Here is a 57,671-nt window from a genome sequence, read left to right as displayed (position 1 = left end):
GTATACAAGAATTATACAACAATATAGATCCTTTGATGGAATTTAACCCTCCTTTTATTGACGTAACTACCTCGCGAGAAGAGTTTATATATATTGATAGAAAAGGGTTGTTAGACAAAAAACTTACAAGGATGCGTCCTGGTACTGTTGGTATTTGTGCTTCTATAACTCATAAGTACAATGTGGATACTATCCCTCATGTATTATGCGGTGGATTTACTAAAGAAGAAACCGAATATTTGTTAGTAGATTGCCATTATCTTGGAATTGATAACGTAATGGCTTTACGCGGTGATGCCATGAAAGAAGAAAAGTATTTTATGCCTACCAAAGGAGGGCATGATTATGCTAATGAACTGGTTACTCAGATAGTGAATATGAATAAAGGACAGTTTCTTCATGAAGTGATCGAAACTGATAATAAATCAGACTTTTGTATCGGAGTTGCCGGTTATCCCGAAAAACATATAGAAGCTCCTTCAATGGATTCGGATATTAGACGCTTAAAAGATAAAGTAGATGCAGGTGCAGATTATGTAGTAACCCAAATGTTTTTTGATAATAAGAGATACTTTGATTTTGTTGAAAGAGCAAAAGAAGCAGGAATTAACGTTCCTATTATCCCGGGGATTAAACCAGTAGCTGTAAAAAGACATTTGCAGCTTTTGCCGCAGGTTTTTAAACTTGATATGCCCGATGAATTAGTACGAGCAGTAGAAAAATGTAAAACTAATAGCGAAATCAGACAAGTAGGTATAGAGTTTGCTATACAACAATCTAAAGAACTGATGGAGTATGGTGTTCCTGTTTTGCATTATTATTCTATGGGTAAGTCTGATAACATACAAAAAATTGCATCTGCTGTTTTTTAAGGATAGAAATATTTTTGTAACACATACAAGATATAAAGATGTTTGCAGTTTTATTTTAATCACTACTTTTGCCGGATGATTAAAAAGATTTGCTTGCTTTTTTGTGTTATTCATCTCTATGTTTCTGCCCAAACAGAATCTAAGTTGGACTATACAATAGATGTTAATAATTTTTATGGCACGATTTTAAAGCATAATCCTGATATCTCACATTTGATAACAGGTCACCCCTCTGGTGTAATTCTTTCTTTTCAGCGCAAGACGTATGGAGATGAAGCATGGCAAAGACTTTACAATTACCCCGATTATGGTGTTTCTTTTCTGTATCAAGATATGGATAACCAGTATTTGGGAGAGCATTATGGAGTCTTTGCTCATTACAATTTTTATTTTTTAAAACGTGCTCTGATGTTAAGAATAGGTCAGGGAGCGTCATACGGAAATAAGCCTTATGATCAGGATAAAAATTTTAGAAATGTAGCGTATGGTAGTCACCTGGTAAGTGCGTCATATGCACTCTTGCAATTTAAGAAAGAGAATGTTATAAAAGGGCTGGGGGTACAAGCAGGTTTAGGTGTTGTTCATTACTCCAACGGAAACTCAAAAGCTCCTAATAAAAGTACAAATACCTTATTTTTAAACGCTGGTCTTACCTATTCAATAGATGAAGAATCCCAAGAATATGTAGAGAAAGAAAAAGGAGCAGTCAAAGGAGGAGAACCCATAGGGTTTGGATTTATTCTTAGAAGCGGAATCAATGAAAGTGATGTCGTGGGATCAGGTAGATTCCCTTTTTACACGCTTACGGCTTTTGCCGATAAAAGACTAAATAAAAAAAGTGCCTTACTGCTGGGAACCGAAGTGTTCTTTTCTAAAGCATTAGAAAGATATATTGATTTTAGGGCTACGGGAGGATTTAATGATGGCACATCTGGTGATGAAGATTCAAAACGAGTAGGGGTGTTTTTGGGGCATGAATTGAGAGTTAATAGAATTTCGGTATTGACACAAGTTGGTTATTATGCGTATTATCCCTACGATTTTGAAGGGCAAACTTATCTTAGAGCTGGGGTTAGATATTATTTTACAAAAAAGGTATTAGGCTCGTTAACTGTTAAGTCTCATGCAGCCAAGGCAGAAGCAATGGAGTTCTCGATAGGGTATAGATTGTAAAAAAAGAAGAACAGTCTTTATAGATAGGTGTTTTAAAAATTTTAATGTCTGGATTGAATTAGTTTATAGATGTCTTTTTTAAAAAATATTGTGATAAGATTTATAGTAATATTAGGAACGTTGTTTTTGCTAGGATGTAATTCTGAAAATGCCTCGGATTGTTTTCAGAGAACAGGTACGCTAGTTACAAAAGAGATCTTTGTCTCTGATTTTACAAGAATTTTGGTAAACCCAAATATTGAAGTTATTCTAAAAGAAGGAGAAACAACTTCTGTAGTCGTCGAAACTGGTGATAATCTTATTAATGAAGTTACTGCTGTGGTAGAAGGAGATCGGCTTATTCTTAGTGATACTAATGATTGTGCTTTTTTTAGAGATTTTAATCAGACCAAAATCTATGTTACGGCTACTAATCTAACCGAAATTAGAAGTGCAACTCAATTCAGTATTTCATCAGATGGAGTGTTAACATATCCATCTCTTAATTTGTTATCTGAGGATTTTACCGAAGATACAGGGGGTACCACAACGGGGGTATTTAATGTTAAAGTAAATGCTGAACGTATAGTAGTTGTTGGAAATAATATAGCATCTTTTTTTATCGAAGGAACTACAGAATCTTTGAATGTAAACTTCGCTTCTGGGACCGGAAGATTTGAAGGGAAAAACTTAGTAGCTCAAAATGTTACAGTTTTTCATAGAGGAACTAACAAGATTATTGTGAATCCTAGGCAATCTATTAAAGGTGAAATACGAAGTACAGGTAATGTGATCTCTGCAAATAAACCTGCAGTTGTAGAGGTTGAAGAATTTTTTACTGGCAAATTAATCTTTCAATAATTGTACTTGGTTTCAGGTGTTTTTTCTTTCCGTTTGAGAAGCATAACGTTTTCCTTTTTAGTAAGCTTTTTTTGGTTGAAAACGTCTTTTTGCTTTATATTAAAGTAGAAAAAAATAAACTAAGGCATTCACGTAAAAATTTTGCGGAATCATAGTCTTTTGAATTGAAATTTAATGTCTAACTTTATAAGACTGCAAAATTTTATTTCAAATCCAATACACGAAAATGATTCATAATCAATCTAATACGTCTCATAATTTTGAAAATTTAAGAGAAAATTATCTGAAAGAAGAATTATACGCTCTAATCAAGAGTGATGATTTTATTTTCGATTTTATACAAGAATCAAGCCTTGATGGGCTTTGGTTTTGGGATTTGGATAACCCTGATAATGAATGGATGAATTCTAAGTTTTGGACAACGTTAGGATACAATCCTAATGATATGCCGCATAGTGCTTCTGCATGGCAGGATCTTATTAATCAAGAAGATCTAAAGAAGGTGTATAGTAATTTTACCAAACACTGTGAAGATGCATCACATCCTTATGATCAAATTGTAAGATACAGGCATCGATTAGGACACACAGTATGGATTCAATGCAGAGGGTTGGCAATACGAGATAATAATGGAAAGCCAATACGTATGCTCGGTGCCCATACCGATATTACCAAATTAAAAAAAGCAGAAATAAAACTACAAAGGCAGGTAGATCGCTATGAACATATTATAGAAGGGACAAATCTCGGAACCTGGGAATGGAACGTAAAAACTGGAGAGATTATCTTTAATGAAAGATGGGCTAATATATCTGGATATACACTTTTAGAGCTAGAACCTGTTTCAATAGATTCTTGGATAAAAGGTTTGCATCATGATGATTTGGTCAAATCTAATGAGCTTCTGCAAGATCATTTTGAAGGCAAAACAGCTGTCTATGAATGCGAATCTCGTATGAGGCATAAAAATGGAGAATGGATATGGGTTCTGAACAAAGGAAAAGTAGTAAGTCGAGATTCAAAAGGAAATCCAGAGTGGATGATTGGTTCACATCAAGAAATAACAAAAAGTAAAAAAGATTTAGAAAAAAATAAACTGTTTATTCAACAAACCCCTAGTGCTATAGCAATGTTCGATACTAATATGTGCTACCTTGCAGCATCAGAAAAATGGTATGTCGATTATGGAATCGAAGGACGGAATGTTATTGGGAAATCACATTATAGTGTTTTTCCGGAAATAGGAGAAAAGTGGAAAAAGAATTTTGAGAAATGCCTGAAAGGAAAAGTTTTAAAAAGTGATGAAGATTCTTTTGAAAGAATGGATGGGTCTTTACAATGGCTTTCCTGGGAATTACGCCCGTGGTACACAGATGAGCATAGGATTGGTGGGGTGATTATGCATACTGCCGATATTACAAGAATGAAAGAAGCAGAAATTCGACTACGAATAAGTGAAGAAATGTTCAGAAGGAATTTTGAGAATGCTGCTATTGGGATGGTAATGTTGGATCGTAAAGGGCTTTTTACAAAAGTTAATTATAAACTTTGTGAAATTCTAGGGTATTCTAATAAAGAGTTGACAAAGCTTGCCTTTAAAGATATTATACACCCAGATGATTTGGTTGCAAATGATAGGTCGTTTCAAAAACTCTTTAAAGGAGTTACATTGTATAGTAATATGGAAGAAAGGTGCTTTCATAAAGATGGTCATGTTATACATATAAATCTTTCTGTTTCTGTAATTAAAGATGAACATAACGAACCTTCGTACTTTATCGCACAAATTGCAGATATAAGTCATAAAATTTTAGTCAGAGAACAGCTTCAGAAAACACTTGGAGAATTAAAGGGGATAATTGATGATATCACACAGGTGAGTATTATTGGTACAGATAGAGATGGTCTAATTACTACCTTTAATAAAGGAGCAGAAAACTTACTGGGATATACAAAAGAAGAAATGCTATTAAAAAAGCCGCTTTTGCTATTACATAAAAAAGAAGAAATAGAAAAGAGAGAAGAAGAATTGTCATCACAACTTAAAGAAAGCATCAGAGGTTTTAAAGTTTTTACTGCAGCACTTAAAAAAAAGGAAAGTGATACCAGAGAATGGATGCATGTGCGTAAAGATGGGACTTCTTTTCCTGTGCAGGTTACATTGTCTGCTATAAAGAATGAGAATAAGGTGATAGGATATCTTGGCGTGGCAGCAGATATAAGTGAAATAAAAAAAGTAGAAAAAGATTTAAAATCTTGGCTTGAAGTTGCTGAGGATCAGAATAAGAGGTTGAGAAACTTTGCTCATATAGTTTCGCATAATCTAAAATCACACTCAGGAAATTTTCAAATGCTTTTGGATTTGTTTATTCAAGAAAATCCATTGTTTAAGAATAATGAAATTATAAAACTATTTAAGACCGCTTCTGAGAACCTCACAGAAACTATAGTTCATTTAAACCAAGTTGTCCTAATGAATACTTCTGTTGATGAGAATTTAACTGCACTTAATTTAAGCGAAGGAATTAATAAGGCTATAGAAAATGTTTCTTCTATAGCAAAAGAGACCCATGTAACTGTTAATAATATTACGGATCCTGATATTAGTATTTTGGGAATCCCAGCATATTTGGATAGTATATTACTTAACTTTATTACTAATGGAATAAAATATAGTTCTAAAGAAAGAGATAGCTTTGTTGCTTTAAGTGCTAGTGTAGAAAAAGATTATGTAGTGTTATATGTTAAAGATAATGGACTCGGGATTGACCTAGAAAAGCATCGGTCTAAATTGTTCGGGATGTATAAAACCTTTCATAATAATAAGGAAGCTAGAGGGATTGGGTTGTTTATCACCAAAAACCAAGTCGAAGCGATGGGAGGTAAAATTGAAGTCGAAAGTGAAGTAAATAAAGGAACCACTTTTAAAATTTTTATGAAATATGAAAAAGATTGATATAGCTTGTATTATTGATGATGACCCAATTTTTGTATTTGGAATTAAAAAAATAATGGGACTCGTTGATTTTTGTAATGGTTTTATGGTCTTCAGAAATGGAGAGGAAGCATTAAATAATTTGAAAGCAATAATATCAGCAAATGAAAAGCTTCCAGATGTTATTTTGCTAGATTTAAATATGCCGATATTAGATGGGATTCAGTTTTTAGAAGAATTCATTAAAGTACCTTGTAAAAAGAAAATCATTATATATGTAGTGTCTTCCTCTGTCGATCCGGATGACATTCTGAGAGCTAAATCTTTTGAAAGTGTAAGTGATTATATCGTTAAACCCATTTCTGTAGAGAAACTTAAAGAGATTTTAAGTGATATCGAGAAGGAAAGTCTATGTTAATAGTATCCTGAGTGCGACTTTTCAAAAATTAATTCGGGCGTAATGTTCTTATGTAGGGTTTGTCATTTCTCTGAACAAGCTTTCCAGATTTTTGTTTTTTCTAGATAACTGTAGTATTTTTAATTTGTTATCATGTGCAAAATCGAAGACAACAGGGCGCATGTCTATTGTAGTGTCAAAGGTGATCTCATATAAAAAATCATGAATATTTTTTACTTCGCTTACATTGGGTAGTTTTAGTAAGAAAGCTTCTTCTATACGATAATCAAATTCTACTTCAATAATTTGCTCTGTTCCATCTGCTATCTGATCAAGAAATTTGTCAGTTACAATTTTTCCTTTATTAATAATAATCACTCGATCACACATTGCTTCTACTTCTTGCATAATATGTGTAGATAGAAAAACTGTTTTTTTCTTTCCAATAGATTTAATAAGCTCTCTTATTTCTACCAATTGATTTGGATCTAAACCTGTTGTTGGTTCATCGAGGATTAAAACTTTGGGATCATGAAGCAATGCACAAGCCAAACCAACTCGTTGGCGATATCCTTTAGAAAGTTGTCCTATTTTTTTATTTGCCTCAGAGGTTAATCCTGTTAATTCGATGACTTCTTCAATTCTGGTTTTTGATATTTTATATACCCGCGCATTAAATACCAGATACTCTCTTACATACATCTCTAAATATAAGGGATTGTGTTCAGGAAGGTAACCTATACTTTGTTTTACTTCAATGGATTGAGAGTGAATGTCAAAACCGTTGACCAAAGCAGTGCCCTCTGACGGATCAAGATAGGTAGTGAGGATTTTCATCATTGTCGATTTTCCAGCTCCATTTGGACCTAAAAAACCAACTATTTCGCCTTGCTTTATTTCAAAAGAAATAGTGTCAAGCGCTTTTTGATCATCATAAAATTTAGAAACATTGGATACCGAAATTGACATATAGGCTAAATATAAAATCTGTTTACATTCAAAAGTACATAATTAGTATATCTATTGTATGGCAAACACAAAAAAAAGATCTTAATATTATAATAATATCGATGTAAACTGATATGAGGTGTGAAGATTTTTTGGTAGCATCCGTTGTCTTTGCTCTTTGTTAAATGTAAAATTCAGATGTGTGTTTAATTTCTTTAAGTACAAAAGTACTGTTTAACACCCCAATGTTTTCAATTTTTGATAGTTTCGTTTTTACAAAATCATGATACTCTTCGAGACTTTTTGTGTGGATTTTTAGAATAAAATCTACTTGACCTGCCATATGATAACATTCCTGTACTTCTTGCAGGTTTTGAATTTGTTTTTCAAATTTTTCTATAAAAGCCTCATTGTGATACCTCATAGATACTTGACAAATTGTAGTTATCGAACGATCTATTAGCTTTTTATCTAGGATTGCAACGTATTTTTTAATAAACCCTTGTTTTTCTAATCGCCGTATCCTTTCATACACCGGAGAGGCAGTAATATTGAGAATTTTGGCTATTTCTTTTGCTGTTTTTTTAGAATCTTCTTGTAGGATTCTAAGAATTGTAATGTCTGTATGATCTAATTGTTCCATTTTATGTCAAAAAAAAGTTACTTCAAAAGTTGAATTTAAGCTTTTGTCAAAGTAAATATAGCTGAAATAAATGTATTGAAAAGCAATTATTACTTAATTATTTAACTGTAAAGGCTGTAAAAGCTATATTTTGTACTTTTGGAAGTAAATAACACTGTAGTGTCCCAAAATATAGAATATATGAAAACGGTTGTTTTAATAATAGGAGCAAATGGTCAATTAGGATCTGTGCTTACCGAAGCTCTTAAACAGAAATTCGGAAACTCTAATGTAATAGCTTCAGATTTGAGAGCTAGAGAAGGATATAAAGATACTTTTGAAATCATTGATGCAACAGATATAGATAGAATTCAGGAAGTAGTCGTTCAATATAAAGTTACTCAGATTTATCATCTGGCGGCTATTCTCTCTGCAAAAGGAGAAGAAACACCATTGCAGACCTGGGATATTAATATGAAAACCCTATTTAATGTACTAGAGGTTTGCAGAAAAAATAACATAGAAAAAGTATTTTTCCCAAGTTCAATTGCCGTTTTTGGCGAGGGAGCACCACTAGAAAACACTCCCAATAATGCATATCTAGATCCTGCAACGGTGTATGGAATTAGTAAAGCAGCTGGAGAAAATTGGGCGCAATACTATTTTCTGAGATATGGACTTGATGTAAGATCTATTCGCTACCCTGGTGTGATAGGATATCAATCATTACCAGGAGGAGGTACTACCGATTATGCGGTAGATATATACCATAAAGCAGTTTTGGAAGAAAAATTTAATTGTTTTTTGAAAGAAGATGCTACTTTGCCTATGATCTTTATGGATGATGCAATACGGGCTACATTAGAATTGATGGATGCTCCAAAAGAAGATATTATGACCCGAACTTCATATAATATTGCAGGAATTAGCTTTTCTCCAGCAGAAGTAGTTGCAGAAATTCGTAAATTATATCCCGATTTTGAAGTTAAATATGACCCCGATTTTAGACAAGAAATTGCATCTCGATGGCCAAACTCTATAGATGATTCTGCGGCAACAAAAGATTGGGGATGGAAACCTGAATTTGATCTTGAATCAATAACAACGACTATGATCCAAAAGTTGAAGGCAAAATATAAAAAAGGATCAAAAAACTTGGAGACTTTAATGCTGTGATGTTTCGCATCTTTGCATAAAATATAAGATAATAATTAAAAGAATAAATACTAAGTAAGATGTTCTCAAATATAAAAGACGATTTACAAAAAGAACTAGATGAGATTGTTGCAGCTGGATTGTATAAATCCGAAAGAATAATCACAACACCACAAGGAGCTCAAATAGACACCACTCAAACTAAAGATGTATTGAATTTTTGTGCAAATAATTATCTGGGGCTTTCATCCCATCCAGACGTTATCGAAGCGGGCAAAAAAGCAATAGATTCTCATGGATATGGATTGTCATCTGTACGATTTATTTGTGGGACTCAGGACATTCATAAAGAATTAGAACAGAAAACAGCTGAGTTTTTGGGTATGGAAGACTGTATTTTGTATGCAGCAGCCTTTGATGCTAATGGAGGAGTCTTTGAACCAATCCTGGGACCAGAGGATGCAATTATTTCTGATGCTTTAAATCATGCTTCTATCATCGATGGAATTAGATTGTGTAAAGCAAAACGTTTCAGATATGAGCATAATAATATGGTAGATCTAGAAAAACAACTGCAATCAGCAGAAGGATCAAGACGTAAGCTTATTGTGACTGATGGGTCTTTTTCTATGGATGGCACTATAGCTCAATTAGATAAAATATGTGATCTAGCTGATAAATATAATGCTATGGTTATGATAGATGAATGCCATTCTACTGGGTTTTTAGGAAAAACCGGACGAGGTACACATGAGTATCGTAACGTAATGGGGCGTGTTGATATTATTACAGGAACATATGGTAAAGCGCTAGGTGGTGCTTCTGGTGGATTTACAGCGGCTAGAAAAGAGATTGTAGAAATGCTAAGACAACGCTCAAGACCGTATTTGTTTTCTAATACTGTAGCTCCTTCGATCGTAGGGGCATCAATAAAAGTGTTAGATGTGTTGAGTACATCTACCGAGCTTCGAGATAAGTTAGAAGAAAACACAAAATACTTTAGGTCCGAAATGACAGCAGCAGGGTTTGATATTATTCCTGGAGATCATCCTATTGTTCCGGTAATGTTATATGAAGCTAAACTAGCTCAGGAATTTGCAGCTAAACTACTTGAAGAAGGGATTTATGTTATTGGTTTTTTCTATCCGGTTGTTCCAAAAGGAAAAGCGAGAATTAGAGTGCAATTATCAGCAGGTCATGATCGTGATCACCTCGAAAAAGCAGTAAAAGCATTTACTAAAGTAGGTAAAGAGCTGAATGTGATATAAATACAAACGTTTGTTAGTGATTTAAATTATAGAAGATCCGTAGTGTACTTAAGGTTTTTCCTAGAATTTTTCATAAATGTGGATCAAAATTTCAAGATTTGATGATAATGTCACTGTGATAATGAAAAAAATCAAAAATAATTTTGAATAGCAATAGTTTTAGCTAATTTAGCAACATATTAATGAGACAATAATGAGCAATTTATTTACTTGGAACCGATTTTATTTTTTCTTCTTTTATTTTAAAAGAAAGATCGGGATCGCTATGTAAATAAATGAGCAGAAATTTATAAAACTAGAATCCCGATGAAAATCGGGATTTTTTTTTGAAATAAAGTTAAAAAATGAAGCAAAAAGTAGCCATACAAGGAGTAAAAGGATCGTATCATCATGGGGTGGCCCAAGCATATTTTGGGAGAGATATCGATGTAAATGAGTGTATGTCTTTCCAGGAGTTAGTATACAGCCTCGAGCATAACAAGAGTACCGATGCTGTTATGGCAATCGAAAATTCTATTGCTGGATCAATCATTCCTAACTACGCATACATAGATGAACATGATCTCACAATTAGAGGTGAATATTTTTTGCCAATCCATCACTGTTTGATGGCTTTAGAAGGGCAAAATATTTCTGACATCAAAGAAGTGTATTCTCATCCGATGGCTTTACTTCAATGCAAAGAGTTTTTTAGAGAAAAACCGCATATCAAATTAGTGGAGGATGCCGATACCGCAGATGTAGCTAAGAGAATCCATAAGAATCAATTAAAAGGAATTGCCGCAGTAGCAGGAGAAACAGCTGCAAACATTTATCAATTAAATATTTTGGCAAGAGAGATTCAGACGATCAAATCAAATAGTACCCGGTTTTTTATTTTGAATACAAAAGAAAATTCGAACGTAAAAAAAGAAGAAATAAATAAAGCCTCTTTAAAATTTTTGACAGATCATAAAAAAGGAAGCTTAGCTACAGTACTGAATGTAATGAGTGATTGCGGATTGAATCTAACAAAGATCCAGTCATTACCAATTATAAATATGCCTTGGAAATATTCATTTTTTGTAGATGTAACTTTTGCAGATTATAAAGATTATGAGAAAGCTATGTCTATTTTGAAAATAATGGCATTAGAACTAAAAGTATTAGGGGAATATAAAAATCAAAACGGATGAGCATTCAAACGGCAAAAAGATTAGAAACGGTAGAAGAATATTATTTCTCCAAAAAGCTAAGAGAGGTTAGAGAGCTTGTAGCTTCTGGAAAACCAGTTTTAAATATGGCGATTGGTAGTCCCGATTTAGATCCGCCAAAGGAAGTAGTGGAGGCTATTCAGGATGCTGTGCTCGTAGATGGAGCTCATAAATACCAGAGCTATCAAGGGTTGCCCGAATTAAGAGAAGCAATTGCAGATTTTTATAGTACAAAATATCAGGTGACTTTAGATCCCAAAAATGAGATTTTACCATTGATGGGGTCCAAAGAAGGAATTATGCATATTTCTTTAGCTTATCTTAATGCAGGTGATGAGGTGCTAGTGCCTAATCCAGGATATCCAACATACACTGCGGTGACTAATTTGGTAGGAGCAAAACCAATTTTTTATGATTTGGTTGAAGAGAATGGTTGGGAACCGGATTTTCATAGCCTTTCAAAAAAAGATTTAAGTAAAGTTAAAATCATGTGGGTAAACTATCCTAATATGCCAACAGGAGCTTCTGGAGATGATTCTCTTTTTGAGAAAATGATAGAATTTGCTAAAAAACATAGTATTCTATTGGTAAAAGATAACCCGTATAGTTTTATTCTAAATGATAGCCCAACAAGTATTTTGTCAATTAAAGGAGCAAAAGAAGTGGCTTTAGAATTAAATTCATTGAGTAAGACTTTCAACATGGCAGGGTGGCGTGTAGGTATGGTAAGTGGTAGCTCTGATAAGATTGATGCTATTCTTAAAGTGAAAAGTAATATGGATAGTGGGATGTTTCAAGGAATACAAAAAGGTGCAATAGCGGCTTTACGAATTTCTAATGAATGGTATGAAAAAATGAATTTGATCTATAAACAGAGAAGAGTATTAATATGGAAGTTGGCTGATATTTTGGGGTGTAGTTATGATAAAACGACCAAAGGTATGTTTGTATGGGCTAAACTACCTGAAGGAGAAGATGCTATAGAGTTTATTGATAAGATCTTGTATCAGAACGATATATTTATAGCACCAGGAGACATCTTTGGAAGTAACGGCAAAGGGTATATCAGATTTTCACTTTGTATTACCAAAGAAAATATTAAAGAAGCAATAGGGAGATTTGAAAACAAAGAAGTACGATTGACAAATGATAGAGTCAATCAAAAAATGTAACTCATAATAGATGAACGTATTTATATTAGGAATAGGGTTAATAGGTGGTTCTTTTGCCATTGATATTAGGGCAGCTTTTAATGATGCCAAAATTTATGGTGTTGACAACAATAAAGAAAACCTAGATAAGGCATTATCTCTTGGGCTTATAGATTATGTTTTAGGAATAGATGATGTAAGTCAGGCAGATGTAATAATAGTTGCTATTCCTGTAGATGCTACCGTAGAAGTGTTACCAGTTATTTTAGATAAAATAACTGATGATTGTTTAGTTTTTGATGTAGGTTCTACAAAATCAAAATTGTGTGATACCGTTTCTTTACACCCAAGACGTAGGAATTATCTGGCAGCGCACCCGATTGCGGGTACTGAGTTTTCGGGACCTCAGGCTGCGATTGCAAATTTGTATAGAGGAAAAACTAATATAATTTGTGAGGTAGAAAAAACGGCATTTAAATTACAAGAAAGAGGAATGGAGATTTTTTCGAGATTAGGTATGAGGATTCGATATATGGATCCGGCATCGCATGATAAACATATTGCATATGTTTCTCACTTATCTCACATAAGTTCTTTTATGTTGGGTAAAACGGTAATCGAAAAAGAGAAAAACGAAAGAGATATTTTTGATATGGCAGGAAGTGGTTTTGCTTCTACTGTTCGTTTAGCAAAAAGTTCACCAGCTATGTGGGCACCTATTTTTAAACATAATAAAGAAAATGTAATAGAAACTTTAGAAGAATATATTACGAATCTTACCCAGTTTAAAGAGTTAATGAAAAACGATGATTTCTTGGCGATTTATAAAGAGATGGAAGAGACAAATCATATAAAAACAATTCTTAATGGAATTGCATAAGAGAAAATAATATAGATAAATTAAAAAAATAAAAATAGATAACAGGTATTAATAATCAATAAAATGGAGAATAAGAAAGAACTAAGAAACTGGCTAGATGAATATAATCTGGATCACCCTTTGGTGATCGGAGGACCTTGCAGTGCAGAGACCGAAGATCAGATAGTTAAAATTGCACATCAACTTAAAGATTCTGATGCTACAGTGTTGAGAGCAGGAATTTGGAAACCAAGGACAAGACCTGGTAATTTTGAGGGAGTAGGAGCTTTAGGGTTAAAATGGTTGCAAAGAGCTAAAGAAGAAACAGGAATGAAGATTGCTACCGAGGTCGCAAATCCGCATCATGTAGAACTTGCGTTGGAGCATGGAGTCGATGTTTTATGGATTGGGGCTAGAAGTACTGTATCTCCTTTTATTGTTCAGGATATAGCAGATGCCTGTAAAGGAATTGATAATCCAGTATTGATAAAAAACCCGATTAATCCTGATTTGTCCCTTTGGTTAGGGGCTGTAGAGCGTTTTTACACTGCAGATGTAAAGAATTTGGGAGTTATTCATAGAGGGTTCTCAACATATGAAAAAACAAAATACAGAAATATCCCTGAATGGCAGATTCCAATTGATCTGCAAAATCGTTTTCCTGATCTACCATTGATTTTGGATCCTTCTCATATTGCAGGAAGAAGAGATCTGATATTTGATTTGTCGCAGACAGCTTTAGATCTTAATTTTGATGGGTTAATTGTAGAAACGCACTATGATCCTGATAACGCATGGAGTGATGCTAAGCAACAGGTTACACCAGAAACATTGATTCAATATATGAAAGATTTAAAAATTCGTAAAGAAATAGGCGAAGATGAAGCGTATCAAAAGGCACTTAGCGAGTTACGTGCTAAGATTGATATTGCAGATAATCAATTGTTAGAAGTTTTGTCAAAGAGAATGAAAATTTCTGATGATATCGGAAAAGTAAAAGCAAAGCAAAATGTTGCTATCCTACAATCTAAAAGATGGAATGAAATTCTGGGAAGAATGATTCTTGAAGGTGAAGAAAATGGATTAAGTGAAGAGTTTATATTGCGTATTTACAAAGCAATTCATCAAGAGTCCATTAATCATCAAAAAAAAGTGGCAAGAGGATAAAAAAAATACCACCTGCTATAATAAATATAGCAGGTGGTTATAATTGAAGTTTAGGTCATTTTGTTTTTCCTTTTAAAAATGCATCTGGTAGCATAAATGCCTTTAGCACCATAACTTTCTACTCCGCTATTGATAGTAACAGGGTCCAGGTCTTCAGAAGTATAGCGTTAATTTTTTGAGGTAACTATGGTGTTATTTACAACTGTGTTTTGAAAATGAATCCCAACGAGGTTATGGAAGTTGAGAAGTTTGGTTTCGTCAACCCATTTTGCCTTAGTTTCCCCTCTGTCAATTTGTTTCTTTTTTTTGCCAATACGAGTAGAGGATTATTCTTTGTAGTCTCTAGCTTCAATGGTAGATAATATTCTTGATTTATAGAGGTCATTTACGGCTATGGATTCTAAGGTAGTTTTAATTTGTTATTCATAAATCTTTTAAGCGATAATAGAATTAAAGCCTAGAGCAATAAAGGAAAGAAGTATTATCTTTTTCATGATTAATTTGAATTGAAAGATTAATATGTTCCGAATTAGTCAATAGTTCTACCAGAAAAAGACTTAATGAGGTGTGTTTTTTTTAATTAAAAGAAAAAATAGTTCTCAAAAATATTAATATTTGCATCTTTGTGATTATGACAGGTATTGTATATAAATCTACTGGAAGCTGGTATACCGTAAAAACTGATGTTGGGAAGGTCTATGAATGCCGAATAAAAGGTAAATTCAGGATTAAAGGTATTAAAAGTACCAATCCCGTAGCAGTTGGTGATTTGGTAGATTTTAAGCTAGAAAAGAATAATGATCAAGAGACAGGAGTCATAGAGTATATTCATGAAAGGCAAAATTACATTATTAGGAAATCTGTGAATTTATCAAAACAGACACACATTATAGCGTCAAATATAGATGTAGTCTTTTTGCTGATAACATTAAATAATCCAACGACTTTTACAACATTTATTGATCGCTTTTTGGTTACTGCAGAAGCTTATGGGATTAAAGCTGTACTCCTTTTTAATAAGATAGATACGTATAATGAAGATGAGCTTTTGGAGATCAAATATCTCGCAGCACTATATAGAAAAATAGGGTATGAGTGTATTGGTATTTCTGCAAAGACTGGCAAAAATGTAGACAAGGTAAAAACAATGATGAAAAATAAGGTAAGTATGTTTTCAGGACATAGTGGTGTGGGAAAATCTACCTTAATTAATACTATCGCTCCTGATTTATCCTTAAAAACAGCAGAGATAAGTGATCAACATCAACAAGGTCAGCACACTACCACTTTTGCAGAAATGTTTGATTTGAGTTTTGGTGCGCAGATTATTGACACCCCAGGAATAAAGGGCTTTGGTGTTGTAGACATGGATAAAGAGGAGTTGGGAGATTATTTTCCAGAATTTTTTGATCTAAAATCTGACTGTAAGTTTAATAACTGTTTGCATATTAATGAACCAAAATGTGCAGTAAAAAAAGCTTTAGATAATGAACAGATTGCCTGGTCTAGATATAAGAGCTATTTGCAAATTCTGGAAGGAGAAGAAGAGCATTATAGAAAAAACAACTACAACGAAGAATGATTTTTGCTAATTATGGCTTGCCAGCCTTTTATTTTTAATTTTTCGAAAAAAAACTTAAAAAAAAATCCTCGGTTTCAAAAAATGAAACTCTTACGGTGTATACTTGCACTATAAAATTATTAGTTCTGATAATTTACAACTCGATTTTGGGATAAAATCAACATGTTTTATGTCAAAAAAGTAAAATAGAGGTTTAAAAAACAATAATACATGAGAGCAGTAGTCCAAAGAGTCTCTGAAGCTTCGGTCAAAGTTGAAGATAAAATTATTTCTAGTATTAATCAAGGTTTACTTATTCTTATTGGTATCGAAGAAAAAGATACAAATGAAGATATAAATTGGTTGTCAGGAAAGATCTCACGCCTTAGAATATTTGCAGATCAAGATGATGTGATGAATAAAAGTATATTGGATATAGGGGGTGATGCCATAGTAGTAAGTCAGTTTACATTACATGCTAGTACCAAAAAAGGGAATAGACCTAGTTATATTAAAGCAGCAAAACCGGAAATAGCAATCCCGTTATATGAAAGTTTTGTAAAACAACTAGAATCAGATTTGGAAAAAAAAGTGGGTACAGGTATCTTTGGAGCTGATATGAAGATATCAATCCTTAACGATGGACCAGTTACCATTATTGTAGACACAAAAAACAAGGAATAATCTACCCCAAAATTTTTTATATGCAAAGAAAAGTGCTACTGGTCTCAGTTGTATTGGCAATATGGAGTATTGTTAAAGTAACAGCTCAAGACGACCTAAAATTACAATCGATATTTCTGGATTCTGTACTGACTAAAGATGCTAATGCAGTAGTTAGGTTAGAAAAAGTAACTGTAGAATTAAACTCTATTAATTCTGTAACTGTAAAAACCAAAAGAATTGTTACTGTACTGAATAAATATGGCAAAGGGTATGCAGATTCATATGAAGGGTATAGTCCTTCTGTGAAAATCAAAAAATTAGAAGCGACTGTATATGATGCCTTTGGTAAAGAAGTAAAAAAATACAAAAAGAAGGACTTTAATGACAGGAGTGTTTCAGATGGGATATCATTGATGAATGACGATCGTATAAAGTATTTTGAACATGTACCTTTAAATTATCCTTATACTCTTGCTTTCGAAAGTGAGGTAGAAAGTTCAACAACCGCATTTATAAGACCATGGAGGCCAGTTGTTGGTTATCGATTAAGTGTTGAAAAATCGATGTACGAAATTTTAAACCCTGAGAAGATTTTGCTAAGGATTAAAGAGGAAAACTTTAAAGGATATTCAATAGCATCTGATAAAACAGATCATAAGATCTCATTTTCAATTTCTAAAATTCCTGCAAAACTGCATGAAGTGTATTCTCCTTCTTTTTATAAAACCGTACCTGTTATGAAAGTAGCTTTAAACGATTTTTCGCTAGAAGGCGTAAAAGGGTCTGCAAATGATTGGAAATCATTTGGAAAGTGGCAATTTGATAATCTTTTGACGGGGAGAGATCAATTATCAGATGAGACCATCCAGGAAATTAGCCTAATAGTTGAAGGAGCTGAAACAAATAGAGAGAAAGCAAAATTAATATATGAATATGTTCAAAAAAAAACCAGATATATTAGTGTACAGTTAGGGATTGGAGGATGGATGCCTTTTCTGGCAGAAGATGTTGATCGATTAGGGTATGGAGATTGTAAGGCGCTTACCAATTACACCAAAGCACTTCTCGATAGTCAAAAAATACGGTCGTATTATACCATTGTATTTGGGGACAGAACTAAAAGAAGTATCGATTCTGGATTTGTGGGGATGCAAGGAAATCATGTTATTTTAAACATACCCGATGAGGAAGAAGATATATGGCTAGAGTGTACTAGTCAAACCATGCCATTTGATTTTATTGGTGATTTTACTGATGATAGAGATGTTTTGGTAATCACACCAGAAGGAGGTGAGATTAAAAGGACTAAGAAGTATGAACCCGAAGAGAACATACTACATACTACAGCTATAATTAACCTTGGAGTAGATAAATCCATGTCGGCTAGGATTAAAAGAGAATCACTAGGGTTGGAGTATGATTGGAATTATCATGTTCAGTTTGAAACTCCAAAAGACCAAAAAATACACTATAAAGAGTTTTGGGGTTATATTAATAATTTAGAGATAAATAAGATACAATTGGATGATCATAAGAACGAGATAAAATTTATCGAAAATATAGAGGTTTCAAGTGCTTCATTTTCAAAAAAAGTTGGTAATCGGTTGCTAATATCACCTAATGTTTTTTGCTGGGATCAAGGTAATTTGCCTAAGTACCAAGATAGAAAGACTTCTTTGATTATATCTAGAGGGTATATAAATACCGATGAATATGTAATTAACCTTCCTCAGGGATACATTACAGGGGATCTTCCAGAGAAGAAATCTATCGAAACAATTTTTGGCAAGTATACTTATGAGCTAGAAAAGATAAGCGAATCTCAGATTAAATTTAAAAGATATTTAAAAATAATAGATGGTACTTTTCCGAAAGAAAAATATGAAGAGTATCGAATATTTAGAGCACAAATTAAAAAAATAGATAAATCTAGAATTGCATTAAAAAAACAATAAATCATGAATAATTTTATTTACAAACTCGCACTGTTAGGTATACTATTATTCGGTGTTAGGGGCTTTTCTCAAAAACACGAATTTGGGAAAATATCAAAAGAAGAACTCACTGAGCATAGTTATGAATTAGATACTACGGCAAATGCTGTTGTTCTTTATGAGAAAAAGAGAGTATATTTTGAATACGATCAGGCAAATGGTTTTAGGCTCATTACAGACGTTTTTAAGAGAGTGAAACTCTATAATAAAAATGGTTTTGACGCTGCAAGTCATGAAGTCTTCCTCTATAAAAGTGGAGGAAGTAAGGAAAAAGTTAGTGGGCTGAAAGGAATTTCGTATAGTTTGCAAGAAGGGAAGATTGTTGAGGTTAAACTTAAAAAAGATGGGATATTTGAAAATGAATATTCAGAAAGATATGATCAAGTAAAGTTTACGATGCCAGCACTAAAGGAAGGCTCAGTAATTGACTATAAGTATAAGATAGTTTCTCCTTTTATTTTTAATATTGGACGAATAAGTTTACAACGTGAAATTCCAATAAAAAAACTTAAGGTAGCAGTAGAAATGCCAGAGTATTTTAATTTTAAAAAATTTACCACAGGATACCTGCCAATTAACTTTAAAGAATCAGTAAAAGATAGTAGAATTACTTTTACGAGTACGAGTAGAGTCCGTACCAGTCAATATACAAGTAGAGCTGGTGCGACGCGCAAACAGGATGTTGATTATAAGGTTATGGTAAATACTATTACTTCGGCTCATGTTCCTGCTTTTAAAAAAGAACCATATTCTGGTAATGCAGAAAATTATAAATCATCGATTTTTTATGAACTTCAGTTTACAAAGTTTCCTGATGGAGCAGTTAAAAGCTACTCGACTACCTGGGAAGATGTCGCAAAAACCATCTACCGAAGTGATAATTTCGGAAATGAATTAGCAAAAAGTAATTATTACAAAGACGACTTGGATAATCTGCTTAAAAATGTAAATACTCCTTCAGAGAAAATTCAATCTATCTATGGATATGTAAAGAAGAAAATGACATGGAATAAACAAAGATCCGTTTTTACAAGAGGAGGAGTAAGAAAAGCATATAAAGAAAACACAGGTAATTCTGCCGAGATTAATTTAATGCTTACATCTATGTTGTCTTATGCTGGATTGGATGCAAATCCTGTAGTAGTAAGTACAAGTGATAGGGTTATAGCTTTATTCCCTACATTGGATGGATATAATTATGTGATAGCAAGGGTTAAGTTGCCAAATGGAAAGATTTTGTATTTGGATGCAACAGATAAGTATGGTTTGCCAAATATTCTGTCCGATAGAGTAATTAGAGGTTCAGGTAGAGTAATTGCTAAGAATCATACTTCTCAAAATGTTGATTTAAGACCTAAAAAACCTTCAATGAATAGGTATAGCGTGCAATGCGAGATTGACAAAGAAGGTATGGTTAATGGTAAATTTAACGTTCGTCATATGGGGAACTTGGCACATGATTTTAGAGAAATACACGGTGCTAAAGACGAAGAGAGTAAGATTAAGAGGTTTAAGAAAAAATACAGCCTAGATGAGATTGAAGAATATACCATTAAAGGCGTAAATGAATACGGAAAAGGAGTTAGCGAAAGTTTTAATTTTATATCTTACGACCAGATTGAATTAATAGAAAATGAGATGTTTTTTTCTCCCTTACTATTTTTAAGAGATAAAGAAAATGTCTTTAAATCTGATGAAAGAAAATACCCTGTTGATTTTGGTTATGGTTATACTAACTCGTATATGGTAAGTGTTAAGATTCCTGAAGGGTACGAGGTGTCAGAATATCCACAATCAGGAGCATTTAAATTGCCAGAGAATATCGGTTCTTTTTCTTTTAGGTCAAATGTGGCAAATGGGGCAATACAGGTTGTAATTAGCGAGACAATTGCAACACCTTTTTTATTACCTGATTATTACCCTGTTTTAAAGCAATTTTATAATCAGCTTATCGAAAAAGAAAATGAACAAGTTGTTCTGAAAAAAATATAATAATGAATATCAAAAATGCACAAGAAGCCGTAGATGAATGGATAAAAAATCACGGAGTTAGATACTTTAATGAACTTACTAATATGGCACAACTTACAGAAGAAGTAGGTGAAGTTGCCAGGATTATCGCTAGACGATATGGAGAGCAAAGTGAAAAAGAAAGTGATAAAAATAAAGACCTGGGAGAAGAATTAGCAGATGTCTTATTTGTAGTACTATGTCTGGCTAATCAAACAGGAGTTAATCTCGAAGAGGCTTTTAATAATAAATTAGATATTAAGACAAAAAGAGATCACGATCGTCACCATAATAATGAAAAATTAAAAAAATGATAGCCACAATACTTTCATCAAAAAAATACTGGATTTCTGTATGTTTTGTAGGATTAGGTTTTATAATCATTTTTAGTGTTATCGAGTATTTCATGCAATATGGTGTTCAAACCTGGGATGTTTTTATAAAAGAAAGAATTGAAAATCAACAATGGATGCGTTATCTATTGTCACGAATTGTTGGTGGATTAGTATATGGTATGATTATGGGGTATTATTTTGAATTAAGAAAACGAAAATCAAATCGATAGCATGAATTTGAAATTAGAGCATATTTCGAATGTAAAAAACAGTACATTACAAATTACTGGATCAAAGAGTGAGACAAACAGATTGCTGATACTTCAGGCACTTTATCCGAGTATAAGCATAGACAATATATCCAATAGTGATGATTCGGAACTGATGCAAAAAGCATTGCAAAGTGATGAAACTATAGTGGATATTCATCATGCTGGTACTGCAATGCGATTTCTTACAGCGTATTTTGCTGTTAAAGAAGGTAGAGAAACTGTACTTACCGGTAGTAAAAGAATGAAAGAAAGACCAATTAAGATATTGGTTGAAGCATTGAAACAGTTAGGTTGTGAAATTAGTTATGAAAATGAGCATGGATATCCTCCAATAAGAATTCAAGGTAAAAAACCTGAGATTCATAGTGTTTCTTTACAAGCCAATGTAAGTAGTCAATATATTTCTGCCTTAATGTTAATAGCTTCCTCTTTGCCAGAAGGACTAGAGATTTTGTTAGAAGGTAAGGTAACTTCGGTGCCTTATATTAATATGACCTTAAGCCTGCTTAGTGATGTAGGGATTCAAGGCAGTTTTAATGATAATAAAATTACTATTGGAACTCATAAAAAAGCTCTTTCAAAAAATATAGTCGTAGAATCAGATTGGAGCTCAGTGTCATACTTTTATAGTATTGTAGCACTATCACATAATACAACTATTACTATTGGAAGCTATAAAAAAGAGAGTTATCAAGGAGACTCTTCTCTCGCAGAGATATATAAAGACCTTGGAGTAGAAACGATTTTTGGTGAAAATGTAATAACATTAAGAAAATTATCAAAAACAACTGAATTTATTAAGGATGGATTGGATTTGTCTAATTCTCCAGATATTGCTCAGACTATAGCTGTAACATGCTTTGGACTTGGTGTTGGATGCTTTCTTACGGGATTACATACTTTAAAAATCAAAGAAACAGATCGTCTTGAAGCGTTGAAATCTGAAATCGAAAAATTAGGAGGAACAGTGCATATAACTGAAGATACTCTGCGATTAGAACCTTCTGAAGAAATAAATAAAGATATTACTATTTCAACATATAATGACCATCGTATGGCTATGGCATTTGCACCTCTGGCGTTAAGAACATCATTGTATATTGAAGAAGCCAATGTTGTTTCAAAATCGTATCCCGATTTTTGGTCTGATTTAGAAAAATTAGGATTTAAAATGATAGAAGATTAATATGAGGATACATCTGTTAGGTACACTCTTTTGTTAATTGGATTTGTAGGTGGATTTTTATCTAACAATTGAGGAACATGTTCTTAAATATGTAAATATATGTCGATTTACTTGACAACCCCTATTGCAAGATTGTATATTTGCATCTTCAAAAAAATAAATACGAATGAAGCTATCACATTTCAATTTTAATCTCCCACAAGAGTTGTTGGCAGAATATCCAGCTGAAAATAGAGACGAGTCTCGCTTAATGGTTCTTAATAGAAAAGAACAAACCATAGAGCATAAGCAATTTAAAGATCTTATAAATTATTTTGAGCCAAATGATGTGATGGTGGTTAATAATACTAAGGTTTTTCCTGCAAGATTGTATGGAAACAAAGAAAAAACAGGAGCTAGAATTGAAGTGTTTTTGTTACGCGAGTTAAATTCTGAAACACGCTTATGGGATGTTCTAGTTGACCCAGCAAGAAAGATACGTATCGGTAATAAACTGTATTTTGGAGATGATGAAAGTTTAGTAGCAGAAGTAATAGATAATACTACTTCTAGGGGGCGTACCTTACGTTTTTTGTATGATGGTTCTTATGATGAATTTAGGCAAAAACTTACAGACTTAGGAGAAACGCCTTTGCCAAAATATATTAAAAGAGATGCAGAACCAGAAGATGAAGAAAGATATCAAACAATATATGCCAAAAATGAGGGAGCTGTAGCTGCTCCAACCGCGGGACTTCATTTCTCTAAACATTTAATGAAAAGATTAGAGATAAAAGGAGTGGATTTTGCGGAGATAACTCTGCATGTAGGTTTGGGAACATTCAATCCAGTAGAGGTTGAAGATTTATCTAAGCATAAGATGGATAGTGAAGAGGCATACGTTACGGCTAATGCTGCTAATGTAATTAATAATGGGATTGAAAATAAACAAAAGATTTGTGCAGTAGGTACTACGGTAATGAGAGCTCTTGAAAGTTCTGTGTCATCAGAAAGAACATTAAATGAGTTTAGAGGGTGGACAAATAAATTTATTTTTCCGCCTTATGATTTTAGTATTGCAAATTGTATGATTACAAATTTTCATACGCCAAAATCAACCTTGTTAATGATGGTTTCTGCATTTGCAGGACATGATTTTTTGAAAGAAGCTTATGAAGAAGCTGTAAAAGAAAAATATAAATTTTACTCTTATGGAGATGCAATGTTAATCATCTAAAGAGCAAAATTAAGTATAATTTATACCCTACTAATGTAAGAATTTAGTAGGGTTTTTTGGTATGGCTCTAGAAATTAGCATGTTAAATTCCTTTTTTGCAAAAAAAACACTATTTTCGATGCCTCAAAAAAATACGGTAAAACCATAATTGGTTCAAAATAACCTATAAACGATTAATAACGATTTTTATCGAAAAAGATCTTATATGTGGTTAGTAAACGTACTTTTTATAGATTTGTATCGTTTTTTTGTGTGTTCCAAATTTTGAAAAGAGAATTAAACCTAATTATAGAATGAAGAAAGTAATTTATTACGCGGCATTTTTTTGCACTGTTTTTTCTTATGCGCAAACCAAAGCAGGCGGTGTTCACTTTAATGATGTTGATGTTTTTGATAAAGAAGAATTAATGCTTAACGGTGCAGGAGCAAGAGAAAAACTCTATGCAATGGCACTGTATTTAGATTTTGAAGTAGATGGAGTTGAAGATGGTGTAAGAGTAGCAGAAAAAGATGTTACGATGGCTATTACTATCAAAATTACTTCTTCGGTAACAGATGAGGAGTTTAAAGATATTATAAGAAACGGCTTAGAAAGAGCGACAGATGGTAATAGTTATCTGTTAGAAAACCAGATCAGAGATTTTTTAAATTTTCTCCCCGATCAGATTAATAAGTTTGATATTTTTAGAGTGCTCTATGTTAAAGGAGGAAAACTTACCCTGTACAAAAATAAAGATCTGCTGGGAACCATAAATAGCAAGGAATTTAAAAAGGCATTGTTTAAGATCTGGTTAGGAGAGAACCCTGTTGATGACGAGTTAAAAGAAAGCTTATTGGCGTCCTATGAACCTAATCCTATATTAGGAAGATGGAAAACGTATGACAAAAAAACTGGAGTAGCAATTAGTATTGTTCAGTTATATATCATAGAAAACAAAGTTTATGGAACAATACAAAGGATGTTGCGTATATCAGAACGAGATGCTATTTGTTACGAATGTCAAGGAGCAGATAAGAACCAAAATGTAGAAGGGTTAGTAATATTAAAGAATTTGGTTTTAAAAGGGAATAAATATGTGAATGGGAAATTTACCAATATCAAGAATGGTAGAGTTTCAGATTGCCAGATTTGGATTGAAGAGGATAACAAGGATATTCTTAATGTGAAATATAAAGGTGGCGGGGGAGTTCATGAATGGAAAAGAGTAAAGAAATAATACAATCATCCGTAAATTGATGATTTATAAAAGAAAAAACTTAACAAAACCCTCAAAAAATATTTTTTGAGGGTTTTGTTAAGTTATAATAAAGAATAGGGATGTCTGCCAGAGTACCGTTTTATCTTTTTACTTTTGCAAAAGTATGGATGTGAAGAAAAAAGACATAAGAGCATTAACAAAAGATCAGTTACGATTTTTCTTTGAAGAGAATGGGGATAAACCATTTAGAGGTAATCAGGTGTATGAATGGTTATGGAGTAAAGGAGCACATAGTTTTGAAGATATGACAAATATCTCTTTAGCTACCAGAAGAATGCTTCAGGAAAATTTTATAATTAATCATATCCGAGTGGATCAAATGCAGCGTAGTACAGACGGTACTATAAAAAATGCAGTAAGATTACATGATGGATTGATTGTAGAATCTGTTTTGATCCCTACACCAACAAGAACCACAGCTTGTATTTCTTCGCAAGTAGGGTGTAGTTTGGATTGTAAGTTTTGTGCTACAGCTAGACTTAAAAGAATGAGAAACCTTAACCCCGATGAGATTTATGATCAAGTCAAAGCTATAGATAACGAAAGTAGATTGTATCATAATCGACCATTATCAAATATAGTGTTTATGGGGATGGGAGAGCCTTTGATGAATTATAAAAATGTAATAAAGGCAATTGATAAAATTACTTCTTCTGAAGGAATGGGTATGTCTCCAAAAAGAATCACTTTGTCTACTTCTGGTGTTCCCAAGATGATTAAAAAAATGGCAGATGATGATGTTCGGTTTAATTTGGCTGTTTCATTACATTCTGCAATAGATGAAGTGCGTACGTCAATTATGCCTTTTAATTCTACATTTCCTCTTGCGGACCTAAAAGAATCTTTAGAATACTGGTATGAGAAGACTAAAAGCAGAATTACTTATGAATATGTCGTGTGGAAAGGGATTAATGATAGAAAGGAAGATATAGATGCATTAATAAGATTTTGTTCTTATGTTCCATGTAAAATAAATCTTATTGAGTATAATCCAATCGATGATGGAGAATTTCAGCAAGCGTCAAATAAGGCAATAGATAATTATATTAGTGCACTAGAATCTAGAAATATTGTAGTAAATGTTCGTCGTAGTCGAGGAAAAGACATAGATGCTGCATGTGGTCAATTAGCGAATAAGTCCTAAATAAACCTTTAAATAACCCTAAGGTTTGTTTATTTGAAGTTAATATGTTTATATATGGAAGGATCTGTTTAAAATAAAAAACTATTTGCATTATATTCGCATAATCATAAAAAAGACAGAATCAAATACGGTATATTGAAAGTCGTAGAACAAATAAAATTACCAATCATTGATGAGATGGAGCTTTTTGAACAAAAGTTTTCACAATCGATGACTTCTAAAGTAGCCTTACTTAATAGAATTACTCATTATATAGTAAATAGGAAGGGTAAGCAGATGAGGCCTATGTTTGTCTTTCTGGTCTCTAAAATGGTATCAGGAGGCGAGGTAAATGAACGTACTTATCGTGGTGCCTCTGTTATAGAACTGATTCATACTGCCACTCTTGTTCATGATGATGTTGTAGATGATTCTAATCAAAGAAGAGGCTTTTTTTCTATAAATGCCCTCTGGAAAAACAAAATTGCCGTTTTAGTAGGTGATTACTTATTATCAAAAGGGTTACTGCTATCTATTGACTACGGTGATTTTGATCTTCTTAAAATAATTTCTGTGGCTGTTCGTGAAATGAGCGAAGGAGAGTTACTGCAAATCGAAAAAGCCAGAAACCTAGATATCACAGAAGAGGTGTATTACGAAATAATACGCCAGAAAACGGCAACCTTGATAGCAGCTTGTTGTGGATTAGGAGCTTGTTCTGTTACTCCTGGTTCTGATAATGTAGAAAAGATGAGGAAATTTGGAGAGCTTATCGGTATGGCTTTTCAGATCAAAGATGATTTATTTGATTATGGAGATACAGCTATCGGAAAACCAACGGGTATTGATATCAAAGAGCAAAAAATGACACTTCCTCTTATTTATACATTAAATCACTGTACTAAAGAAAAAAAGAAGTGGCTTATTAATTCTGTAAAAAATCATAACAAGGATAAAAAAAGAGTTAAAGAGGTTATAGATTTTGTAAGAGTAAGCGGAGGACTGGAGTACGCAATAAAAATAATGCACCAATTCAAAAATGAAGCTCTTTCTATTTTATCTGATTATCCGGATTCAGACTATAAATCTTCTTTAGAGCTGATGGTTGATTATGTTATTGATAGAAAAAAATAATAGACAAAAAAACTTGTAGCCATTAGGTTTGATAGGTATTTGTGTTTTCTATTGAATACTTCTCGAAAAAAACTTGCATATACCAGACAACCCTTTTGATTTAATTCTCGTCTATGTAAATAGAAAGTTTAATTAATTCAATTTGCTATTGAAAGTTATTCAGTTTTATAAAAACGAAACTCAACTTATTCGACGGGCTGCGAAACAATATCGTGATGCACAACATCAGTTATACAATCAATATGCGCCCAAAATGCTTAGTGTATGCAGGAGATACATTAAAGATGTTCACTTCGCAGAAGAAGTAATGCTAGGAGGGTTTTTGAAAGTCTTTACAAATTTAAACAAATTCAAATTTGAGGGAAGTTTTGAAGGATGGATACGGAGAATTATGATTAATGAGTCGATTACATTTTTGAGAAAAGAAAAACAGATTCTTTTTATTGAAGAAGTAACAAGTTACAGAGAAGAGTCCTGGAATAATATCAACATAGAATTAGAAGTAGATCAGATTCAGGAACTGATAGATAGCCTGCCAGAAGGATATAGGATGGTGTTTGTATTATACGCTGTAGAAGGATACAAACATAAAGAGATTGCAAAAATGCTGGAAATTTCTGAAAACACTTCAAAATCACAACTTTTTAAGGCAAGAAGAATGCTACAGCAAAAGTTAAATAAACAAAACAACATGAGTAATGGCACCATTGAAATTTGAAGATAAGGTAAAAGAAAAACTAGAGCAACGTGTTATGGAACCTTCAAAAGAGTCTTGGGGCAGATTAACGACTCAATTAGATGATGCTCAAAACCAAAAAAAGAAAATTAAAAAAATATGGAAGTATGTTATTGCTGCTAGCTTTGTTGGAATTTTAGTTATCACATCTATTGTTGTAAGTGAAAAATCAGCTATAAAAGACTATAATCCTCAGATGGTTGATAATAAAAAAGAAATAATAAAGACAGAAGATGTAGAGATAGTTCTGGATGCAGATAAAAAACAAAAACTGACCAAGAAAAATCATTTTGAAGCTTTTGAGGATAATCCTGTGAAAAATGGTGTTATCATGTCTAATCAGAAAGAAGAAAATGATATTGTGGAGAAGGTAAATGTCGTGGTAAAAAATAATTTGACCTATGAGATGGTTGCAAAAAAGGCTATAGAAAACAAAACAGAAGTAAAAGTTGTAGAAAATAATAAAGAAACAATTATAAAAGATCACATATTACCAATTGATTCTTTGGTAACAGAAAATAAAGTTGCTCAGGTAGTTGCTCAGATTAAAGAGCTGCAAAAAAATCAGGCACAAGTGACAGATTTAGAGATAAATGAGTTGTTGCTGGCAGCACAAAGAGAAATCAAAACAGAACAAATACTAAAATCTAATACAGTGAGTGCAGCTTCTCTTTTACAAGATGTAGAAGAAGAACTAGATGAAACTTTCAAACAACGTGTTTTTGAAGCGCTTAAAACAGGTTTTTATAAAGTTAAAACTGCTGTTGTTAGACGAGACAATTAGAATTATTCATCAATCAAATCGGCAATCTCTCTCTCCCTCTTGTGAATAGAGAGAGGTTGCTAAACAGTAAACTCAAAAGAACATGAAAACATTAGTTATGATAGCTACATTAGTAGCCATGGTACTCTCTACCCAATTGTTAAATGCACAAAATGAGCATAAAAATGATGCTGTAGAGAAGCTTATAGAACAAAAAGAAAGAGTTATAGATGTTGAAAAAAAAGCACTTAAAAAGAAAGTTGAAGAGATTAATGAAAGGTTGTTTAATAGAGAAATAACAAAAAAAGAAGCACAACAACTTAAGGAAACAGTAGCAAAAAAGCATGCACTTAATATCGAAAATAGAATAGCAATCATCAACAATAAAATCGAATTGTTAGAGCGTAATGGATTGGAAAATATAAATACAGAAGATCCTAAAATATTTATCGGGATTAATACTGCAGAAGAAAATGCAGATGTTTTACTAGGATTAAAGATAAACACAGGAAAAGAAAGAGAAGTAAAATATGATATACGTACCACCTCGAATGTGGTGTTGGCCTTTGGGCTTAATAATGCAATTGTAGAAGGGCAATCTTTAGACAATTCTGATTATAAGATCGCCGGAAGTAGGTTTTTTGAAATTGGATGGGCTTGGAAAACTAGAGTTTTCAAAAATACCAACTTTTTAAGAGTTAAATACGGTCTTTCATATACTTCTAATGGATTAAAACCCACTGATAATAGGTATTTTGTTCAAAACGGAAATCAAACATTATTAGAAGAATTTAGGGTAGAATTGGATAAGTCCAAATTCAGGATGGATAATCTTGTAGTTCCGGTACATTTTGAATTTGGTTCATCCAAGGTAACCGAAACCGAGAATAGTATAAGGTATTCTACTGCGCATAGTTTAAGACTTGGATTAGGAGGGTATGCGGGGGTAAACATAAGTACTCGACAAAAGTTAAAGTATAAGGAAAACGGAGATAATGTTAAGGATAAAATCAAAAGAGATTATAATACAAGCGATTTGATATATGGATTAAGTGGGTATGTTGGAGTTGGGGATATGTCCTTTTATATCAAATATGATTTATCTCCAATTTTTAAAAATGCAGAGATTGATCAAAACAATGTGTCGTTAGGTTTGCGTTTTGACTTTTAATCGATAAAAGTATGTGTATGATTTCCCGTATATTTTGTCTATTTACTTAATACCGATATACAAAATATCTGTAATTTTTTATTTAAAAATTAAATAGTGACGGTTTTAAAAGAGCGATATCCATATATCGCTCTTTTTGTGTTTTAAACTTGGTCAAGTGTTTAAGTTATAATTCCTACGTCAGAATATATCTATTACCCTACTAAATCAATATGTTAAGAAGGGGGTATTCTTTATGTTAAATAATTCACTAATACATTAAAATTGTTAAATATAACATTTTGCATTAAACCCTTATTGATATTATGGTTTTAGCGTAACTATTTGTGCGTAAGTATTTTATGACATTATATTTTTTTGTTTCTTATTGAAATATTCTATATTTATCCAAGTCATATTGTTGAAATAATTCTTTCCAAATTAACTACCGATTTTACATTTTTTGCCTCAAAATGTAAGTCGTCACTACTTATGCGGAAATTGGTATAAAATCGAACAATTAACCAAATTTCACTCATATGAAAACAAATTTTATTTATTTAACATTTTTCATGCTCTGTAGTTTCGGACTACTAGCACAAAAAGGAGTTGTCAAAGCAAGTTCGACTGGTCAAGCAGTGTACATGAAAGAAATTCCCGCACTTTCTAGTATGAAGAATATTATTTCTGCTAAAGGAATAATAAAGCATGGTAGAGAAAAACAACGAGGGAAAAACAATTTCGTACCTGGTAAAGGGCTTCCAAAAGCTGGTCAGTTCGACCCTTTAATGAAGAACCAGCAAAAATCGATGAAAGCTGCTATTTCCACAGAGGTTGCAAATTTTGTTGCCCATCAGGGTAATAGTACACCTACTGACCCAACTGGGGCAATTGGACCCAATCACTATGTTTATGCTTTTAATTCAGGTTTTGGTATTAAGGATCGAAATGGGAATGTGTTATTAGCAGAGGCTTCTTTGGCTACGATATTCCCTGGTGAGAGCTTGGGAGACCCAATCGTAGTTTATGACAATTTTGCACAACGCTTTATTATTATGCAATTTAGTAACACCCCTAATGGTTTCTTGATTGCAATTTGTAAAGGAGCCGATCCAGTAAATGACGGCTGGTATACATATAGATTTAATACAGGAACATTTCCAGATTATGAAAAATTATCTATCTGGAGCGATGGGTATTATATAACAGCCAATAAGGATCAAAATGCTCCTGATACTAATGATGTTGTATTTGCTGTAGAAAGAGATAAAATGCTCGTTGGAGATGCATCAGCGCAGATGGTTGGTTTCCCATTGCCAGGAGCAGAAACTAGTGGTTTCTATAGTCCTGGAGGACTTAATGCTACAGGTACAACTTTGCCTCCAGTAGGAACGGGCTGTTCAATTGTATACTTGCAAGATGATAGCTGGACTGGTGTTTCACAGGATCATATAAAGATGTGGACAACTAATGTAGACTGGGTAACCCCAGCGAATTCTACAATATCTCAACCTGTACAAATTATTACCTCACCTTTTGATAGTGTATTTGATGGAGGATCATTTTCTAATTTACCTCAGCCTAGTGGTGGTGATATAGATGCGTTGCAGGCAACAATGATGTATATGACGAATTATAGACGTTTTGGAACTCATAATTCTGTTGTTATGAATTTTGTAGTAGATTTAAATGGAAATGATAGCTTGGCTGGTATTCGCTGGTATGAACTTAGACAGACAGGTGATGGTCAGCCTTGGACAATTCATCAAGAAGGGACATATGTACAGCCTGATGGGCATAGTGCGTTCTCTGGTTCTATAGCAATGGATGGGCAAGGTAATATAGGTCTTGGGTATACTGTGGTTAGTACCTCAGTTTTTCCTGCTATTAGATATACAGGAAGATTAGCAAGTGACCCTCCTGGTACAATGACATTGGCAGAACAGGTTGCTGTAAATGGGACCCAGTCTGATCCTCATACTAGATATGGTGATTATGCACAAATGACTATAGATCCAGTTGATGACGCAACTTTCTGGCACATTGCAGAGTATTTTGATGGAGGATTTAGAAAAAATCATGTTGTAGCCTATAAGTTGCAACCCGATACTCCGGATACAGATCCTCCTACAGTTCCTGCAAATTTAAGTGCATCTAATACTACTGATGTTTCTACTTCATTGAGCTGGGATGCATCTACTGATAATGTAGGAGTTACTGGATATGATGTGTATCAGGATGGTGTAGTAGTAGCAACTGTAGCTACAACCACAGTGGATATTACTGGGTTAACGGCAAGTACATCTTATGCTTTCTCTGTAATAGCAAAAGATGCGGCAGGAAACCAATCAGGAGCAAGCGCAACACTTACTGTTACTACACTTGCGCCTGATACTCAGGCACCAACTGTTCCTGCAAATTTAGTAGCATCTAACACTTCTGCGAATCAAACTACCTTAACTTGGGATGCGTCTACCGATAATGTAGGTGTTGTAGGATATGATGTATTACAAGATGGAGTAGTGGTTGCTACTGTAACAGATACGACTGTTGTCGTGACAGGTCTTTCTCCTGAAACTACTTATGAGTTTAAGGTGTTAGCTAAAGATGCTGCAGGAAATGCATCAGCTACCAGTACACCAATAAGTGTAACTACTCCAGCAGCAGCAGGATGTTTAAATGGGGTTGCTCTTCCGTATAGCGAAAGTTTTGAAAGTAACTTTGGAGAATGGACACAAGCATCGGGAGATGATCTGAATTGGATAAGAAAAACTGGAGGTACACCTTCTAGTAATACAGGACCTTCAGGGGCAGATGATGGATCAACCTATATCTATGTTGAAGCATCTGGAAATGGTACAGGATACCCAAACAAAAGAGCAATTCTTAATTCTCCTTGTATTGACCTTGGTGGTGCTACAGAAGCAGTATTCTCATTTAGATATCATATGTATGGTGCTGGTAATTTTGGTTCATTAGATGTAGAAGCGAGTAATGATGAAGGAGTAACCTGGACTAGTATTTGGAGTAGAAGTGGAAACCAGGGTAATTCTTGGCAAACCGCAACAATCGATTTGGCTGCCTACCTTGGTTCAGGAGTACAGTTAAGATTTAATCGAGTAACAGGGAATACCTGGAGAGCTGATGCAGCAATTGATGGGATATCAGTTACAACAGGAACTACTGGAGGGAATTGTACATCTGGAGATTTAACGCTAAGTATAACTTTTGATAACTACCCACAAGAAACCTCTTGGACAGTTGTAGATGCTGCAGGAACAACTGTCGCGTCAAATAACTATTCTACGGCGAATCCAGATGGATCTACTGTTACAGAGACGATTAGTGGACTAGTAGCAGGGGATTATACTTTTACAATTTTTGACTCTTTTGGAGATGGTATTTGTTGTTCATATGGTAATGGATCTTATACTTTATCAAGTAGTGCAGGAACTATTGTATCAGGAGGAGACTTTGCTAGTTCTGAAGCTACAGGATTCTGCGCTGAAGGATCTGGTGTAAGGTTAGAAACTTATGAGTTAGCAGATTTCGACTCAAATGACAAACGATTTATGCTATATCCGAACCCAGTAAGTGGTATTTTAAACATCTCCGTAGGTAAAACACCAATCGAAAATTTAGAGATTTTCTCTATGTTTGGTCAATTGGTTAGAACTGTTAATAACAAGAATGTTAATCAGGTTGATGTGAGTAATCTTCCGGCTGGAACATATTTTGTTAGAATTACTGCAGAAGAAAATGTAGTGACTAGAAGTTTTGTGAAAAAACAATAAATTTTAGGAAACTTAAAAAAATAGTAAGAATGTGAGGCTGTCTTTTTAGACAGCCTCTTTTTTTTATTAATGAAATAAGCAGAATGTGTCTCGGGAATTATATTATTTTTGTGCCTATAACTTAGAGTAAATAATTCCATGATCCATAAGGCTACTATAGATGCTGTATTTGAAACTGCCAGATTAGAAGAAGTGATAGGCGATTTTGTACAGTTAAAAAAAGCAGGTAGTAATTTTAAGGGCTTAAGTCCATTTAGTGATGAAAAGAGTCCTTCTTTTATGGTGTCTCCTGTAAAACAGATATGGAAAGATTTCTCTAGTGGAAAAGGAGGTAATGTAGTTGCTTTTTTGATGGAACATGAGCACTTTACCTATCCGGAGGCGATAAAGTATTTAGCGAAAAAATATAATATTGAATTTGAAGAGACCGAGCGAACCGATGAGCAAAAGCAGCAAGCTGATGAAAGAGAAAGCATGTATTTGGTTAGTGAATTTGCTAATACGTTTTACCAAAACTCCTTACTTAAAACAGAACAAGGTAAAGCAATAGGGTTAACCTATTTTAAAGAACGTGGGTTTACAGAAGAAACAATAAAAAGATTCGAGTTAGGGTACTCTCCTGATGTTTGGGATGCATTTACATCCGAAGCGATAAAAAAAGGGTATCTGCTCAAATACCTAGAAAAAACAGGACTTACCATTGTAAAAGAAGAAAAACAGTTTGACCGTTTTAAAGGAAGGGTAATGTTTCCTATTCAGTCAATGTCTGGTAGAGTGTTGGGGTTTGGAGGTCGAATTTTAACTAATGATAAAAAAGCAGCTAAATACCTTAATTCTCCCGAAAGTGATATTTATCATAAAAGTAAGGTGCTTTATGGTATTTATCATGCAAAGCAGACTATTGCTAAAGAAGATAATTGTTATCTGGTAGAAGGGTATACAGATGTGATTCAGTTTAATCAAACGGGGGTTACAAATGTAGTTTCTTCGTCAGGGACAGCATTGACTTCAGATCAAATACGCTTGATTAGTAGACTTACTAAAAACATTACTGTATTGTTTGATAGTGATGCTGCAGGAATGCGAGCATCTATTAGGGGGATAGATTTGATTCTCGAACAAGGAATGAATGTTAAGGTCTGTAGTTTTCCTGATGGTGAAGATCCTGATAGTTTTGCAAAGCAAAATACGCATGAAGAATTAACGCAATATCTCGAGGAAAATGTTCAGGACTTTATTAGTTTTAAGGCATCTCTATTGCAGCAGGAATCCAAGAATGATCCCATTAAGAGGGCAGAATTGGTAAGAGATATGGTGACTAGTATCTCCAAAATACCAGATGTAATTAAACGAGAGATATACGTCAAGGAATGTTCTCGAATCATGGATATTTCAGAAGATGTATTATTTGATGCTTTGGCTCAAATTCGTAATGTCGGTGAAAAAGACCAGCGTAAGCAACAGAAACAAAGCAAGAAATCATTTGAAGTTGTAAAAACCGAAGCAGAGAAGCAACCTAAGGTAAATAGACAATATATATTAGAACGTCATCTTATAAAAGCTTTGTTGATGTACGGCGTTCAGGAAGAAGAGTTTGAGGATTTGATAATGAAAGAAAACGGAGAAGGAGAACTTATTCTAGAACCAGAAATACATAAAGTAAAAGTTTTTGAGAAGATATATCTGGACTTACAAGATGATGAAATCGAATTTACGGATCAAATTTTTAAGGATATTTATAGAATTTTGATTGAGGAGTTAAATCAGGTTAATGAATTTAAAATAGAAAGTTTTATTAATAAAATTCCACCCGAAATCGCCTACGAGATTACTGAAATTATGATGACAGAAGATCGTTATGAGCTTCATAGGTGGGTTGATATGGAAATTCACGTGAAGCAGAAAAAAGATACTATAGCAGATTATGTGAATAATATTATATTGAGCTTGAGAGGGTTTTTAATTGATCAGAAAATAAATGAGCTTTCACAAGAAGTGAAAGCCCAAAACCTTGAAAATAATATGAATATTTTAGAGGATATTAGAGATTATCAAACCCTCAAAAAATTACTATATAGAAAGCTAAACAGGGTTGTTTAGCTTATGTGTAGTAATCTGGATTGATGAATTAAATCAGCCAGATTGTCTACTTTTAGTTTTTTTAGCAAGCGCGTTTTGTACGTGCTTACCGTTTTTTCGTTAATAGATAATGTAGTAGCTATATCCTTATTCCGTTTTCCTGATGATAGTAAATTAAGTACTTCAATTTCTCTTGAGGATAGTTTCTTGTACTTTACAACCATATTGTTTTCGTTGGCATTTCCATTGGCCAATTGTTGTGTAAGGTTGTCATTTAAATAGATACCACCTCTTGCAACACGTTCGATTGCTTTTTTAAGTGTTTTTGTAGGAACGGTTTTAGATAAATATGCAGATGCTCCTGCTTTAATAGCACTTAATGCATACATTTCTTCGGGATGAGAGCTAAAAATAATTACTTTTATTCCAGAGAATTCTTTCTTTATGGTTCTCAAGGCCATAATTCCATTGATTTGAGGTAAATCTAACTCCATAATGAGTACATCTGGAGTGTTAGCTTTCAAAACATCATACATCTCGTTTCCATTGCTTACTTTGCCAATAATTTCATAATCTTCTACATTACGAAATAAAGAAACGATCCCCTTCCTTGTGATTGGATGATGATCTGCGATTAATACGGTTGTCATTCTTGTTTACGATTGTTAATGTTAGTTTAATTTTAAGAGTTTGACATCTTTAAGTTAGGGGTAATTTTTAAATCTTTGTGCAAAATTACTAAGAACTAACGGTCGTAAACTTTTTTTTGTGTGTTTATCGATAAAAGGTTGATTATATTAGATTAACGGGTATTTTACAGACAGGAATCGGTATCATTTTATGTTGGTTTACGGTATTTAGGCGAATAAAAATTTCAAAAACCTCTTTCTCTCTATCTTTAAAATCGTCGATTTGTTTACCTTCTTCTTTCATTTTCATTGCCCATTCTAATTCGTCATAGCTTGCTCCGATTTGGTCTTCGTCACTTCTACTGTCTCCAAACAACCCATCAGTAGGTGCTGCTACTTGTATCGAATTAGGGACATCTAGAAATTTTCCAATTTCATACACTTCACTTTTTAATAAATTGGCAATAGGACTAAGGTCTACACCGCCATCTCCGTATTTAGTGTAAAAACCAACTCCAAAATCTTCAACCTTATTGCCTGTTCCTGCAACTAGATATCTGTGCAAACCTGCAAAATAGTACAAAGTGGTCATTCGTAATCTGGCTCTGGTATTTGCTAATGATAAGTCAAGTTGTGCACTCGGATCTGTTTGAGGAACTACAGATTTTAATTCTTCAAAAACCGATGTCAGGTTTACTTCGGTATCCGATACATTCTCGTACTTCTTTTTAAGTTGGGTGATATGCTCCTGAGCCCTGCTAACCTGGCTTGGTGCTTGATGAATCGGCATTTCTACACAAAGTGTTTTTAAACCGGTTTTAGCACACAGAGAAGAAGTGACGGCACTGTCAATCCCACCACTTATACCCACTACAAAACCTTCCATGTTTGCTTTGGTAGCATATTCTTTTAGCCAATTTACGATATGATCGATTACTTTTTCTGTTTGCATGTTTTGTATTTTGTTGTTACTAGGTGAACGTTATTTTTGTGTTCTAAAAAGCATACCATTAAAATTAGTGCTTAGTATTTCTAATTTTGTACTTAGCAATTTGATGTATTACCTTTGCGAATATAAAATTAATAAAAAAAGATGGCGTTCTGGAGGAATAAGAGTTATTTGCGTAGATATCATAATTTGAAGATGAATACGATCAATTTTTTAAAAATAGCGGCTCTTTTTTGTATTCTATTTTCCTGTTCTAAAGAAAGTAAGATAAAGAAAGAAATTGTTAAAATTCCTGTAACTATTAATATTGAGCGTTTTGATCAGTTGTTTGCGGGGTTGACCCCAGAAAATTTACCTGATCTCAAAAAAGAATATCCTTTTTTGTTTTCAGAGAAATACAATGATAGTATATGGGTTAATCGATCTAAAGATACAATACAGTTAGAAGTAAACAGAGAAATTGAAAAAGCATTTTCTGATATTTCTCAAGAAAAAGATGAGCTTCATTCACTTTTTCAGCATATCAAATACTATTTTCCAGAAATTAAAGAGCCTAGGATTGTTACAATTACATCTGATGTGGATTATCGTAATAAAGTAGTCATTTCTAAGGGTTTGTTGGTGATTTCTCTAGATACGTACTTGGGTAAAGATCATCATTTTTATGAGGGGATACAAAAGTACTTAAGGCAGAATTTCGAAAGGAAATATATGGTGTCGGATGTGGCTTCTGCCTATGTGAAAAACCAAGTTGGCCCAATAAGAGACAGGACATTTTTGGGGAACCTTATTTCTTTTGGGAAAGAACTATATCTAAAAGATTTGCTCCTTCCTGATTTTAAAGATGCAAGAAAAATGGGGTATACAGAAGAACAATATGCTTGGGCCGAGGCTAACGAAGAGCAGATTTGGAGGTTTTTTGTAGATCGTCAATTGTTGTACAGTACAGATAGCTCTCTTATGCCAAGATTTTTGTACCCAGGGCCGTTCTCAAAGTTTTATTTAGAAGAAATTGATAAAGAAGCACCAGATAGAATAGGGCAATTTATAGGATGGAGAATTGTAACTTCTTATATGAAAAATAACAATGTATCTTTGCGGCAATTAATATTGGCTGATGCAGAAACGATTTTTAATACATCAAGATATAAACCAAAACGATAATGGCAAACATGCATAAATCTGAGATTAAAATAGATATTGAATTAGACGAAAACCGAATTCCAGAGCAGTTAAAATGGACTGCAAAAGATGGGGGGGTAGAAAATGAGGAGACCAAAGCAATGCTTTTGTCGGTATGGAATAGTGAAAGTAAAGAAAGTTTACGAATTGATCTATGGACCAAAGATATGCCGGTAGATGAGATGAAGATCTTTTTTCATCAAACACTGGTGGCAATGAGTGATACTTTTTATCGTGCTACTCAAGATGAGAAAATGTCTGCGACAATGAAAGATTTTTGTGATTATTTTGCAGAGAAATTAAATCTAAAACAGAATTAATATACACTATTTTGAAATGTTTTGAAGGTTTTATTGACTAACCTCCAAAATTATATTTTTGAAAAAGAAACTACTTTTTGTATATAATACTAAGTCTGGTATTCTAAATAAATACCTTGATGGTATTCATAAGATAGTTAGTCCAAATACGTATTCCTGTTCGCTTTGTGGCTTGACACACGGTAGGTTTTCTGAAAAGGAAGCTTGGAAGAATTATAGGGAAAATGCTGATTTTGAATTTGAGTTTATGTATAAAAATATGTTTTTACAAAAGTATACTAATGAAGTGTATAATAACCTCAGTTTTCCTGTTGTATTGCAAAAGAAAGAAAATGAAGCTGTTGTGTTTTTGGATTCAAAAGAACTTATGTCATTGCGTTCTATAGAAGAATTGATTGAAGTTTTAAAAAAATAAGCTAAGAGTTTTTTAGTTCATTATTGATTTCAGCAATATAATTTAGAAGTTCGTCTTTACCAAGTCCCGAGGTGGATGACGTGATGAAGTATTTTGGCATTTCTTCCCAATACTTAAGCATTTCTTCTATATAACTGTTTATCTGAATGGGTAGCTTGTTTTTTGATAATTTATCTGCTTTTGTAAAAACAATAGCAAAAGGTATTTGGTTTTCGCCTAGCCATTGCATAAACTCAAGATCTATTTTTTGAGGTTCATGTCGACAATCTACCAATATAAAAGCGCATACCAACTGAATTCTTTTTGAAAAATAAGAGGTTATGAATTTTTGAAATATTTTTTTTGCAGACTTAGATACCCTTGCGTAGCCATATCCTGGTAGATCAACCAAAAACCAAGCTTTATTAATTACAAAATGATTAATGAGCTGTGTTTTTCCTGGTCGACCAGAAGTTTTGGCAAGGCTCTTACGACTAGTAAGCATGTTAATTAAGGAGGATTTTCCTACATTGGATCTTCCAATAAATGCATATTCCGGGAGTTTCTCTTTAGGGCATTTGGAAACATCGCTATTACTTATTACAAATTCAGCGCTGTTAATCTTCATAATATCTGTTTTGATTAGAAGTTACGCTCTTGTAGCCAGTTGTGAAATAACTTGTTAAACTCGTCGGGGTGTTCCATCATTGCGGCATGCCCGCATTTGTCTATCCAATATAAGTCCGAGTCAGGTAACAATCGATTAAAATCATTGGCTACTTCTGGCGGTGTAACATTGTCATCTTTTCCCCAAATAATACAGGTTGGTGTATTCATTTTTGGTAAATCTTTTGCCATGTTGTGTCGAATAGCACTTTTGGCAATTGCTAGAGTTCTGATCAACTTATTTCGATCATTTACTGTAGAATATACTTCATCAACAATTTCTTTTGTTGCAATGGCTGGATCATAAAACACATTTTCCGCTTTGGATTTAATGAATTCATAATCACCACGTTTTGGGTAGCTTTCACCCATCGCACTTTCATAAAGACCAGAGCTTCCTGTTATAACAAGAGCCTTTACTTTTTCAGGAAACATTTTGGTGCATAAAAGTGCAATATGACCTCCAAGAGAATTGCCAAGAAGTATGACCTCTTTGTCACCATATCCTAAGCGATCTATAAAATCCTTAAGATACTTGGCATAGGTGCTAACTTTAGTTTTTAATAAAGGTAGAGTGTAAACTGGAAGTTCTGGGATCAAGACCTTATATCCATTTTCAGGAAAATAAGAACTTACACCTTCAAAATTACTCAGCCCACCCATCAATCCATGTAAAATGATGATCGGTGTACCTTCCCCTAAATCTAGATAACTAAATTTTCCGTCTTTTTTTAATTCGTGCTTCATTAATACTTCTTACAAGAATTAAACGCAAATATAGCATTTTCATAATTAGTTTTGAGTTTTTTTATCAATACTACAGAATGATTTTTTTTATTTTTTTTTTGACCGATTAATTCTGATCAAAATTGTCTAAAAGCACGAATTTACAAGCTGTATCGTAGAGTGTTGATAGACAAAATCTTATGGTTATTGAATGAATTCGCTTTGCTTTTTTAAAGACAACTTATTAACAATGTGGTAGATTGTGGTAAAAAGTGGTAATTTTTTCAATATATTTGACTTATTAAACGTTTAAGGGGATAAAGTGGTAAATCTAATCGGCACATATGAATGTAAGGCAGACGCTAAGGGACGTCTAATGATGCCTGTTGCTTTCAAAAAGCAACTTTCGCCGGTGTTGCAAGATGGATTTGTATTGAAAAGAGCTGTTTTTCAGCCTTGTTTGGAGTTGTATCCAATGGCGGAATGGAATCTTTTAATGCAAAAAATCAACAAACTTAACCGCTTTAAAAAGAAAAACAATGATTTTATCCGGCGATTTACTGCTGGAGTAAAAGTGGTAGAAATCGATGCTGCAGGTCGTCTTTTAATTCCAAAAGACTTAGTCAGCTTTGCAGGTATTACTAAGGATTTAGTATTGTCTTCAGCTGTCAATATTATAGAGGTTTGGGATAAAGATAAGTACGAAAAAGAAATTGAAGATGTAGCCGGGGATTTTGCTGATTTGGCAGAAGAGGTTATGGGACTTGACGATGAGTTGAGTTTTGATTAGTGAACAGGCAGCAATCGAGAGAATAAGGATTTGATTTAACTATTGAGGTAATAGAGATGAAACAGATGGAGTATCATAATCCAGTTTTACTTAAAGAAACAGTAGATGGGTTGGCCGTTAAGCCAAATGGAGTCTATGTAGATGTTACATTTGGCGGCGGTGGCCACTCTAAAGAGATTTTGAAAAGATTGGGAGTAGACGGTAAGTTGTTTGCTTTTGATCAGGATAAGGATGCTTTGGGTAATGCACTGGATGATGAGAGGTTTGTTCTGATAAATGAGAATTTTAGGTTTCTTAAGAGGTTTCTTAGGTTTTACGGGATTAAAAAGGTTGATGGTATTCTAGGTGATTTTGGAGTTTCGTCACATCAATTTGATGTTGCCGATAGAGGGTTTTCTACTCGTTTTGAGGCAGATTTGGATATGAGAATGAATCAAGGTGGAGAGGTGTCTGCATATCATGTTATTAATGAATATGACGAGTCTGATTTAAGAAGAATGTTTTTGCAATATGGAGAATTAAGAAATGCACCAAAGCTTGCAAGAGCGATAATAGCCGTTAGAAAAGAAGAGCCTATAAAAACAAGTGTAGAATTAAAAGAGGTATTGAAACCATTTTTACCAAAACATAAGGAGCATAAAGTATTAGCACAGATATACCAAGCAATTCGTATTGAAGTAAATCAGGAAATTGAAGTTCTTAAAGAATTTTTGTTACAAACAACGGCTCTTTTGGATCCAGGAGGTAGGATTAGTTTAATATCCTATCACTCTCTAGAGGATAGATTGGTAAAACGGTTTATACGAAATGGTTTGTTTGAAGGAGAGCCAGAGAAAGATCTATATGGTAATGTATCTGTACCTTTTAGAAAAGTAGGAAGATTAATTGTTCCTGAACAAGAAGAAATTAAAGTGAATAATAGAGCACGTAGTGCAAAACTTAGAATTGCAGAAAAGATTTGAAACAAAAGATTTATGACATATTAAAAGGTAAGTTCCTTATTGCAGATGATGCAATGAAGAATTGGAGAATGTTGTTGTTTTTGTCTTTTTTGGCAATAATAATGATTGCAAGTTCGCACAACGCAGAGAGTAAGGTTCACGAAATTGCAAGATTAAATAATGAAGCAAGAGAACTAAGAACACAATTTGTAGATGGAAAAACGGTGTTGATGAGATTAAAGATGGAGTCTTCGATAATAAAAAAGATGATGCAAAAAGGGTTAAAACGTCCGGCAACACCTCCAAGAAAAATAATAGTAAAAAACTAAGCTGTTTTGGCAATAAAAGAAAAAAACATATTAAACCGGTTGTATTTCATAGCAACGTGTATGTTCATCTTTGCGATTGCAGTATTGGTGAAATTAGTAAACATACAGTTTGTAGAGGGAGATGTGTATCGAGAAAAAGCTCAAGAAAGAGTGTTTAAAACTTTTGATATACCTGCGAATCGAGGTAATCTATACGATAGCAAAGGAAATCTTTTGGCAACATCGGTTCCAAAATATGATATAAGGTTCGATGCACTTACTGTAACCGATAAAGATTTTAGTAAACATATTAAGCCTTTGTGCCAAGCTTTGTCTAAAGAGTTTGAAAAGCCTGTTACGTATTATGATAAGATCATCAGAAAAGCAAGAGGTAATAAAAATAGGTATCTATTAATTCGTAGAAATTTAGGGTATTCTCAATATATGAGAGTTAAAAAATTTCCATTATTTGAATTAGGAGCTAATCGAGGAGGTTTAATTGTAGAGCAGCGTACTGTCAGAGAACATCCTATTGGTAAAATTGCCGAGCGTACAGTGGGGTACGAAAGAAGAGATGATCAGGGGTATTATACCAGAGTAGGACTCGAAGGGGCATATGGTCCGTTTTTGAGAGGTAAAGATGGAAAAAGAAAGAAGCAAAAGATTGCAAAAAATCAATGGAAGCCCATAGGAGATGCTAATGAAGTTGAGCCACAAGATGGGTATGATGTAGTGTCTACAATTGATGTAAATATACAAGATATCGCTCATCATGCTTTATTGAAGCAGCTTGAAGAGTTTGAAGCAGAACATGGTACTGTTGTAGTTATGGAAACTAAAACAGGAGAGGTAAAAGCGATCTCTAATTTAGGACGTACCAAGGCAGGGAAGTATTATGAAAAACTGAACTATGCCGTGGGTGAAGCGCACGAACCAGGATCAACTTTTAAGTTAATGACCATGGTGGCTGCTTTAGAAGATAAGGTAATCGACTCTAGTTATGTGATTGATACCGAAAATGGGCGTGTAAAATTCTATGATAGAGTTGTAAAAGATTCTAAATGGGGTGGTTATGGGAAGATATCAGCAGCAAAAGCATTTGAAGTGTCTTCTAATACCGCTTTTGCAAAGATGATCAATGAAAACTATAAAGATAATCCTCGAAAATTTATAGACAGATTAATCAATATGGGGCTGGGAGAAACACTAGGATTGTCTATTAAAGGGGAAGGGGAACCCAAAATTCCTTACCCTGGAGATGATGATTGGTATGGTACTACTTTGCCATGGATGGCGCATGGTTATGGTGTGGCTTTTACTCCCTTGCAAGTACTAGCTTTTTATAATGCGATAGCTAATGATGGAGAAATGGTAAAACCAAGATTTATTAAAGAAGTGAAAACTTGGGATAAAACCAGAGAAAAATTTGATAAGGAAATCCTTAACCCTACTATATGTTCTAAAGAGACAGCGAAAATTACACAGGAAATGATGAAAAATGTTGTGAGAAAAGGTACAGCAAAAAACATTCTGACCAATAATTTTATTGTAGCAGGAAAAACAGGAACATGTTGGGGGAATTACGGAAGAGATAAAGAACGTGAGTATATTTCTTCTTTTGCGGGGTACTTTCCTGCAGATCAACCTATTTATTCTTGTATTGTAGTAATTCATAAACCTAATAAAGAAAAAGGGTATTATGGAAGTGATGTTGCGGCTCCAGTTTTTAAAACAATTGCAACAAAAATTTATAATGATATCCCAATAATCGATGAAGTATCCTATACCGCAGTAGAAAGTAAGCCTGTAGTAAAAAGTTATGAAAAGTATTATGAGAATGTTCAGAAGTATAAGACCATTATGCCAAATGTAACTGGTATGCCAGCAATGGATGTTATTTCGCTTCTAGAAAATATGGGATTAAAGGTGAAATTAAAAGGCTCCGGGCGGGTTAAGAAGCAGTCTATAAAACCAGGGACTAAAGTAAAAGTAAATCAAACAGTCAGATTAGAATTATCGTGATAGAACTAAAAGATATTTTATACAAAGTAGCTATTAATGCCGTAGTAGGTAATACTGTGTTAAGTATTAATAAAATTGAGTTTGACTCGAGAAAAGTTGAGCAAGATGATGTATTTGTTGCTATTAGGGGGTCTGTTTCTGATGGACATGATTATATAGAGAAAGCAATAAATCAAGGAGCGGTTACAGTGATTTGTGAAAATACACCTGATCTAAAGATTGATGGGGTGACTTATGTAGAAGTTGAAGATACACAGTCAGCTTTAGCGATAATGGCATCTAATTATTATGATTCACCTTCCGAAAACCTAAAATTAGTTGGAGTAACCGGCACCAATGGAAAAACAACCATTGCTACTTTATTGTACCAACTTTTTAAAAAAGCAGGCTACAAAGTAGGTTTATTGTCGACAGTAAAGATTTTGGTGGATTCTGAAACGTATAATACAACACATACAACCCCTGATTCTCTGACGATAAACTATTATCTCAAAGAAATGAATAAAGCAGGAGTTGAATATTGTTTTATGGAAGTTAGCTCTCATGGGATTCATCAAAAACGAACCGAAGGGTTGGTGTTTGAAGGAGGGGTTTTTACTAACCTATCTCATGATCATTTGGATTATCATAATACATTTAAAGAGTATCGTGATGTTAAAAAAGTGTTTTTTGATGGTTTGTCAGCAAAAGCATTTGCATTAGTTAATAGAGATGATAAAAACGGAGCATACATGCTTCAGAATACCAAAGCAAAACAATATGGGTATGCTTTAAAGTCTTATGCAGACTATAGAGGTCAGATTTTAGAAAATAGCCTCGAAGGGCTGTTGCTAAAATTAAATGATCATGAGGTTTGGGCAAAACTGATAGGTAGTTTTAATGCTTATAATTTATTAGCAATTTTTGGTGTTGCCGAACTATTGGGGTTAGAGAATTTAGAGACATTACAGTTGCTTAGTGATTTGCAAAGTGTAAGTGGAAGGTTTGAGTATTTAATTTCAGATCAGAAAATTACGGCTATTGTTGATTACGCACATACCCCAGATGCTCTAAAAAATGTATTGGAAACGATAAATGATATTCGAACTAATAATGAAACATTAATAACGGTTGTTGGTTGTGGTGGTGATAGAGATAAGATGAAACGACCGGTAATGGGTAATATAGCAGCCAAACTTAGTAATAAGGCAATTTTTACTAGTGATAACCCTAGAACAGAAGACCCTGACCAAATTATTGAAGATATAGAAAAAGGGGTAGAGCCATTAGATTATAAGAAAACCTTATCAATAACAGATAGAAAACAAGCAATTAAGACAGCATGTCAATTAGCAAATAAAGATGATATCATCCTTATTGCTGGCAAAGGTCATGAAACCTACCAGGAGATTAATGGAGAGCGATTTGATTTTAATGATTTTGAAATTGTTAAAGAAGAACTTAAAAAACTAAATAAATAAAACCCTTTTTTACTCTCCTGTAAAGGAGTCAAAAAAGGTTATATAACTTATGCTATATTATCTATTTGAATTTTTGGAAAGCGAGTACCAATTCCCCGGGGCTACGCTGTTTCAGTTTATCACTTTTAGGGCTGCAATGGCAATTATACTTTCGCTATTGATTTCTACTATATATGGTAAACGAATTATACGCTTTCTAAGTAGAAAACAAATGGGGGAAAGTATTCGTGAGTTGGGGCTGGATGGGCAATCAGAAAAAGCTGGTACTCCAACAATGGGAGGAGTCATTATTATTTTGGCAACTTTGGTTCCCGTATTGTTATTTGCAAAACTGGATAATATATATGTCATTCTGTTGATAGTAACTACTCTTTGGATGGGAGTGATTGGTTTTACAGATGATTATTTGAAAATAAAAAAGAAAAACAAAGAAGGGTTAGCAGGAAAATTTAAAGTAATAGGTCAAGTAGGGCTTGGAATTATTGTAGGATGTACAATGTATTTTCATGAAGATATAACTATCAAAGAAGAAAAAGTAAAGTCTGAAGTTGAGCAGGTTATTATTGAAGTAGAAGAGACTTCAGATTTTAATCCGGCTATAAAATCAACAAAGACGACAATCCCATTTTTTAAAAATAATGAATTTGATTACTCAAGTTTGATTACTTGGATAAACCCGGATTTAGCAAAATATGCATGGTTGATTTTTATTCCAATCGTAATTTTTATTGTTACAGCAGTGTCCAATGGAGCCAATCTTACAGATGGAATTGATGGATTAGCAGCTGGTTCTTCGGCTATAATGGTATTGACTTTGGCATTATTTGCATGGGTGTCCGGTAATATTATTTTTTCAGATTACCTCAATGTTATGTATATCCCAAATTCTGGCGAAATGACAATTTATATTGCGGCATTCGCAGGGGCTTTAGTAGGGTTTTTATGGTACAATACTTACCCAGCACAGGTCTTTATGGGGGATACTGGTAGTTTGACTATTGGTGGAATTATAGCTGTAATTGCAATAGCTATACGTAAGGAGTTTTTAATTCCAATAATATGCGGGATCTTTTTTGTCGAAACTTTATCGGTAATGATACAGGTAAGTTGGTTTAAATATACCAAGAAAAAGCATGGAGAAGGAAGAAGGATATTTTTAATGTCTCCTTTACATCATCATTATCAAAAGAAAGGAATACATGAGAGTAAGATTGTTTCGAGATTTTGGATTGTTGGGATTGTTTTAGCAATCATAGCGGTTATAACCCTTAAAGTGAGGTAGTATGAAAAGGCTAGTAGTACTAGGTGCAGGAGAGAGTGGAGTAGGAACTGCTATTTTGGGTAAAAAAGAAGGTTTTGATGTTTTTGTTTCAGACAAAGGAATAATTACGGATCAATATAAAGAAGTTCTTAGAAGTTTTGAAATCAAATGGGAAGAGCAACAGCATACAGAAACGAAGATTCTGAGTGCTGATATCGTTATGAAAAGCCCTGGGATTCCTGATAAAGTGGCATTGATAAAAAAGTTACTTGAAAAAGAAATCCCCGTGGTGTCAGAAATAGAATTTGCTGCAAAGTACACTGCCGCTCAGGTAGTCGGTATTACTGGTAGTAATGGCAAAACGACAACCACAATGCTTACGCATTATGTACTTAAGCAAGGAGGGTTGAATGTGAATATGGCTGGTAATATTGGAGATAGTTTTGCAAAGCAAGTAGCAGAAAACGATGCTCCATTTTATGTGCTCGAGCTTAGTAGTTTTCAATTAGATGGAATAAAAGATTTTGCCCCACATATTGCAGTTCTAACCAATATCACCCCAGATCATCTGGATCGATATGATAATAAGTTTGAGAACTATATCGCTTCAAAATTTAGAATTGCGATGAACCAGAAAGAAGAAGATTATTTCATCTATGATGCAGATGATGAGGTGATAAGTGAATATTTAAAGAAACACCCAGTTCGTTCTAGGTTGTTGCCTTTTTCGATAACCAAAAAGGTGGAGAATGGAGCATATTTAGAAAAAGAAAATATAACAATAACAATAGATAATAACAAGATAATCATGCCAACAACAAATTTGAAATTAAAAGGAAATCACAATGTGAAAAATGCTATGGCAGCAGCCACAGTGTCACAATTGCTGAAGATTAGAAAAGCTACCATCAGAGAATGCCTAGAGAATTTTCATGGAGTAGAGCACAGGCTAGAAAGTGTGTTGAAAATAAATAATGTACAATACATTAATGATTCTAAGGCGACGAATGTAAATGCTACATTTTATGCTTTGGATGCAATGAAGTCGGCTACTGTTTGGATTGTGGGAGGAGTGGACAAAGGAAATGATTATTCAGAGTTGTACTCATTGGTAAATGAAAAAGTAAAAGCAATTATTTGTTTAGGAGTGGATAATTCTCGAATTGTTAATGCTTTTGGAAATTGTGTGGATAATATTATTGAGACTCAATCGATGAAAGATGCAGTGAATATAGCTTATAAAATAGCAGAGAGAAATGAAAATGTTTTGTTGTCACCAGCATGTGCGAGTTTTGATTTATTCAAAAATTATGAAGAAAGAGGAAGGCAGTTTAAAGAAGCTGTAAGAGAATTGTAATAAATAGCCTTAAAAAGAGTAGGGTAGTAGGTAAAATGTGTTGTAGATGATGAAGAAATTATGATTAATACTAAAGGAAGTGTCAGTAAAATTTAGGAGTGTATCAATAATGATTAGAGTAATAAGAAGAAAGAATAATTATTTAAATGACTAAAGTATTAGCAAATATAAAAGGAGACAAGATGATATGGGCTGTAGCAGCCTTGTTGGCGTTATTTTCGTTTCTGCCAGTATACAGTGCTAGTAGTAATTTGGCATATTTATATGGCGATGGTAATACTTTTGTTTTTCTGGTAAAGCATTTTGCACATTTAGTACTAGGATTTTTAATTATGTATGGTGTACATAAGATACCTCATCATTACTTTAAAGGGTTATCTATTATTATGATACCCGTAATCATAATATTACTATTGATTACCATGGCGCAAAATAATACGATTGGAGGAGCAAATGCAAGTAGATGGATTCGCGTACCTTTTGTTGGAGTTACGTTTCAGCCCTCCACTCTTGCTGCTGTGGTTTTAATGACATATGTAGCTAGGTATCTTTCAAAAATTAAGGATAAGGTAGTCTCATTTAATGAAACATTACTACCGCTTTGGTTGCCCGTGTTTTTAGTGTTAATGCTGATTTTGCCTGCAAACTTATCTACTGCGGCAATTATGTTTTCAATGGTTATGGTGTTGGTGTTCCTAGGAGGGTACCCTATAAAATATATAGCCGTTATTTTGGGGTCAGGGCTTTTGATACTTACTTTTTTTATTTTGTTTGCCAAGGCGTTTCCGGGAGTTTTTCCTAATCGGGTAGATACATGGGTAAGTAGGGTAGAGAGTTTTGTGGATAATAAGGATACACCAGAAGATTATCAGATCGAACGTGCAAAAATTGCAATTGCCAGAGGAGGAGCTATTGGCACGGGACCTGGTAAGAGTGTACAAAGAAACTTTCTTCCACAGTCATCTTCAGATTTTATCTATGCTATTATCATCGAAGAATGGGGTTTTGTAGGTGGTGTTTTTTTGATGCTGTTATATATATTGTTGTTGCTTAGATTGGTTATTGTAGCTCATAAAAGTGAAGATGTTTTTGGTAAGCTTTTAGTTATCGGGGTTGGACTTCCTATCGTTTTTCAGGCGTTAATAAATATGGCTGTTGCTGTAGAACTTTTTCCGGTTACGGGGCAGACACTTCCGCTTATAAGTAGTGGAGGGACATCAATATGGATGACGTGTTTAGCAATAGGAATAGTGTTAAGTGTGAGTAGTAAAAGAGATATATACGTTGCAGAACAACAAGAAAAAGAAAAAAAAGAAAATCCATTAGAGGTTTTGAGTGAAGTTTTATGAGTAAAAGACTTAAAGTCATATTATCAGGAGGAGGAACAGGTGGACATATCTACCCTGCAATAGCAATTGCTAATGAAATAAAGAGTAGATATCCAAATACTTCTATTTTGTTTGTAGGGGCAAAGGATCGTATGGAGATGCAAAAGGTTCCTCAAGCGGGGTATGAGATAGAAGGATTATGGATTAGTGGTATCCAAAGAAAGTTAACAATGAGTAATTTGTTGTTTCCTATAAAACTATTAAGTAGTCTTTGGAGATCTAGAAAGATTATAAAAAAATTCAAGCCAGATGTAGCTATAGGTACTGGGGGATTTGCTAGCGGTCCATTATTAAAAATGGCAAACTCAAGAAAAATACCAACAATACTCCAGGAGCAAAATTCTTTTCCTGGGATTACCAATAAGTGGCTGGCAAAAGGAGCGAATAAAATCTGTGTAGCCTATGATAATATGGAGAGGTTTTTTCCAAAAGAGAAAATTATCAAAACAGGGAACCCAGTTCGTCAGGATTTACTAAATACTAATGAGAAAAGAGGTCAGGCAGTTGCAAAATATAACCTTGATCCTCAAAAGAAAACAGTTTTGATAATTGGAGGAAGCTTAGGAGCTAGAAGAGTGAATCAATTGATAGAAAAAGAACTTAGTTTTTTTGAAGGAAAAGAAGTTCAACTACTCTGGCAGTGTGGTAAGCTTTATTATTCTGATTATAAGAAGTATGATGACCGTAATGATGTGCAGGTACATCAGTTTTTGGATACGATGGATTTGGCATATGCCGCTTCAGATATTATTATATCAAGAGCAGGAGCGAGTTCTGTTTCAGAACTATGTATTGTAGCAAAACCAGTGTTGTTTATTCCTTCGCCAAATGTAGCAGAAGATCATCAAACCAAAAATGCTCGAGCTATAGTTGATAAAGGGGGAGCTGTTATGGTAAAGGAGAATGAATTGGAGGAGAAATTTCAAAATGTTGTTTCAGAGTTACTCGAATCAAAAGATAAGCAAGCCGAACTTTCAAAAGCTATAAAAGAACTAGCGTTGCCCAATGCTACTTCTGATATTGTGGATGAGATTGAGAAATTAATAGATAATACAACAGAGGAATAGAAGTGCATACTAATGAATAAAGGTATAGAGAACATACAGAATATATATTTTATCGGTATCGGTGGTATCGGTATGAGCGCTCTTGCCAGATATTTTAAGTTTCTGAATAAAAATGTAGCAGGATATGATAAAACCCCAAGTCAGATTACTTCTGATCTTATCGGACTGGGGATTCCTATTCATTTTGAAGATAGTATTGATAATATCTCCGAATCATTTTTAGATCTTCCAGATACATTAATCGTATATACGCCAGCAATTCCAAAAGATCATAAAGAATTCGGCTACTTTCAAAGTAAAGGGTTTTTGATTAAGAAAAGAGCAGAAGTTTTAGGGATTATTACAAAAGATACTTACACCTTGGCTGTGGCAGGGACTCATGGTAAAACTACCACAACAGCAATCCTTGCACATTTGCTTAAAGAAAGTGGAGCAAAAGTAACTGCTTTTTTGGGAGGGATAAGTGAAAATTATAGTTCTAATCTTGTATTAGAAGGAAATGAGGTGGTTGTGGTCGAAGCTGATGAGTTCGATCGATCATTTCTACAATTGTATCCCGATATAGCTGCAGTCACTTCTATGGATGCGGATCATTTGGATATTTACGAAAAAGCAAATGCGTTAGAAGAATCTTTTATAGAATTTTCTTCAAGGGCAAAAGACCATCTTTTGGTTCGTAATGGACTGCCACTTGCTGGTATTACTTTTGGTATTGATGATAACTCAGAGTATTGCGCTCAGAATATACGAATAGATAATGGGACATATATTTTTGATTTAAAAACACCATACAAATTGATTGAAGACTTGCATTTAAACCTGCCAGGTAGACACAACTTGTTAAATGCTATAACAGCCTTTGCTATAGCGATGCTTTACGGCTCCCCGACCGGACCTTTGGCAAAGGCTTTATTTTCTTTTAAAGGTGTACAGAGAAGATTTAGTTACCATATTAAGACAGAAAACTTGGTGTATGTGGATGATTATGCGCATCATCCTACAGAGATTAATGCGTTGCATCAAGCGGTAAGAGAAATGCATCCTGATAAGAGAATATTAGCAATCTTTCAACCTCATTTATATAGTCGTACTAGAGATTTTGCTTCGGACTTTGCTCAGAGCTTAAGCCAATTCGATCAATTGTTACTTTTGGATATTTATCCCGCAAGAGAATTACCTATAGCTGGGGTGACATCTAAATGGTTGTTGGATATGGTAGATTCTGAAAATAAAAAACTAATAAAAAAGAAAGATTTGATTTCATCAATAACAGAAAGTGATGCTCAGGTAATTTTAACTATCGGAGCAGGTGATATTGGTGCAGAAGTGAGTGGTATAAAAGAAGCTTTATTAGTATGAAGAAAAGGATTTTTACATATTTGAAATTTAGTGGGCTGTTTGTTTTAATAGCAGTTCTTTTTGCTTTTTCTAGTAAAAGAAATGAGCAACGAAAGATTAATGAAGTGCTTGTAGAGTTTGTTGAAGAGCAAGATCCATATGTAAATGAAAGAACGGTTAATAAATTGTTAATACAAAATCGTAACAGAGTTACGAACGTGGGTAAAGAAATTTTAGTTTTGAATACTGTAGAGCAAGAGCTAGATGCACATAGGATGATTGAGTATTCTGATGTGTATCTTACTGTAAATGGAGAACTTAGAGCAAGAATCAAGCAACGCACCCCAATTGCCAGGGTTAATGCGGTTACTCCTTTTTATGTAGATGTTACGGGAAATATGATGCCTTTGTCTGATAATTATTCGGCCCATGTACCAATAATTCATAATATATCAGAGAGAGAAGTCGCTAATGTATTTCCTTTATTAAAAAAAATTCAGGAAGATGAATTTTTAAAAAAACATGTTGTAGGTGTGTACCTCGGTGTTGATGGGAATTATGAACTAGAATTAAGAGTATATACATTTAAACTAGTTTTTGGGAAAATAGAAAAATTGGATAGTAAGATTAGAAATTTTAAAGCATTTTATCAAAAAGCATTAAGGGATAATAGCCTTAATAGATATAAGAAAGTCAGTTTGCAATATAGTAACCAAGTGGTGTGCACAATAAAATAATACCAATATGGAACGAGAAACAAATGAAATAGCGGTAGGATTAGATATAGGGACAACTAAGATTGTTGCTATGGTGGGGAAGTACAATGAGTACGGAAAGATGAAGGTGTTAGGTGTTGGTAAATCCAAAAGTTTAGGAGTGCATCGTGGTGTAGTAAATAATATAACTCAAACAATTCAGTCTATACAACAAGCAATACAAGAAGCTGAAAGTGTAGCAGGAGTAAAAATCCAGGATGTTACAGTAGGTATAGCAGGTCAACATATTCGTAGTTTACAACATAGCGATTATATCACAAGATCTAATGCCGATGCAGTAATTGATGAAGAGGATATAGATATACTATGTAATCAGGTGCATAAGTTAGTCATGTTACCAGGAGAAGAGATTTTACATGTATTGCCGCAAGAGTATAAAGTAGATGGTCAAGCCGAAATAAAAGAACCTGTAGGCATGTATGGAGGGCGATTAGAAGCTAATTTTCATGTCGTAGTAGGGCAAGTTACCTCTATCCGAAACATAGGGAGATGTGTAAAAAGTTCTGGATTAGAATTGTCTGATGTAACATTAGAACCATTAGCTTCAGCAAATGCTGTACTCAGTCAAGAGGAAAAAGAAGCAGGAGTTGCATTGATCGATATAGGTGGTGGTACTACAGATCTGGCTATTTTTAAAGATGGAATTATTCGACATACCGCAGTAATCCCTTTTGGAGGAAATGTTATTACAGAAGATATTAAAGAAGGTTGTTCTATAATAGAAAAACAAGCAGAATTACTGAAAATAAAATTCGGATCAGCATGGCCCGGAGAAAATAAAGATAATGAGATCGTTTCTATTCCCGGACTTAGAGGAAGAGAACCAAAAGAGATTACTCTAAAAAACCTTTCAAAGATTATTCATGCCCGAGTGGTAGAAATCATAGAACAGGTCTTTTTAGAAATTAAGAATTATGGGCATGAATCGCCTAAGAAAAAATTGATTGCAGGAATTGTATTGACGGGAGGAGGATCCCAGCTAAAACACCTTAAGCAGTTAGTAGAATACATCACAGGGATGGATACAAGAATTGGGTATCCTAATGAACATTTGGCTGGTAATAGTGATTCTGAAACAACAAGTCCGATGTATGCGACTGCTGTAGGATTAGTAATGGATGGGTTGATTCACATAAAAAAGCGAAGAAAAGTAAGTCAAAAAGAAGCTGTAGTCGGTGCACAAGAAGTAGAAGAGAAAGATGTGGCACTAGAGGATAATACAACAATTGAAGAAGAAAAATCAACGGTTGATTTAAAACCAAGAAAAAATATTTTAGAGAAGTGGACAGAAAAATTCAAGGAATTCTTGGATAACGCTGAGTAGTATAAAAAGATAAGTAATGTTCATCATTTTGAACAGTGAAAACATATAAAAAATAGGTAGGAGAACCAGAAAATTAGCAATTATGAGTAATAACGAGGAGTTCGAAAATATTTCGTTTGATTTGCCCAAAAATCAATCTAATGTGATTAAAGTGATCGGAGTAGGAGGAGGTGGTAGTAATGCCATTAATCATATGTTTCTGCAAGGAATTAAAGGAGTTGATTTTGTCATATGTAATACAGATGCCCAGGCATTAGAAAACAGCTCAATTCCTAATAAAATACAATTAGGAGTTTCATTGACAGAAGGACTGGGAGCAGGAGCAAATCCAGAAGTAGGAGAACAATCTGCCGTTGAAAGCTATGATGAGATAAAAAGAATGTTGGATACCAATACCAAAATGATATTTATTACCGCAGGTATGGGTGGAGGTACAGGTACAGGAGCAGCTCCTATCATTGCCAAAATGGCAAAGGAGTTGGATATTCTAACCGTTGGTATTGTAACAATTCCTTTTCAATTTGAAGGAAGAATGCGTAATGAGCAAGCGCAATTAGGAGTAGAAAAACTTCGTGCGCATGTAGACTCATTGGTAGTTATTAATAATAATAAGTTACGAGAAGTTTATGGTAACTTAGGGTTTAAAGCTGGTTTCTCCAAAGCAGATGAAGTTCTTGCTACTGCATCTCGTGGTATAGCAGAAGTTATTACCCATCACTATACACAAAATATAGATTTACGTGATGCAAAAACAGTACTTAGTAACAGTGGTACAGCAATTATGGGATCTGCTCATGCCTCTGGTAATAAACGTGCTCATGATGCTATTGTTAAAGCGCTAGACTCTCCTCTGCTTAATGATAATAAAATTACTGGTGCCAAAAATGTACTATTACTAATTGTATCTGGTAAAGAAGAGATTACAATCGATGAAATAGGTGAAATTAATGACCATATCCAACAAGAAGCAGGTCATGGAGCCAATATCATTATGGGAGTTGGAGAAGATGAAGCTCTTGAAGATGCTATTTCTGTAACCGTTATAGCCACAGGGTTTGATGTAGAACAACAAGATGAAATTGTAAATACCGAGACAAAAAAGATTATTCATACACTTGAAGATGAGCAAAGAGCTGCAACGCAGAACTTATCTCCTAAATCTACAAGTAGTCGTACCCCGTTGAGTACTCCATTACCAAAACAAGAAGAAGTAAAGGAAGAAAAAATCATAAAGCATGAACTGATTGAGGACGAAATAGAAGTAACAAACAAGGCTGTTGAAGAAGAAGATGCATTAGTTCCGACAACAGATTTGTTAAAGAATATTGATGTGTCCTATGAAGTGGTAAATCCTTTTTCTGCTGATGATGATTTTGTGATTATTAATGCACAGGATATTATCAAGCAAATTGAAGTTAATGATGAGAAAGAGATAAATTCTTTTGAAGAAGAAAAAGAAGATCAATTTGCGCTAGCATTTGATATGCCGGTAGAAAGCAAAAAGGATGAACCAGAAACTACTTCTGGAATAGAAGAAGTAGAGGAGGAGAGACCTATAGTATTTGACTTGAGTGACGATGTTTTGGATTTAGAAGTTAATGACCCTATAGAGGTAGTTCCTGCTGCTGAAAATTTACCAGGAGGCGTTCGTAAGTATAGTCTGGAGGAGTATATGGAAGAAGAGAAACGATTGACCGACGCACAGCCGGCAGAGGTTATGGAAGAGGAGGAAGAAATTGTTTTAGAAAAGAAAACCGTAGCTCCTGCACCCGAAACTGAGAAAACAGAAGAAATAGACCCAATTAATCAGCCTATTTCAGAAACGTTAAAAGCCAGAGCCGCAGAGCGTAGAGCAAAAATGAAAGAATTTAATTATAAATTCAGAAATAGCTCTTCTATTGATGATATAGAGAAAGAGCCTGCCTATAAGCGTGCAGGAATTGATGTGGATGCAAAACCTAATGAGTCAGGCTTGTCTAGAACTTCTCTGGGAACAGATAGTAATGATGATATACAATTGCGCAAAAACAATTCTTTTTTACATGATAATGTAGATTAGGTAATTTATTTTTTGTGGGCTTATAATTTGATAATCACTATAAAAAGTAGAAATACTTCTTATAGAGATTAGAGACTATTTTTAAAACAATTAAAAAAATATAGATAACCGATAAACTGACCTCAGTTTATCGGTTTATTTTTTATCTTCGCAATCCAAAAGATTAAAATCAACTATCATGAGTTTAGAGCAAAAGGTAATGACCGCAATGAAAGAGGCTATGAAAGCAAAGGATACGAATGCGTTAACATCATTGCGAGCCGTAAAATCGGCTATATTGTTGGCTCAGACAGAGAGTGGAGCAAAAGAAGAGCTTACTGAAGATCAGGAATTAAAACTGTTGCAAAAACAAGTTAAACAAAGAAAAGACAGTGCAGCAATTTTTAAAGAACAAGGTCGAGAAGATCTTGCAGAACCAGAATTGGCGCAAGCAGCAGTAATAGAACAATTTTTACCTGAACAGTTGAGTGAAGAAGAGATCGAAAAAATAGTGGTAGATATTATAGCCAAAACAGGCGCAGCAGGAATGAAGGATATGGGTAAAGTGATGGGAATGGCTAATGCCGCTTTAACCGGAAAAGCAGACGGAAAAACAATTTCTACTATAGTGAAAAGTAAATTATCATAATTTATCATTAAGCAGTAATTCTTAATGGTGCAACGGCCTCGTGGCGCAACTGAATAGCGCATCAGATTTCGGCTCTGAGGGTTGGGGGTTTGAATCCCTCCGGGGTCACAAAGTGTTAAAAGCCAGGCATTACTGTCTGGCTTTTTTGTTGGGTATTATTATTTTTTTATATTCTCAAGAATAGAGTCATTTAGGTCACTATATTTCTTAATGTTTCGATATATAAGT

Annotated in this window: 50 protein-coding genes and 1 tRNA gene (1 of these 51 running past the window's edge); 45 read left to right on the top strand and 6 right to left on the bottom strand. The window is 33.9% G+C overall.

Annotated elements, in window-relative coordinates:
- From metF to C1X07_RS23200, 5 genes are all read left to right on the top strand, one after another.
- Window positions 1-872, top strand: partial view of a methylenetetrahydrofolate reductase [NAD(P)H] gene (metF, locus tag C1X07_RS23220; protein ID WP_103072448.1) — the 3' portion only. 82 nt of this gene lie to the left of the window's left edge; the window shows 872 of its 954 coding nt (coding positions 83-954); its start codon lies beyond the left edge, outside the window; it ends in the stop codon at window positions 870-872.
- Window positions 873-947: 75 nt separating this feature from the next.
- A complete protein-coding gene (locus C1X07_RS23215; RefSeq protein ID WP_103072447.1) occupies window positions 948-2,045 on the top strand; it encodes an acyloxyacyl hydrolase in 1,098 nt (365 codons plus the stop codon).
- 90 nt (window positions 2,046-2,135) lie between these two features.
- Window positions 2,136-2,885, top strand: a complete 750-nt coding sequence (locus tag C1X07_RS23210; protein WP_241507319.1) for a head GIN domain-containing protein — start codon at window positions 2,136-2,138, stop codon at window positions 2,883-2,885.
- 226 nt (window positions 2,886-3,111) lie between these two features.
- Window positions 3,112-5,841 (top strand): PAS domain-containing sensor histidine kinase, encoded by a 2,730-nt coding sequence (locus tag C1X07_RS23205; protein ID WP_103072445.1) that lies wholly within the window; start codon window positions 3,112-3,114, stop codon window positions 5,839-5,841.
- Window positions 5,828-6,238 (top strand): response regulator, encoded by a 411-nt coding sequence (locus C1X07_RS23200; protein WP_103072444.1) that lies wholly within the window; start codon window positions 5,828-5,830, stop codon window positions 6,236-6,238. The genes C1X07_RS23205 and C1X07_RS23200 overlap by 14 nt, the downstream gene beginning before the upstream one ends.
- Before the next feature lie 48 nt (window positions 6,239-6,286).
- On the opposite strand, the gene gldA is transcribed toward C1X07_RS23200, so the two are convergent.
- Together gldA and C1X07_RS23190 are read right to left on the bottom strand one after the other, a co-directional pair.
- The gene (gene gldA / locus C1X07_RS23195; protein ID WP_103072443.1) at window positions 6,287-7,186 is read right to left on the bottom strand and encodes a gliding motility-associated ABC transporter ATP-binding subunit GldA; all 900 of its coding nucleotides are present in this window, start codon (window positions 7,184-7,186) and stop codon (window positions 6,287-6,289) included.
- Between the two features lie 160 nt (window positions 7,187-7,346).
- Entirely contained in the window at window positions 7,347-7,808 is a 462-nt protein-coding gene (locus C1X07_RS23190) for an Lrp/AsnC family transcriptional regulator (protein WP_103072442.1), read from the bottom strand.
- Between the two features lie 180 nt (window positions 7,809-7,988).
- Here C1X07_RS23190 and C1X07_RS23185 point away from each other — a divergent pair, with 180 nt between their 5' ends.
- From C1X07_RS23185 to dnaG, 22 genes are all read left to right on the top strand, one after another.
- Window positions 7,989-8,963 (top strand): NAD-dependent epimerase/dehydratase family protein, encoded by a 975-nt coding sequence (locus C1X07_RS23185; RefSeq protein WP_103072492.1) that lies wholly within the window; start codon window positions 7,989-7,991, stop codon window positions 8,961-8,963.
- A 59-nt stretch (window positions 8,964-9,022) separates the two neighbouring features.
- Window positions 9,023-10,210 (top strand): glycine C-acetyltransferase, encoded by a 1,188-nt coding sequence (gene kbl / locus C1X07_RS23180; RefSeq protein WP_103072441.1) that lies wholly within the window; start codon window positions 9,023-9,025, stop codon window positions 10,208-10,210.
- A gap of 344 nt (window positions 10,211-10,554) precedes the next feature.
- On the top strand, window positions 10,555-11,385 hold the full coding sequence (locus C1X07_RS23175) for a prephenate dehydratase (protein ID WP_103072440.1): 831 nt from the start codon (window positions 10,555-10,557) through the stop codon (window positions 11,383-11,385).
- Window positions 11,382-12,575 carry a pyridoxal phosphate-dependent aminotransferase gene (locus tag C1X07_RS23170; protein WP_103072439.1) on the top strand — a complete coding sequence of 398 codons (1,194 nt, stop codon included), beginning with the start codon at window positions 11,382-11,384 and terminating at the stop codon, window positions 12,573-12,575. The genes C1X07_RS23175 and C1X07_RS23170 overlap by 4 nt, the downstream gene beginning before the upstream one ends.
- Window positions 12,576-12,585: 10 nt before the next feature.
- Window positions 12,586-13,434 (top strand): prephenate dehydrogenase, encoded by an 849-nt coding sequence (locus C1X07_RS23165; protein WP_103072438.1) that lies wholly within the window; start codon window positions 12,586-12,588, stop codon window positions 13,432-13,434.
- 63 nt (window positions 13,435-13,497) lie between these two features.
- Window positions 13,498-14,580: a bifunctional 3-deoxy-7-phosphoheptulonate synthase/chorismate mutase type II gene (locus tag C1X07_RS23160; RefSeq protein ID WP_103072437.1), complete on the top strand. Its 1,083-nt coding sequence runs from the start codon at window positions 13,498-13,500 to the stop codon at window positions 14,578-14,580.
- 631 nt (window positions 14,581-15,211) lie between these two features.
- Window positions 15,212-16,162, top strand: coding sequence for a ribosome small subunit-dependent GTPase A (gene rsgA / locus C1X07_RS23155; RefSeq protein WP_103072436.1), 951 nt, complete (start codon window positions 15,212-15,214; stop codon window positions 16,160-16,162).
- Window positions 16,163-16,372: 210 nt separating this feature from the next.
- Window positions 16,373-16,825, top strand: a complete 453-nt coding sequence (dtd, locus tag C1X07_RS23150; RefSeq protein ID WP_103072435.1) for a D-aminoacyl-tRNA deacylase — start codon at window positions 16,373-16,375, stop codon at window positions 16,823-16,825.
- A 20-nt stretch (window positions 16,826-16,845) separates the two neighbouring features.
- Window positions 16,846-18,762, top strand: a complete 1,917-nt coding sequence (locus C1X07_RS23145; RefSeq protein ID WP_103072434.1) for a DUF3857 domain-containing protein — start codon at window positions 16,846-16,848, stop codon at window positions 18,760-18,762.
- Between the two features lie 3 nt (window positions 18,763-18,765).
- On the top strand, window positions 18,766-20,793 hold the full coding sequence (locus C1X07_RS23140) for a transglutaminase domain-containing protein (RefSeq protein WP_103072433.1): 2,028 nt from the start codon (window positions 18,766-18,768) through the stop codon (window positions 20,791-20,793).
- 2 nt (window positions 20,794-20,795) lie between these two features.
- The gene (locus C1X07_RS23135) at window positions 20,796-21,125 is read left to right on the top strand and encodes a nucleotide pyrophosphohydrolase (protein WP_103072432.1); all 330 of its coding nucleotides are present in this window, start codon (window positions 20,796-20,798) and stop codon (window positions 21,123-21,125) included.
- Window positions 21,122-21,376 (top strand): hypothetical protein, encoded by a 255-nt coding sequence (locus tag C1X07_RS23130; protein ID WP_103072431.1) that lies wholly within the window; start codon window positions 21,122-21,124, stop codon window positions 21,374-21,376. The genes C1X07_RS23135 and C1X07_RS23130 overlap by 4 nt, the downstream gene beginning before the upstream one ends.
- A gap of 1 nt (window position 21,377) precedes the next feature.
- Window positions 21,378-22,604, top strand: a complete 1,227-nt coding sequence (locus C1X07_RS23125) for a 3-phosphoshikimate 1-carboxyvinyltransferase (RefSeq protein ID WP_103072430.1) — start codon at window positions 21,378-21,380, stop codon at window positions 22,602-22,604.
- 166 nt (window positions 22,605-22,770) lie between these two features.
- Window positions 22,771-23,820, top strand: coding sequence for a tRNA preQ1(34) S-adenosylmethionine ribosyltransferase-isomerase QueA (queA, locus tag C1X07_RS23120; RefSeq protein WP_103072429.1), 1,050 nt, complete (start codon window positions 22,771-22,773; stop codon window positions 23,818-23,820).
- Window positions 23,821-24,113: 293 nt separating this feature from the next.
- Complete coding sequence (locus C1X07_RS23115) at window positions 24,114-25,037, top strand: chalcone isomerase family protein (RefSeq protein ID WP_103072428.1); 924 nt, start codon at window positions 24,114-24,116, stop codon at window positions 25,035-25,037.
- A 145-nt stretch (window positions 25,038-25,182) separates the two neighbouring features.
- Window positions 25,183-26,223 carry a 23S rRNA (adenine(2503)-C(2))-methyltransferase RlmN gene (gene rlmN, locus C1X07_RS23110; protein ID WP_103072427.1) on the top strand — a complete coding sequence of 347 codons (1,041 nt, stop codon included), beginning with the start codon at window positions 25,183-25,185 and terminating at the stop codon, window positions 26,221-26,223.
- Window positions 26,224-26,358: 135 nt separating this feature from the next.
- Window positions 26,359-27,336: a polyprenyl synthetase family protein gene (locus tag C1X07_RS23105; protein WP_103072426.1), complete on the top strand. Its 978-nt coding sequence runs from the start codon at window positions 26,359-26,361 to the stop codon at window positions 27,334-27,336.
- A 148-nt stretch (window positions 27,337-27,484) separates the two neighbouring features.
- Entirely contained in the window at window positions 27,485-28,054 is a 570-nt protein-coding gene (locus tag C1X07_RS23100) for an RNA polymerase sigma factor (protein ID WP_103072425.1), read from the top strand.
- The gene (locus C1X07_RS23095; protein ID WP_128755380.1) at window positions 28,044-28,856 is read left to right on the top strand and encodes a hypothetical protein; all 813 of its coding nucleotides are present in this window, start codon (window positions 28,044-28,046) and stop codon (window positions 28,854-28,856) included. The genes C1X07_RS23100 and C1X07_RS23095 overlap by 11 nt, the downstream gene beginning before the upstream one ends.
- Window positions 28,857-28,938: 82 nt before the next feature.
- Window positions 28,939-30,006: a hypothetical protein gene (locus C1X07_RS23090; protein ID WP_103072423.1), complete on the top strand. Its 1,068-nt coding sequence runs from the start codon at window positions 28,939-28,941 to the stop codon at window positions 30,004-30,006.
- 518 nt (window positions 30,007-30,524) lie between these two features.
- Window positions 30,525-33,779, top strand: a complete 3,255-nt coding sequence (locus C1X07_RS23085) for a fibronectin type III domain-containing protein (protein ID WP_128755379.1) — start codon at window positions 30,525-30,527, stop codon at window positions 33,777-33,779.
- A gap of 138 nt (window positions 33,780-33,917) precedes the next feature.
- Window positions 33,918-35,879: a DNA primase gene (gene dnaG, locus C1X07_RS23080; RefSeq protein WP_103072421.1), complete on the top strand. Its 1,962-nt coding sequence runs from the start codon at window positions 33,918-33,920 to the stop codon at window positions 35,877-35,879.
- Here the strand turns inward: dnaG and C1X07_RS23075 are convergent.
- Entirely contained in the window at window positions 35,876-36,508 is a 633-nt protein-coding gene (locus C1X07_RS23075; RefSeq protein WP_103072420.1) for a response regulator, read from the bottom strand. The genes dnaG and C1X07_RS23075 overlap by 4 nt on opposite strands.
- A gap of 142 nt (window positions 36,509-36,650) precedes the next feature.
- Window positions 36,651-37,439 carry an NAD(+) synthase gene (gene nadE / locus C1X07_RS23070; RefSeq protein WP_103072419.1) on the bottom strand — a complete coding sequence of 263 codons (789 nt, stop codon included), beginning with the start codon at window positions 37,437-37,439 and terminating at the stop codon, window positions 36,651-36,653.
- Between the two features lie 192 nt (window positions 37,440-37,631).
- On the opposite strand from nadE, the gene gldB reads away from it, so the two are divergent.
- Genes gldB through C1X07_RS23055 form a run of 3 tightly spaced genes read left to right on the top strand, consistent with a single transcriptional unit; the run spans window position 37,632 to window position 39,353 of the window.
- Window positions 37,632-38,600 (top strand): gliding motility lipoprotein GldB, encoded by a 969-nt coding sequence (gene gldB, locus C1X07_RS23065; RefSeq protein ID WP_103072418.1) that lies wholly within the window; start codon window positions 37,632-37,634, stop codon window positions 38,598-38,600.
- Window positions 38,600-38,938, top strand: a complete 339-nt coding sequence (gene gldC, locus C1X07_RS23060; protein WP_103072417.1) for a gliding motility protein GldC — start codon at window positions 38,600-38,602, stop codon at window positions 38,936-38,938. The genes gldB and gldC overlap by 1 nt, the downstream gene beginning before the upstream one ends.
- Window positions 38,939-38,996: 58 nt before the next feature.
- Window positions 38,997-39,353 carry a GTPase gene (locus C1X07_RS23055; protein WP_103072416.1) on the top strand — a complete coding sequence of 119 codons (357 nt, stop codon included), beginning with the start codon at window positions 38,997-38,999 and terminating at the stop codon, window positions 39,351-39,353.
- Window position 39,354: 1 nt separating this feature from the next.
- On the opposite strand, the gene yihA is transcribed toward C1X07_RS23055, so the two are convergent.
- Window positions 39,355-39,960, bottom strand: coding sequence for a ribosome biogenesis GTP-binding protein YihA/YsxC (gene yihA, locus C1X07_RS23050; protein WP_103072415.1), 606 nt, complete (start codon window positions 39,958-39,960; stop codon window positions 39,355-39,357).
- A gap of 14 nt (window positions 39,961-39,974) precedes the next feature.
- Window positions 39,975-40,745: an alpha/beta fold hydrolase gene (locus C1X07_RS23045; protein ID WP_103072414.1), complete on the bottom strand. Its 771-nt coding sequence runs from the start codon at window positions 40,743-40,745 to the stop codon at window positions 39,975-39,977.
- 301 nt (window positions 40,746-41,046) lie between these two features.
- On the opposite strand from C1X07_RS23045, the gene mraZ reads away from it, so the two are divergent.
- The 15 genes from mraZ (at window position 41,047) to C1X07_RS22970 (ending at window position 57,551) form a co-directional block, all read left to right on the top strand.
- Window positions 41,047-41,514 carry a division/cell wall cluster transcriptional repressor MraZ gene (gene mraZ, locus C1X07_RS23040; RefSeq protein ID WP_103072413.1) on the top strand — a complete coding sequence of 156 codons (468 nt, stop codon included), beginning with the start codon at window positions 41,047-41,049 and terminating at the stop codon, window positions 41,512-41,514.
- Window positions 41,515-41,579: 65 nt separating this feature from the next.
- Window positions 41,580-42,476 carry a 16S rRNA (cytosine(1402)-N(4))-methyltransferase RsmH gene (gene rsmH / locus C1X07_RS23035; protein ID WP_103072491.1) on the top strand — a complete coding sequence of 299 codons (897 nt, stop codon included), beginning with the start codon at window positions 41,580-41,582 and terminating at the stop codon, window positions 42,474-42,476.
- Entirely contained in the window at window positions 42,473-42,784 is a 312-nt protein-coding gene (locus tag C1X07_RS23030) for an FtsL-like putative cell division protein (RefSeq protein ID WP_103072412.1), read from the top strand. The genes rsmH and C1X07_RS23030 overlap by 4 nt, the downstream gene beginning before the upstream one ends.
- A 60-nt stretch (window positions 42,785-42,844) precedes the next feature.
- Window positions 42,845-44,785: a penicillin-binding protein gene (locus C1X07_RS23025; protein ID WP_103072411.1), complete on the top strand. Its 1,941-nt coding sequence runs from the start codon at window positions 42,845-42,847 to the stop codon at window positions 44,783-44,785.
- Window positions 44,782-46,245 carry a UDP-N-acetylmuramoyl-L-alanyl-D-glutamate--2,6-diaminopimelate ligase gene (locus C1X07_RS23020; RefSeq protein ID WP_103072410.1) on the top strand — a complete coding sequence of 488 codons (1,464 nt, stop codon included), beginning with the start codon at window positions 44,782-44,784 and terminating at the stop codon, window positions 46,243-46,245. The genes C1X07_RS23025 and C1X07_RS23020 overlap by 4 nt, the downstream gene beginning before the upstream one ends.
- A 49-nt stretch (window positions 46,246-46,294) precedes the next feature.
- On the top strand, window positions 46,295-47,527 hold the full coding sequence (mraY, locus tag C1X07_RS23015; RefSeq protein ID WP_103072409.1) for a phospho-N-acetylmuramoyl-pentapeptide-transferase: 1,233 nt from the start codon (window positions 46,295-46,297) through the stop codon (window positions 47,525-47,527).
- Between the two features lies 1 nt (window position 47,528).
- Complete coding sequence (gene murD, locus C1X07_RS23010; protein ID WP_103072408.1) at window positions 47,529-48,863, top strand: UDP-N-acetylmuramoyl-L-alanine--D-glutamate ligase; 1,335 nt, start codon at window positions 47,529-47,531, stop codon at window positions 48,861-48,863.
- 146 nt (window positions 48,864-49,009) lie between these two features.
- Window positions 49,010-50,212, top strand: a complete 1,203-nt coding sequence (locus tag C1X07_RS23005) for an FtsW/RodA/SpoVE family cell cycle protein (protein ID WP_103072407.1) — start codon at window positions 49,010-49,012, stop codon at window positions 50,210-50,212.
- Window positions 50,209-51,318, top strand: coding sequence for an undecaprenyldiphospho-muramoylpentapeptide beta-N-acetylglucosaminyltransferase (murG, locus tag C1X07_RS23000; protein WP_103072406.1), 1,110 nt, complete (start codon window positions 50,209-50,211; stop codon window positions 51,316-51,318). The genes C1X07_RS23005 and murG overlap by 4 nt, the downstream gene beginning before the upstream one ends.
- Before the next feature lie 12 nt (window positions 51,319-51,330).
- On the top strand, window positions 51,331-52,677 hold the full coding sequence (gene murC / locus C1X07_RS22995) for a UDP-N-acetylmuramate--L-alanine ligase (protein WP_103072405.1): 1,347 nt from the start codon (window positions 51,331-51,333) through the stop codon (window positions 52,675-52,677).
- On the top strand, window positions 52,674-53,393 hold the full coding sequence (locus C1X07_RS22990) for a cell division protein FtsQ/DivIB (protein ID WP_103072404.1): 720 nt from the start codon (window positions 52,674-52,676) through the stop codon (window positions 53,391-53,393). Before murC ends, C1X07_RS22990 begins: the two co-directional genes overlap by 4 nt.
- Before the next feature lie 7 nt (window positions 53,394-53,400).
- Entirely contained in the window at window positions 53,401-54,756 is a 1,356-nt protein-coding gene (gene ftsA / locus C1X07_RS22985; protein WP_103072403.1) for a cell division protein FtsA, read from the top strand.
- 82 nt (window positions 54,757-54,838) lie between these two features.
- Window positions 54,839-56,815, top strand: a complete 1,977-nt coding sequence (gene ftsZ / locus C1X07_RS22980; protein ID WP_103072402.1) for a cell division protein FtsZ — start codon at window positions 54,839-54,841, stop codon at window positions 56,813-56,815.
- Between the two features lie 178 nt (window positions 56,816-56,993).
- Window positions 56,994-57,443 (top strand): GatB/YqeY domain-containing protein, encoded by a 450-nt coding sequence (locus C1X07_RS22975; RefSeq protein WP_103072401.1) that lies wholly within the window; start codon window positions 56,994-56,996, stop codon window positions 57,441-57,443.
- Window positions 57,444-57,477: 34 nt separating this feature from the next.
- Window positions 57,478-57,551, top strand: a tRNA-Arg gene (locus tag C1X07_RS22970).
- Window positions 57,552-57,671 lie beyond the last annotated feature (120 nt).

Origin of the sequence: Aquimarina sediminis, from assembly GCF_002895435.1 — a bacterium.
GTDB lineage: Bacteria > Bacteroidota > Bacteroidia > Flavobacteriales > Flavobacteriaceae > Aquimarina > Aquimarina sediminis.
This window is presented reverse-complemented; position numbering and strand designations above follow the sequence as displayed.

Excerpts from the sequence above, each read along its gene's own strand:
- C1X07_RS23215 (WP_103072447.1), top strand. The coding sequence starts at position 948 with ATGATTAAAAAGATTTGCTTGCTTTTTTGTGTTATTCATCTCTATGTT.
- C1X07_RS23205 (WP_103072445.1), top strand. The coding sequence starts at position 3,112 with ATGATTCATAATCAATCTAATACGTCTCATAATTTTGAAAATTTAAGA.
- C1X07_RS23200 (WP_103072444.1), top strand. The coding sequence starts at position 5,828 with ATGAAAAAGATTGATATAGCTTGTATTATTGATGATGACCCAATTTTT.
- gldA (WP_103072443.1), bottom strand. The coding sequence starts at position 7,186 with ATGTCAATTTCGGTATCCAATGTTTCTAAATTTTATGATGATCAAAAA.
- C1X07_RS23190 (WP_103072442.1), bottom strand. The coding sequence starts at position 7,808 with ATGGAACAATTAGATCATACAGACATTACAATTCTTAGAATCCTACAA.
- C1X07_RS23185 (WP_103072492.1), top strand. The coding sequence starts at position 7,989 with ATGAAAACGGTTGTTTTAATAATAGGAGCAAATGGTCAATTAGGATCT.
- kbl (WP_103072441.1), top strand. The coding sequence starts at position 9,023 with ATGTTCTCAAATATAAAAGACGATTTACAAAAAGAACTAGATGAGATT.
- C1X07_RS23175 (WP_103072440.1), top strand. The coding sequence starts at position 10,555 with ATGAAGCAAAAAGTAGCCATACAAGGAGTAAAAGGATCGTATCATCAT.
- C1X07_RS23170 (WP_103072439.1), top strand. The coding sequence starts at position 11,382 with ATGAGCATTCAAACGGCAAAAAGATTAGAAACGGTAGAAGAATATTAT.
- C1X07_RS23165 (WP_103072438.1), top strand. The coding sequence starts at position 12,586 with ATGAACGTATTTATATTAGGAATAGGGTTAATAGGTGGTTCTTTTGCC.
- C1X07_RS23160 (WP_103072437.1), top strand. The coding sequence starts at position 13,498 with ATGGAGAATAAGAAAGAACTAAGAAACTGGCTAGATGAATATAATCTG.
- rsgA (WP_103072436.1), top strand. The coding sequence starts at position 15,212 with ATGACAGGTATTGTATATAAATCTACTGGAAGCTGGTATACCGTAAAA.
- dtd (WP_103072435.1), top strand. The coding sequence starts at position 16,373 with ATGAGAGCAGTAGTCCAAAGAGTCTCTGAAGCTTCGGTCAAAGTTGAA.
- C1X07_RS23145 (WP_103072434.1), top strand. The coding sequence starts at position 16,846 with ATGCAAAGAAAAGTGCTACTGGTCTCAGTTGTATTGGCAATATGGAGT.
- C1X07_RS23140 (WP_103072433.1), top strand. The coding sequence starts at position 18,766 with ATGAATAATTTTATTTACAAACTCGCACTGTTAGGTATACTATTATTC.
- C1X07_RS23135 (WP_103072432.1), top strand. The coding sequence starts at position 20,796 with ATGAATATCAAAAATGCACAAGAAGCCGTAGATGAATGGATAAAAAAT.
- C1X07_RS23130 (WP_103072431.1), top strand. The coding sequence starts at position 21,122 with ATGATAGCCACAATACTTTCATCAAAAAAATACTGGATTTCTGTATGT.
- C1X07_RS23125 (WP_103072430.1), top strand. The coding sequence starts at position 21,378 with ATGAATTTGAAATTAGAGCATATTTCGAATGTAAAAAACAGTACATTA.
- queA (WP_103072429.1), top strand. The coding sequence starts at position 22,771 with ATGAAGCTATCACATTTCAATTTTAATCTCCCACAAGAGTTGTTGGCA.
- C1X07_RS23115 (WP_103072428.1), top strand. The coding sequence starts at position 24,114 with ATGAAGAAAGTAATTTATTACGCGGCATTTTTTTGCACTGTTTTTTCT.
- rlmN (WP_103072427.1), top strand. The coding sequence starts at position 25,183 with ATGGATGTGAAGAAAAAAGACATAAGAGCATTAACAAAAGATCAGTTA.
- C1X07_RS23090 (WP_103072423.1), top strand. The coding sequence starts at position 28,939 with ATGAAAACATTAGTTATGATAGCTACATTAGTAGCCATGGTACTCTCT.
- C1X07_RS23085 (WP_128755379.1), top strand. The coding sequence starts at position 30,525 with ATGAAAACAAATTTTATTTATTTAACATTTTTCATGCTCTGTAGTTTC.
- dnaG (WP_103072421.1), top strand. The coding sequence starts at position 33,918 with ATGATCCATAAGGCTACTATAGATGCTGTATTTGAAACTGCCAGATTA.
- C1X07_RS23075 (WP_103072420.1), bottom strand. The coding sequence starts at position 36,508 with ATGACAACCGTATTAATCGCAGATCATCATCCAATCACAAGGAAGGGG.
- nadE (WP_103072419.1), bottom strand. The coding sequence starts at position 37,439 with ATGCAAACAGAAAAAGTAATCGATCATATCGTAAATTGGCTAAAAGAA.
- gldB (WP_103072418.1), top strand. The coding sequence starts at position 37,632 with ATGAATACGATCAATTTTTTAAAAATAGCGGCTCTTTTTTGTATTCTA.
- gldC (WP_103072417.1), top strand. The coding sequence starts at position 38,600 with ATGGCAAACATGCATAAATCTGAGATTAAAATAGATATTGAATTAGAC.
- yihA (WP_103072415.1), bottom strand. The coding sequence starts at position 39,960 with ATGAAGATTAACAGCGCTGAATTTGTAATAAGTAATAGCGATGTTTCC.
- C1X07_RS23045 (WP_103072414.1), bottom strand. The coding sequence starts at position 40,745 with ATGAAGCACGAATTAAAAAAAGACGGAAAATTTAGTTATCTAGATTTA.
- rsmH (WP_103072491.1), top strand. The coding sequence starts at position 41,580 with ATGGAGTATCATAATCCAGTTTTACTTAAAGAAACAGTAGATGGGTTG.
- C1X07_RS23025 (WP_103072411.1), top strand. The coding sequence starts at position 42,845 with ATGTTCATCTTTGCGATTGCAGTATTGGTGAAATTAGTAAACATACAG.
- mraY (WP_103072409.1), top strand. The coding sequence starts at position 46,295 with ATGCTATATTATCTATTTGAATTTTTGGAAAGCGAGTACCAATTCCCC.
- murD (WP_103072408.1), top strand. The coding sequence starts at position 47,529 with ATGAAAAGGCTAGTAGTACTAGGTGCAGGAGAGAGTGGAGTAGGAACT.
- C1X07_RS23005 (WP_103072407.1), top strand. The coding sequence starts at position 49,010 with ATGACTAAAGTATTAGCAAATATAAAAGGAGACAAGATGATATGGGCT.
- murG (WP_103072406.1), top strand. The coding sequence starts at position 50,209 with ATGAGTAAAAGACTTAAAGTCATATTATCAGGAGGAGGAACAGGTGGA.
- murC (WP_103072405.1), top strand. The coding sequence starts at position 51,331 with ATGAATAAAGGTATAGAGAACATACAGAATATATATTTTATCGGTATC.
- C1X07_RS22990 (WP_103072404.1), top strand. The coding sequence starts at position 52,674 with ATGAAGAAAAGGATTTTTACATATTTGAAATTTAGTGGGCTGTTTGTT.
- ftsA (WP_103072403.1), top strand. The coding sequence starts at position 53,401 with ATGGAACGAGAAACAAATGAAATAGCGGTAGGATTAGATATAGGGACA.
- ftsZ (WP_103072402.1), top strand. The coding sequence starts at position 54,839 with ATGAGTAATAACGAGGAGTTCGAAAATATTTCGTTTGATTTGCCCAAA.
- C1X07_RS22975 (WP_103072401.1), top strand. The coding sequence starts at position 56,994 with ATGAGTTTAGAGCAAAAGGTAATGACCGCAATGAAAGAGGCTATGAAA.